This window comes from Shewanella sp. N2AIL (genome assembly GCF_022690845.1).
Lineage (GTDB): Bacteria > Pseudomonadota > Gammaproteobacteria > Enterobacterales > Shewanellaceae > Shewanella > Shewanella baltica.
Genome location: NZ_JALBYT010000009.1, coordinates 57,672 through 115,342, shown reverse-complemented (window position 1 = coordinate 115,342; position 57,671 = coordinate 57,672). Strand labels below are relative to the sequence as shown.

Here is a 57,671-nt window from a genome sequence, read left to right as displayed (position 1 = left end):
TCAAATCGACACGTTAACTGAGCAAGTTCAAGCTTTTAATAGCAAACTGCCTGTCAGTGTAGTGGGTTTAGGTGGCGGTTCAACCATGGACGTGGCTAAAGCGGTATCGCTGATGCTGACCAACCCAGGTGGCTCTGCCATGTACCAAGGTTGGGACTTGATCAAGAACCCAGCGGTACACCACATTGGTATCCCAACGATTTCCGGTACTGGTGCAGAAGCGTCACGCACCGCCGTGTTATGTGGTCCAGTGCGTAAGCTAGGTCTGAACTCAGATTACACAGTATTCGATCAAATCATCATGGATTCTGAGTTAATCGAAGGCGTTGAAACGGACCAATGGTTCTACACAGGTATGGATTGCTATATCCACTGTGTTGAATCTTTACAAGGTACCTTCTTAAACGAGTTCTCTAAATCCTACGCTGAAAAAGCCATGGATTTATGTCGCCAAGTGTACTTAGACGACCATGTAGATAAAGACGACAAGCTGATGATGGCGTCTTTCATGGGCGGCATGAGCATAGCCTATAGCCAAGTGGGTGCCTGTCACGCGGTTTCTTACGGTCTGTCTTATATCCTGGGTTACCACCACGGTATCGGCAACTGTATCGCCTTTGACGTGTTAGAAGAATTCTATCCAGAAGGTGTTGAAGAGTTCCGTTTGATGATGAAGAAACACAACATCACACTGCCGAAGAACATCTGTAAAGATCTGCCAGACGAAACCATAGCGAAAATGGTTGCCGTGACTAAGAGCATGGGTCCACTATGGGCTAACGTTTACGGCGCAGGTTGGGAAGAGAAAGTCACAGACGAAATGTTGACTGCCCTGTTCCGTCGCATCTAAGCTCTAACACATATTAAAAGGGCTCAATTGTGAGCCCTTTTGTCTATATGCATTGTATTTCTACACTGTATATCTTTGATAAAAGTAGGATAATTTGATGAATGTGACTCTGTTAATCCCGGCTCGTTACGGTTCAAGCCGCTTCCCGGGCAAACCCTTAGCCCCGATTAACGGCAAGCCAATGATCCAACACGTGTATGAACGCGCGTCGTTAGCCAAAGGCCTCACCAATATTTATGTTGCTACCGATGATGACCGCATTAAAGCGGCCGTTGAAGGTTTTGGCGGCAAAGTGGTCATGACCAGCCCAGAAGCGGCATCGGGTACAGATCGTATCAATGATGCGATAAACCAACTGGGACTGAAAGATGACGACTTAGTGATCAACCTACAGGGCGATCAACCCCTTATTGATCCAACATCCATCGAGCAAGTCATCAGTCTCTTCGAGCGTCACCCAGGTGAGTTTGAAATGGCCACCTTAGGCTTTGAAATCGTTAATAAAGCCGAGCTTGACGACCCTATGCATGTGAAGATGGTGTTCGATAACAACAACTATGCCTTGTATTTCTCTCGTTCGCGTATTCCTTTTGGCCGCGACACCCAAGATTACCCCGTTTATAAGCACTTAGGTGTGTATGCTTATACCCGCAAATTCGTCCAAGCCTTCGCCGCCCTACCATTAGGTCGTCTAGAAGATCTGGAAAAACTCGAGCAATTACGTGCATTAGAATATGGTCATAAAATCAAAATCGCCATTAGCGCCTTTGATTCTATTGAAGTTGATACGCCAGAAGATATTCGTAAATGTGAGCAACGTTTAGCGGTTGATTAATCACCCGAGTGTCTTGCGCGCGAGTCTATTCGAAACAGGAGCTGAGTATGTCGACCTTAGAAGTCTGGATCATTATTATTTTGATCGTCGGTGTCATCGCCAGTAATCTTGCCGCGTTGAAGTACAGTGCTAAGTTCAAACTGCCGCAGTTCGGTCAACATGGTAAAGATAAACAGATAAAGCCTACTGCTGAGCCTTCGGCAGCAGAGAATGACGCAGATGCGGCTTCAAACAAACCAAGTTCTGCGGACTCAGAAGCCAATAAAACAGATGAGCCACCTAAGGGCTAAACTCAATATTGGCCTTTAAAGAGTGTGTTGAAAGATGATTCGTAAACACGCCTCTTAAAGACTGCGCTAAAAAGCTGAGCAATAACGTTAGCAAACATAGAAAAGGCGCCATAAGCGCCTTTTTTGTCTCTTATACCAATCGTATTAATCACAAGCTTGCCCACGCATCAACCTTCAGCTTTTTTCGCTGATGTGCGACTCAATGGCTGCTCCTCAAGGTGTGCCACTAAAAAGACTAAGAAGCGAAACAGGGATTTAATCCTCAGATCGTGGCTTTTATTGGGCTCGGCTGCCACTAATTTCTGCAGTGATTTAATTTTAGAGTAAGCATTCTCGACTAAAGCGTCGTTCTCTTTACCGACATACTTAGCAAACTCGGCAAATTCGCCAATAAACTTCAGGGTCACTTTACGGCGATTTAACGCAGTGAGTACAGCACCCTCTTTCAGTTTTGCCTCAAAAATACTGCATTCTAAACCGCTGGCGATCGCACTTTGCGATAAACCGCTGCTTAACGCATCGGCCAGAAAGCCCAAATTGGCTTTTAACTCAAAGGCAATCGCCTGCTTACTGGCGCTCGATTGTTGCCAGCGACTGCGTTCCTTATCGAAAATATCGTATAGCTCTTTCCAAATGCTCATGCGCTTTGCCTACCTTGCACTGAATCGCTCCCTTTCGTTTAATGGCACTCGACTTTATTTTTTTAATACTAGCGACTGAAAGTTATCATAAATTTAAGATTTTCGGCATAGCGCTATGATAAATAATGAGTTAAATAATGGGTTAATGTACATTCACACTAAAACTAAAATCGGCATAAAAAAATGGCCCGAACGAGTCGGGCCATAGTGCAAACTATATTCAAATCGAGAGCAATGTATGAGCTGCCTGAACGAGAAACGAACTCAGTGCAAACTCATGACTAACTAGCAGCTAATCCAATGAAATATAAAGTTAAAGCACTTGCGATTTTTTCGCGTTATTTTTCTCGGCGGCGAGTCGACGCTGCGCTTCTTTTTTCTCGCGGCGCGCTTCAATCACTTGATTCACATCGCTACCGATATGCGCTTCGTTACGGGCTTTTGCCAGATTCACTTGGCGCTCACGCTCAACAAAACGTTTACGCTGCTCGTCAGAAATTTTATCGATACAATGTGGGCAACTGACACCTTGCACATAGGCAGGGCTCTGTTTTTCAGCTTCAGTGATTGGCATACGGCAAGCATTACATTGATCGTATTGGCCTTTCTTCAAGTCATGGTTAACCGCGACGCGATTATCGAACACGAAGCACTCGCCTTCCCACAGACTTTCTTCTGCTTTGACTTCTTCAAGGTATTTAAGGATGCCGCCTTCGAGATGATACACCTCGTCAAAGCCTTGCTCTTTCAAATACGCGGTTGATTTCTCACAGCGGATACCACCAGTACAGAACATGGCAACCTTTTTATGTTTAGCAGGATCAAGATTCTGCTTCACATATTCAGGGAATTCTCTGAAGGTTTCAGTCACAGGGTTAACGGCATTTTTAAAAGTGCCGATTTGCACTTCATAGTCATTACGGGTGTCGACTAAAATCACGTCAGGATCAGAAATCAGCGCATTCCAATCTTGAGGCTTAACATAAGTGCCAACCACTTTAAGTGGATCAATGCCTTCAACGCCCATAGTGACGATTTCGTTTTTCAGTTTGACTTTAGTGCGGTAGAACGGCATTTCATCGTCGAATGACAATTTGTGAACAATATTGTCTAGACCGTTTTGGCTATTAAGCCAAAGCAATAGTGCTTCGATCGCTTCTTGGGTGCCGGCAACTGTGCCATTAATCCCTTCGCTTGCGAGGAGCAGAGTGCCTTTGATCTCGGCCTGTTCCATCATAGCGAGCAGTGGCGCTCGGATAGATTCAAAATGCGGTAAAGACACGAATTTATATAACGCACACACGACGACTTTAGTCATAACACCCTCTTTGCTAGCTGGAACTTAATTTCCAGTGCATAAACAAATCAATCATCTGTAGACTGGCTACAGATCCCAAAATAGCGCGGAATTCTACCTGAGTCACAGCAAGATAAACACAGATAAAATGCAGGGTCTTTAATTCTTTACGCACAGAGGTCAGAAAAAACATTTTCAGCTGGCAAATTAAGCAGAAATTTCAATATGAAAGCGTTACCATCTGCACCCTTTGCACACTGCCTGATTGGCACGCGGCATTCGTATTGGCACACTCGCGTCGTCAATAAGCATGTATATGTAGAAGACACAAGCCGACATCAGTGTTCATCGCACCAACTTGCGTCGCATTAGCGCCGCACAGTAGAGGAAATCCTAATGGCTCTTGCCGTTTTATACACTTTTCGCCGTTGCCCCTATGCCATGCGAGCGCGTTTGGGACTCTTACTCGCCCAATGCAATGTTGAAGTCCGCGAAATCACCCTTAAAGCTAAACCAGCGCAAATGCTGGCCGCTTCACCCAAAGGGACAGTGCCGGTATTAGTGCTAGCCAATGGCGAAGTGATTGCCGAAAGTCTCGAGATCATGCGCTGGGCACTCACGCAAGCTGATCCCTTAGATCTGCTATGTCAGCAAAGCCCTGTAATTGCAGATAAAATGGCGCAACTTATTGCGCAAAATGATCAGCAATTTAAGCCATGGCTCGACCGCTATAAATATGCTGACCGTTACCCTGAACAAACGCAATCTGACTATTACCAGCAAGCGAGCCATTTCCTCACGCAACTTGAAGCATGCTTAGGACAACACTCCTTTTTAGTTGCCGATACACCTCGGCTTGCGGACTACGCCATCGTGCCTTTTATACGCCAATTTGCCGCAGTGGATCTTAAACGTGCACTGAGCGATGATTTTCCGCGACTCGCCGCTTGGCTAGAAAACCTCATTTCGAGTGAAATATTTATTCGAGCGATGGAAAAATATGTGATCTGGGACGCTAGCCATTCTCCAACTTGCTTGTTAGGAGACATGTAAGCCAATAAGATTTAAAGATTATTTTTATTTTATGTTATAGCCATTGGTAAAATATTCGAGTAAGGTATTTGACAGTTAGTGAGGTGGCTAATTTAGCTACCGGTCACTAGACAAGCTTCTCAAGATAAATGTAACCGCGCTTAATGTCTTTCAAAGGCGTGAATGATAGAACACAAGGATAAGGCAGTTGGAACATATGGATATCAATATCATTATTATGCTTGGGGGCCTGATGCTACTGCATTTTCTTTTCGCCCTTCGAGCCTTCAAGAGTAAAGTGGATCTCAGCACCAACAAAAAATGGTTATGGTGCCTACTCAGTCTGATCCTCGGCCCTATGGGATATTACGGTTATCACGGTTTTATTCCCCTCGATAGAATTCTCAAAGACTAAGCCGTCAAACACCATCACATTGGGCGACAACACTTGCTACCGCATCATTGACCCGCCCAATTCAAAGCACATAAATAAGCATTTAAATAAATACTTACAAGCACTTAAACAAGTACTGAAACACGCAAAAAAATAGCGCAAGCTTAGGCTGCGCTATTTTAATGATTCCTCTTTTACAAAACCTTAAAATTTAAATCATTCGCTATAAATGGCTATGCAACAGCACAGCGTCATCGGGGACTTTTTGGATCACAGGCGCTTGCCCTTCAGCCAAGGCTTGTTTATAGCTTTGATTCATTTTAAGGGCGAGATACAAATCTGGCCGGATCAGAATGCCGCCTTCCCCTGTCTGCATACCCGCTTGCTCGAACCAACTCAGCATCTGTCGTTTACGCCCCGCAAGCACTAAGCGTACTCCACGCTTTTTAAGCAATTGATGTAAATCTGCCAACATGGCCATCACACTTAAATCTAAATGGGTAAAACAAGGCACGGCATCAATAATGATGCAATCGACCGGCTCAGATTCCCGAATAAACTTTTCCAGTAAACGGCGCTTAAAATACGTCGCATTAAAATAAGTTAACGGTGAATTAAAACGATACATAAACACGCCAGGAACAGATTTAGCTTTACCCGAATCATCGACGCTGCGGATAACGCCGTTATGATCTAAGCCAAGCACTTGATCCGTGGGGCGCATTACCGTAGCAAGGAACTGGAATAACCCCAGTAACACGGCCAAAGTGATCCCAGGAATCACCCCAATAAACAGCACGGAGAACAAGGTAATACACGCAAGCAAGAAAGCTGACTTATCGCGCACACGCAGATTCCACAGCGACTTAAGATCGATAAGCGAAATAGAGGCAATCACCAATACCACCCCTAATGCTGCGCTAGGGATGTACTTCAACGGCGCAGTAAAAAACAGCGCCACAACGCCAATCAATACCGCAGCAATGATGGACACTAACTGGCTCTTGCCGCCATTGGCATCGTTCACCGCAGTTCGGGAATCGGCGCCGCTCACCGCAAACCCTTGGGAGATGGCAGATGCGATATTGGCTAAACCTAACGCCCTGAATTCTTTATCTGCATCTATATCGTAACCATTTTTTGCCGCAAAACTTCGGGCGGTCAGCATCATGCTCACAAAGCTCACCATGGCTAAGTTGAGCGCAGGCACCACCAACTCACGGGCGATCCCCAAATCAAAAGCCGGTGCTTGGAATGAAGGTAGTCCTGAGGTCACCTCCCCGACAACGCTAATGTCAAAGCTCGTCAGGTTAAATACCCAAACAAGGAATGCCGCCATCGCCATCGCGCACATAGATGCGGGCCATTGTGGACGAAACCGTTTCACTAAGGCATAGGTCGCGAGCGTCACAATCCCCATAATCAACGTCGGCCAATGGGTTTTTGATAAATAAGAAGGGGCGCCGCTGAGGCGTTCGATTAAATAGCGCTCGTCGAAGGTAAAACCAAAAATCTTCGAAAATTGTCCGACGATAATGGTGATCGCGACCCCGTTCAGCAATCCCATCAAAATCGGCTTTGACAGAAAGTCAGCGAGCACACCCAGCTTAAAACGGCTCGCGATCAAGCACCAAAAGCCTGTCATGGCCGTCATGGTCATGACTAACTGCCAGTGCTTCATGCTATCACCCGCAGCGAGGGGCGTAACAACGGCGGCGATAACGGCGCAGGTCGCCGCATCTGGACCCACGATTAATTGCTTTGAGGTGCCAAATAGCGCGTATACCAGCATAGGCAAAACGCAGGAGTACAAACCCACAGCAGCATTGACGCCAGTGAGCTGGGCATAGGCAATGGCGACAGGGAGTGCCACAGCGGCAACGGACAAGCCTGCGCGCACATCATCCCTAAGCCATTGCTTTTCATATTGTAATAATTGCGCCAATCCCGGCATAAACGAAATCAAACTAGGGAACTTCACTCGGCAACCTCCATACACACCATCAAGATAAGCACTAATCAGTATAACCGAGACTGAAAATATTCAGCGAAAAGGTCATTACCTAAAAGCCAGCAATAGTATGTTGGTTATGGCATAAAGCCAATCATTACGCGAGTATTTTCCTCAGAATATTTATGGAGTTAGGCGCTGAATAAACACTAAGTTAGCGCAATATCATCGGCAGTGACACTAAAAGTAAACTGCCCATAAACCAATTAAAATGACGCTTACGTCTATCGGTATTGAGTTTCTTACTGATCGCCGCACCGACAAACACCCAAGTAAATGACGCCGGAAATCCCACTAAGTTAAAGGTTAATACCCCAAGAAAGGCACTGAGCCAAAAGCCATCGCCGCCTAATGTGAATGCGCTGCACAGGGTAATTGTCGACATCCAAGACTTAGGGTTAATCCATTGGAATAAGGCGGCCTCAATCAGGGTCATAGGTTTTCGGCCGTCATCAAGATGCGTGCTCTGCACTGGCGACGTCACTAATTTGTACGCGAGATACAGCAAATACGCCAAAGCGAAATATTTCAATACTTGGTGCAATATCGGTAATGCTTCAAACAAGGTGCCAAGCCCAAATAACACCGCAAGGTGTAAAGAAGTCGAACCCAAGCGGATCCCTGCAATGTGCGGCACAGTGCGCAGCACACCAAAATGTGCACCAGAGCTCGCTAAGAGGATATTGTTCGGTCCGGGCGTCATGGTCATGGTTGCACAAAACAACGCGGCAGAAGCCATCAAGGTCCATAATTGTGGATCATAGAGTAGTGCAGTATTCATATTCACCTTAAATTGTATGCATGCATTTATTGACATAAATAGATGCGATAAATAATATACGGAGAATATTAGAGATCAATGGATTTATTGTCATGGGTACAATCTGGACGCCAGACCTAAACGCTTTTTCAGGCCCTAAATATCAGCGCTTAGTCAGTGCGATAGAACAAGGCATTTTGCAGAAGGTGTTGACCCAAGGCAGTAAACTGCCACCGCAGCGCCGCCTAGCCGATGCCTTAGGTATCACTATTGGCACTGTGACCCGCGCCTATGCATTGGCGGAACAAAGGGGTTACGTTGAAGCACGCGTGGGTGATGGCACCTATGTCAACGCCTCACCAGTACCAGAGATAGGTAACGTACAATTGAATATGGCGACCTGCCAGCAGCCACTCACAGATCAAATCAGCACCCTCAGTGATTGCCTCAGCCAATTAGCAAAAGACCCAACAAAGCTCAGCCAGTTACTGGGTTATCGCGCCAGTCCATTAGATCAACACCAACAAGTGTTTCACCAATGGCTTAACCAACGCGGCATACAACAAACGCCTGAACAACTGATCTTTACCCATGGCGGCCAGCAAGCGATTTTTGCCTGTTTGAGTGCATTTTTATCGACGGGTGATGTGCTGCTGCACGAGCAATACAGTTATCCAGGCGTGAGAATTTGCGCTAAGCAACTCGGCGTGACCAGCATTGGTGTGCCCCTCACCCATGAAGGTGTGGATCTCGCCCGCTTTGAGGCGTTAGTGCAAATCCATCATCCCAAGTTAGTCTATCTAACCCTGAATAATCAAAACCCTACCTGTATTCAATACAGTGAGTCGCAGCGGAAAAAACTCCTCGAATTGGCCGAGCAGTATCAGTTTTATATCACTGAAGATGATGTGAATTATTGTTTACCCGAAGAGTGGCATTCGCCCCTGTGGCAATTAGCAAAACAGCTGGCTATCCCACGGGTGATTTATATTTCTAGCCTGTCCAAATTGTTTTCTGGCGGCCTAAGGCAAGGTTTTATTCTGGTGCCTGAACCACTTATCGCCCAAGTGCGACTCGCGATTCATAGCCAATGCTGGATGGTATCGCCGCTGAATATTGAAATCGCCTGCCAGTTGATTAAGAAAGGCCAAATCACTGCCGATCGCGATACCATAGTTCGCCAACGCCAACGTCTCTGTATCGCCATGGGCGAACGACTGGGATTAGCCCAAACTTGGCGAGGACTGAACGGTTGGCTGCAACTGCCAGAAGATATCAAGGCCCATCATCTTGTCACTGCACTGGCCGCTAAAGGCATTTTGATCCGCAACGGAGATGACTTTAATTGCCATGACAATTTTATTCGCTTAAGCCTTGGTGGCGCCGAAAATGATGCTCAATTCCAACATGCAATTGAGTGTATCGAGGCGACGATTCTCTCCCTAGTACAAAATGCTTATTCGGTGGTGTAATAGCGCTTAAAAACCTCCGAACTCAGCCAATTTTTATGCGCCATGTCAGATGAAGTAAATTCACACTAAATGGCTAATTTATAAAATTAGAGAGCATAAAAAAGCGCCAGTAGCATACATGCTACTGGCGCTGAGGTAACTGACAAGCATGATGAAGGAGCAATTAGCTATAAATCACTAACGCACCATTATTTAATCTTTAGTTGGTAAACACTCGTTGTGCCGCTGACTTCATTGCCTATGATTAACAAAGGATTACCGTTAGGGCTTTTATCGGCACTGACAAATTTCATCCCTTCTGGCCCTAAATCACCCGCCATTGTTGCATCCCCTTTGACTTCACCCGTATCAGTATCGATAACAAAGTCGGCATCAAAATCACGATTCACAACATAATCGATAAAATGCACATCGAAGGGATTGGTCACGTCATAGATCATAAAGCCTGAAGTACGCTCCAAACCAACAAAGGCATATAGTCGTTGACCAATTTGACCTAGGGCTAAGGCTTCTGGCTCTGGTCCTTTGTCATCGCTGCGGCTATCACCTTTATTTTCTTCGTTATTATTGTTGAAGTTGCTGCCTAAAAGTGCCGCGGTAATACGTTCAAAATCACTCGCACTGTCAAAGACTTGCTGACCGTCTGCGCTCCAAATCGAGAATGAGCGAGCACCGAAGCTGACTATCCTGTCGTAGTCGGCATCCTTATCGTCATCCCCCATGCTAGTGGTCACTTTAAGGCGGGCTAACTGCGTTTTATCTTTTGCGGCGGCAAATTGTGGGTGATTAGGGTCGAGCACTAAATCCCCTGCGCGGGCTTCTTCAGAAAAGCCTGCATAATCACGGGAATCACCTTCGTTGGCCGTAACGATAAAGTCGGTATTGTTCCAACGGTAGCTCGCGACAGTATCGGGTTGATACATGCCGTAGACGCCTGTGTAGCTTTGCAGGTTGACAAGATTGTCTTTGTCACTGGCATCAATTTTATTCACTTCAAGTCCGTAATCCTTAAGGCCTAGTGGTAAAATCTTGGCAACTTTGGCATTGGCGATATCAATTACGGCAATGGCATTGTTCTCTTGCAAACTGACAAACGCACGGTGGTTATCTTGGCTAATGGCGATATATTCAGGTTCTAAATCCTGCGCCACACTCGCCATTGGGCCATTGATTTTAATGTCTGGGGTGATCTCACTGGCTCGTGCACCGCCCTGATTAAATTCACTAAAACCGATAATAGTCGCAGTGGCTGCAGGCTTACCGTCAGTAATTGCAATCAGCGCCACACTGCCTTCAGGATCTAAGGTATAGGCTGGATTTGGCTCGCCTTCATTGGCTACTAATACGTTTTTACCATCGTGGGTAAATGCCAGGTTATCGGGTAAAGCGCCGACTTCTACCGCGCTGATAAACTGCGGTGCATCTGTGCCGTTAAGCTGATAAAAAGCGACAAAACCATTGGCTTGGGTTTTATTGCCGGCAACATCGCCACGTTCAATCGCAGCGGCTAACAAGTTACCTGAAATGCTCACACTGTTAACGCTACCCATAAAGGTTTGGCCAACATCTTTAGCCACATCAAGTTCGCCAAATTTTTCGAGATTATTCAATGCTAACGGATCAGCGGCATTGGATGCCGTTGCTAATAAACTGCCATCAATAATGTCCACTTTGCCACTAATGGCATTGACCACAAAAATACGGTTAGATGCACTGTGATATTCAACGATTTCAGCGGCACTTAAGCCATAAACGCCAGTCTGATGACGACCAATTAACTCAGCTTTTAAGCCTGCAGTTTGTGGCTGGCAAACATATTGGGTTTGCGCTGCTGCAATTTCGCTGTCATCTAATTGGCCATTATTGTTAGCATCTAATCCGGTATCGATACGCTGACCACCGGCGGGACAATGTGCATCACCGATATTCAATGCCGTCACGTTAACCAGTGAATTTAAGCCGTTGTCGCCTTTATCACCTGCTGCGCCATCATCACCGCTGCAGGCTCCAAGTAATAAGCTCGCCATAATGGCAGCGGCTAGCGGAAGTCGTTGTGTTTTCATCGTGTCATTCCTGAATATTTTATTTTTAGTAGGGTGAAGCTAAAGCCCACTAAACTAGTCAGCATAAAAGACGCAGGGATGACAAAGCCGTGACACTAAGATGACAACTCGCACTTTCGAATGAGTCAGTTTGAACCATAAGGATTTGAAGGACTAAGATGTAAAGAACTAAGTTACAAAAGACTGCAATTTGATAAGAAAGACTTGATAAGAAAGATTTAAATGAAGAATCTTGTGAAGATAACGGCTCAATCCACTAAAGTGATGCCTCGATAATCAAACTTACCACTTAGTTACAATTTAATCGGTAAAATACAGTAAAGAAATCAGCGCAAAGATTGGTTTATTTGTCCGAGCACTTTACTATGCTATTGCTTGCTGTCTGAACTGTGCAAATAGACAATACCGCAATTCACTTTTGCCTAATCCCCGCCAATGATCTTGATCATGTGCTCTCGCTCTTAATGTAGAAACTGGTAGCGCAGGAACTGGCTTCAAAATGGCGGATTAATCGTGAATTGTCCTAGTACAATTTAAACCACACCGCATAAACCTGTGAAATACGCTTTCATTTCTTTCGCCACCCGAGGTAACAGTGGACCCACAATCACAACCTTCTGCCCATAACGGCAGACGTATACCGAATTTAGCGCTGCTTATTCCCATGCTTGCGGCGATTGTCGCGATCACGCCATTGGCCATCGACATGTACTTACCTGCGATGTCGACATTGGCCCTCAGTTTTCATACCGATGTCACGACAGTGCAACAGTCCCTGAGTATCTACTTAGCGGGTTACGCACTGGGCATGTTATGTTTCGGCCCCCTAGCCGACCGCATTGGTCGTCGACCTATGGTGATATTGGGACTGAGTGGATTTATGCTCACCAGCTTACTGATTGGGTTTGCGGGTCAAGTCGAAGTCTTTCTTGGCCTACGTTTTTTACAGGCCTTTATCGGCGCGGCTGCGACTGTGGTGGTGCCGGGATACATCAAAGAAGTCTATGGTGACAATACCGCCAAGGGTATGTCATACGTGAGTTTAATCATGATGTTAGCGCCATTGTTGGCTCCTAGTATTGGCAGCGTGATCCTCGAACTCGGTGATTGGCATTTAATCTTCTTCATTCAATCCGCCTATGCCGCTACCCTGTTATTACTGGTGCTGTTTGCGCTGAAAATGCCCAGCGATAAAGATATGGATACCCGCAGCCAAAAATCGTTTCTTGGCGCCTATGCGACCGTATTTTCCCGCCCTGGCGTTAAGCTAAACATTGCCAGCGGCGTGTTAACGTCTTTTTCATTTTTCTGTTATCTCACCGCATCGCCCTTCGTTTACATGGAAGTCTTTGCCTTAGATAAATCCTATTTTGCCATCTTGTTTAGCACTAACGTCGGCGCTTTGATGTTGGCCAATATCATTAATACGCGCATCGTGGGCCGTTATGGTTCGCTACGTATGTTGCATGTGTCGACCTTTTTCGGGGCGATTGCTGGTGTCGGTTTATTAACCGTAAACCTGCTGGATATGAGCTATCACTTTACCGTGATCATGCTTATTCCTTTGATGGGTAGCCTAGGGGTGATGTCAGTCAATGCCGATGCGATAGTACTGATGAAGTTCAAGCAAGAAACGGGAACCGCAACCGCAGTTATTGGCACCTTAAGATTTGGCTGTGGCGCACTGGCGGGGCCATTATTGGCGGTGTTTTACGATGGCACTGCCGTGCCCTTCTCTGCCCTCATGTTAGGCTCTGTTGTGTTAGTCGGTATTTGCCAATTCAATCGTCCTAAGCATCAAATCCAACCGACGGTTTAAGGCGCTCTTTTTAAAGATCTATTTTTAAGGGTCTATTTCTAAGCGCCATGGCTACCAATGCCACATCGGCAACACATGTTTGATCGCATAAAACAGCGCATTGGCTTTCACAGATGTAGCAAATAAGTAATATTTAATCGCGACAGTTAAGGATCTGCTTATCTAACCTCCAACACCAAAACGGCACTTTTAGTGCCGTTTTTGCTTTTTAAGCATCTAACAATCTGAAAAATATAAGATAAGCCCATAAACCAGCCTAGGTTACTTGGCGATTCAAGCAAGTTATCGAGTCATTCAAACGTGAAATTGTTTCAAGTTGGTTATTTTTTACATAAAAGGCTTGAAATGTTGTTTTTTTTGAATATGATGAAATTCTGTTCATTGCAACAGTTGCTGCATCCTAAGGGATGAGTCACTTGTCTTCGACGAAGTCAGTTCAGCATTTCGGAGTCTGAATTACCCTTCAGGCTTAATTTTTAGAGCGATTACCGTCGCTGTAACAAGATACTGTTTACCGTAACGGTACTATGCAATAGGAGTTCCACATGGAGATGTTATCCGGCGCCAGCATGATAGTGCGTTCTTTAATTGATGAAGGCGTAAATCACGTTTTTGGTTATCCTGGCGGTTCAGTTTTAGATATCTACGACGCACTGCACCTTATCCCTGGTATTGAACACATACTCGTTCGTCACGAACAAGCCGCCGTACACATGGCTGATGGCTATGCCCGTGCCACGGGTAAAGTGGGCGTGGTATTAGTCACCTCAGGGCCCGGTGCCACCAACGCCATTACCGGTATTGCCACCGCTTACATGGACTCTATTCCGCTAGTGGTGTTATCGGGCCAAGTGCCGAGTAATCTTATCGGTAACGATGCCTTCCAAGAATGCGACATGATCGGTATCTCACGCCCTGTGGTGAAGCACAGCTTTTTAGTCAAAGATCCGACTGAAATTCCTGAAATTATTAAAAAGGCTTTTTACATTGCCTCTACTGGCCGCCCTGGCCCTGTGGTTGTCGATCTGCCCAAAGATTGTTTAAACCCCGCCTTGCTGCACGAATATTGTTACCCAGAAAGCGTCAAAATGCGCTCATACAATCCGACGACTTCAGGCCATAAGGGTCAGATCCGCCGTGGTCTTCAAGCTCTATTAGCCGCGAAAAAACCGGTACTTTATGTCGGTGGCGGCGCAATTATCTCAGGTTGTGAAAAGCAAATTCTGCAATTAGCTGAGAGATTAAATATTCCCGTCGTCAGCACGCTGATGGGGCTTGGCGCTTTTCCAAGCACTCACAAAAACAGTTTAGGCATGCTTGGGATGCACGGTCGCTACGAAGCCAACATGACAATGCATAACTGCGATTTGATCTTCGGTATTGGTGTACGCTTCGACGATAGAACCACCAATAATGTGGAAAAATACTGTCCGAACGCGACCATTTTGCATATCGATATCGATCCCTCTTCTATTTCGAAAACCATTCACGTGGATATTCCTATCGTGGGGTCAGCCGACAGCATTTTAGACAGCATGTTGGCACTGTTAGATGAATCGAACGAACATAACGACAACGATGCCATTGCCACTTGGTGGAATGACATTGAACAATGGCGCAGCCGCGATTGTCTGGCCTATGACAAAAACAGTGGCCGCATCAAACCACAGCAAGTGATTGAAACCTTGTATAAGCTGACCAATGGTGATGCCTATGTCGCCTCTGACGTTGGCCAGCACCAAATGTTTGCCGCCTTGTACTATCCGTTCGATAAGCCGCGCCGCTGGATCAACTCAGGTGGCCTAGGGACGATGGGATTCGGTCTACCCGCCGCAATGGGCGTGAAAATGGCCATGCCTGATGCTACTGTTGTGTGTGTCACGGGTGATGGTTCCATCCAGATGAACATTCAAGAGCTTTCAACCGCGCTGCAATATGATACGCCGGTTAAAATCATCAACTTAAACAATCGTTTCCTTGGCATGGTAAAACAATGGCAGGACATGATTTACTCTGGCCGTCACTCACATTCCTATATGGATTCAGTGCCTAACTTCGCCAAAATTGCCGAGGCCTATGGCCATGTTGGCATGACGATCAGCGATCCCGCCGAACTTGAGTCAAAAATGGCTGAAGCGCTGGCGATGAAAGACAGACTGGTCTTTATCGACATCATGGTGGATGAAACTGAGCACGTGTACCCCATGTTGATCCGCGGTGGTGCGATGAATGAAATGTGGCTGACCAAGACGGAGAAATGCTAATGCGTCGAATTATATCTGTATTATTAGAAAACCAATCCGGCGCCCTGTCTCGTGTGGTCGGTTTGTTTTCACAGCGCGGTTATAACATTGAAAGTTTAACAGTGGCGCCAACGGACGATATCACCCTGTCGCGGCTTAACATCACAGTCGTTGCCGATGAAATGGTGTTAGAGCAGATAGAGAAGCAGCTACATAAGTTAATCGATGTGTTAAAAGTATCGAATATTACTGAGTCTGCTTATATTGAACGCGAACTTGCCCTTGTTAAGGTCCGTGCCCAAGGCGAATTTAGGGAAGAAGTGAAACGTATGGCGGATATTTTCCGCGGTCAGATTGTCGATGTAACGGCGAATTTATACACCATCCAAATGGTGGGGACGTCAGATAAACTCGATGCGTTTATTCATGCGCTAGGGGAAGTCACCAAATTGGTCGAAGTCTCTCGCTCAGGCGTAGTCGGTTTGGCCCGCGGTGAAAAGGCCATGAAAGCGTAACGCTCACACATAAATCTCGCGGACATTTTGCATAAGCACAAAAACATCAAGGGGAGCATAATGCTCCCCTTATTTTTAGGCGGTTATCACAGCGTCAATTATGACTGGCTGTCTAACAAGCGCGATGAGGTGATTTCAATTTTGCGTGGTTTCAATGCTTCAGGAATTTCACGCACTAAATCAACATTGAGTAAGCCATTTTCTAAACTTGCACCGAGCACAGTGACATAGTCTGCCAGCTGGAAAGTACGCTCAAAACCGCGTTCAGCTATGCCTTGATACAGATATTTACGCTCGGTTTGGCTTTCAGCTTTATTGCCTTTCACCAGTAATTTTTCACCTTCACTGCTGATCTCAAGTTCATCCATCGAGAATCCGGCTACGGCCATCGTTATGCGATAACGATTTTCGCCGAGTAATTCGATGTTATATGGAGGATAACCTGAGTTGCCATTATTGGCGGCGGCATGTTCTGCCAATTGCGCTAAACGGTCAAAACCAATGGCACTGCGGTAAAGTGGTGTTAAATCATAAGTACGCATATTCATATCCTTGTCTTAAGCAATATGTAGAATTGGCGGACTGTTTTCAGGATGAAAACGGTTGTAGAGTCTGCCGAATTAAATCTTCTGTCCTTACGGCACAGAATTCACACTAGGACCCTCATCGAGCGATCCTGAAATAGATATAAGGACGGGAGAGAAAATTTCAAGCAAGAAAATTAAAAAAATGTGCAGAACTTTAAAAGACCAATAAAAACAAACGCTAATTCAACTTTAAAACGGTGAAGCGAGACGTGATTGGTATCGCTGCATTAGATTCATTGCGCACGGCAAGCAGTATTCGCTAAATTGCAGCCAATAAAAAAGGAGCCTAGGGCTCCTTTTTCAGTCTTAGCATCGAATTAACGAGTGCGTGGACACAGTTCTTCAGCGCTGAAGAAGTAAGCAATTTCACGAGCAGCAGATTCAACAGCATCAGAGCCGTGAGCCGCGTTTTCGTCAATGCTTTCAGCGAAATCAGCACGGATAGTACCAGGAGCCGCTTGAGCTGGGTTAGTTGCACCTAAAATTTCACGGTGAGCTAAAACAGCGTTTTCGCCTTCTAATACTTGGACCATGATAGGACCAGAAGTCATGAATGCAACCAGAGCACCGAAGAAGCCGCGCTCGCTATGCTCAGCATAGAAACCTTCAGCTTGTTCTTTGGTCAGGTGTAACATTTTTGATGCAACGATCTTAAGACCAGCAGTTTCAAAACGATTGTAGATAGCACCGATGTGGTTTTTTGCAACAGCATCAGGTTTGATAATAGAAAATGTGCGTTCGATCGCCATAACTAGCTTCCTTTGTCAGCAAGTTTAAAAAATTCGCGCGGATTATACGAAATTTAAAAGCTAAATCCTATCTTTATAGCAAATTAGTCTGAGATATTGCGCACATTCGCTTTATTCGTAATCAGCTTGATCACGCAAAAGACCCCGCTAGGAGGATAAATCCTCAGCAGGGTCCATTAACTCATTAAAAAATGGGATTATTTTCTATTTTTTGCCCAAATACCTGCCCAAGCAATCAAAGCGACTAAAATGACTGCGGGAGCAAGATCTAACAAGTGATGGAATAAACCGACACCGCCATGCCCTGGATGAGCCCAAGCCATTGAAGGGACAAGCATACATAACAATACAAGCAAAAGTTTCATGTGAACATCCTTGCAGTTGCGATAACAAAGTTAAGCCATTTAAATGCCTTAACCAATATACAACAAGGTACGATATCCGCTAAAAATGAACTTGACTGTGATCAAACTCTCGCCAAATATTCTCTGCGCCGCTGCAAATACGTGAGGTAAATCACCTTAGTTAAACGTCAAAAGGACAAGATGCCTCACATAAAAAGCCGTATCACCACTGTGCTCACTACTTTTCATCAATCCAACACTGCTGAATCGCTTCCAGTATTTTTTCATTACAGTGCTTGGGATCATCGGCAAAATCATCCAAGGCTAACACCCACTCATACAATTGGGTGAAATGCAGCTGAGTAGGATTCACCTCTGGGTGTGCTTCGAGTAATTCCAACGCAATATCTAACGAATCTATCCATGTTAATGTCATCGTTTTCCCCTATTCGGTTCGCTTTAATGGGTAAGTTCTTGCTAAACGGCGTTACCCATAAGGAGGTGAATCAAGTGTTGATATTCCGCAGTCAATACTCGACAGCAAGGGCATTAACCCTGTGCTTGCGTCACCTTTTTTACTTTTATCGCATTTTTTTCAACAAAATCAATAATAGCACCCGCCACATCTTTCGTGGTGGCGCCTTCAATTCCTTCAAGACCGGGTGAAGAGTTCACTTCCATGATCACAGGACCGTGGTTTGAGCGTAGCAAGTCAACGCCAGCGACATTAAGCCCCATGGTCTTAGCCGCACGAATGGCGACTGAGCGTTCCTCTGGGGTTAATTTGACTAAACTTGCCGTGCCACCACGGTGCAAGTTAGAGCGGAACTCACCGGGCATAGCTTGACGCTTCATGGCGGCAATCACTTTATCGCCGAGCACAAAGCAGCGAATGTCTGCGCCATTGGCTTCTTTGATATATTCCTGCACCATGATGTTGGCTTTAAGGCCCATAAAGGCTTCAATCACGCTCTCAGCCGCTTTACGGGTCTCAGCTAATACCACGCCAATACCTTGGGTGCCTTCGAGTAATTTAATCACCAGAGGCGCGCCACCCACCATATCAATCAAGTCGGGGATATCACTCGGTTTATTGGCAAAACCAGTAATGGGTAAGCCAATACCGCGGCGTGACATCAACTGCATAGAACGCAATTTGTCACGTGAGCGCGAGATCCCAACAGAATCATTTAAAGCATATACGCCCATCATCTCAAACTGACGCAAAACCGCAGAACCATAAAAGGTAATCGACGCCCCAATGCGGGGGATCACAGCATCAAATGCGGGTAACTCTCGCCCACCAATGTGGATACTCGATTGCCGCATGTTGATATTCATATAACATTCAAGGGGATTGATTACGTGTACTTCATGACCACGTAATTGAGCCGCTTCAACGAGTCGCTTCGTTGAATATAACTCAGGCCCTTGCGATAAGATCGCTATTCTCATTCTGGTCTCCGGCAACCATTAATTTTGAGCGCATAATACGCCTGCGCAGGGATAAATCAAACAACTAGAGGCATAGACAAGATTAGTTGCACAAATGCTCAACGCCAAAAGCAAAAAACCAGTCACGTGGACTGGTTTTAACAATTATCGCGGTAGCATTAATTGCCTTCGCTGACCATGTTAACCGTGTATTTAGGGATCTCAATCACCATGTCAGTGTCGACCACTTTCGCCTGACAAGATAGACGGCTTTCGGGCTCAAGTCCCCAAGCTTTGTCTAACATGTCATCTTCCAGCTCATCACTTGGCTCAAGATCATTAAAGCCTTCACGCACGATACAGTGACACGTCGTGCAAGCACAGGACTTTTCACATGCATGCTCGATATTGATGCCATTACGCAGCGCAACATCAAGAATGGTCTCACCAACATTCGCCTCAAGCACTGCGCCATCTGGGCACAACTCGGCATGGGGAAGAAAGACTAATTGGGGCATTACATCACCTATATGTTGTCGATCGACTGGCCTTTGAATGCCACTCGAATAGAATTGTCCATACGTCTGGCAGCAAAATCTTGGGTTTGCTCATCCAGTTTTTCAATCGCGAGCTTAATCGCATCGGCATCATCGCCCGCGGCAACTTGCGCCACATTGGCCATAGTGGCATCGATTTGTCCACGCTCATCGGCATTCAGCAAGTCGCCATCTTTCGCTAACGCGGCATGTAAAGACTCGAGCACCCTCGCCGCCTCCACTTGCTGCTCGGCCAGCATACGACGACCGATATCGTCTTTGGCATACTTCATCGAATCTTTCAGCATAGTGGCAATTTCAGTATCCGATAAACCAAAAGATGGCTTAACTTGAATACTTGACTGCACGCCGGTGGATTTCTCCATCGCTGTCACGCTGAGTAAACCATCTGCATCCACTTGGAAAGTCACACGAATGTGCGCAGCACCTGCAGCTAACGGCGGAATACCTTTTAGAGTAAAACGCGCCAGTGAGCGGCAATCGGCAACGAGCTCACGCTCGCCCTGCACCACATGAAATGCCATGGCCGTTTGACCGTCTTTAAAAGTGGTAAATTCCTGTGCTCGCGCAACCGGAATCGTCGTATTACGCGACACCACTTTTTCCACTAAACCGCCCATGGTCTCTATGCCTAATGACAAAGGGATCACATCGAGGAGCAGCAAATCAGATTCGGGTTTATTACCCACTAAAATGTCGGCTTGAATAGCTGCACCAATGGCGACAACACGGTCGGGATCGATAGACGTCAGTGGTAGTTTACCGAAGAAAGCTTCAACCTGTTCACGCACTAATGGCACGCGCGTTGAACCGCCAACCATCACAGTTTCAAGCACTTCATCTGTCGTTACGCCCGCATCACGCAGGGTACGGCGACAGCTAGCAATGGTCTTCTTAACCAACGCCGCAATCATGGCATCAAATTCAGCTTTAGTAACGATTTGCGTGAGCTCAGTCCCATCGGCAAGGATCACTTTTGCTTCAGTTTCTGCTGCATCCGTTAAGGCTTCTTTGACTCGACGCGATTCAATCAACAGTTGACGGCTTAATTGTGAGTCGATGTCGCTAAGCTGCCACACTTGTTGCATATGTGCTTGGAGTAAATGATCGAAATCATCGCCGCCAAGCGCAGAATCACCGCCAGTGGCTAACACTTCGAATACGCCGCGATTCAAGCGCAAAATAGAAATATCGAAGGTGCCGCCGCCTAAGTCATAGATGGCAATTACGCCCTCTTGCTTAGAGTCTAAGCCGTAGGCAATCGCAGCAGCCGTCGGTTCATTCAACAGACGTAGCACTTTAACACCCAGCAAAGCTGCGGCATCTTTCGTGCCTTGGCGCTGGGCATCATCAAAATAAGCCGGTACGGTTATTACGACACCTTGCAGCTCGCCGCCTAAGGTCTTTTCAGCACGGGCAATCAGCGGACGTAAAATCTCCGCAGACACTTGCACGGGATTCACTTGGCCTTGGGGAGTCACGAATAAAGGTAAACCGTTTTCGCTTTCGGCAAACTCGTAGGGGAATGATTGCTCGCCGGCTTTGATATCAGCCAGGCTGCGGCCCATAAAACGCTTAACCGAAACGATCGTGTTTTGCGGATCCTGCGCCGAACTCAACGCCGCAAGGGCGCCAACTTCGACTGAATCTTGGGTATAACGCACGATAGAAGGTAATGAATGCTGTCCAAGTTCGTCCGGCAGGGTTGCCGTCTCTCCACTTCGAACAGCCGCCACCAAAGAATTGGTCGTACCTAAATCGATGCCAACGGCAAGTCTATGTTGGTGCGGCGCGGCACTTTGACCGGGCTCAGCTATCTGCAAAAGGGCCATATATATCCAACTTAGTAATGCCAACTCAAGCGTGCTTGAGTCAGCAAAGTAACATAAACACGGAAAATCAATCTAACAGAGCGTCTTCGACTCTGGTTAACTCGTCGTGTAATTTTGCCATAAATTTGAGTTTGCGAACTTGATCCGCCGCTAACAATGCATCTTCAGCCTGCTCACTGGTTAACAGTTGAGTCAATTGCTGAGTGAGTTGCGCGCGGTACTGCGCAAACGATTGATATAACTCGTCAATACTCGCTTGAGGATCGGCACTATCGCGTATGTCTTCCAACGCTTCGCGCCATTCCATTTGCTGCATCAAGAAGCCAGTATCTTTCACTGTGGTGGTTTCATGGCTTAATTCAATGCCGCGCAGCGACAACATATGCTCGGCGCGGCGAATGGGATCTTTTAAGGTTTGAAAACCATCATTGACTTGCGCCGTGCGCTGCACCGACAACAATTTCTGCTGCTCAGTATCATTGGCAAATTTATCGGGATGAACCGCCCGTTGCAGTTCGCGATAGCGTTCTGCAAGTAAGGCGGTATCAATATCGAAGGCAGGGGAAAATTTAAACAGCTCGAAATAATTCATGCGTCAACTTTAGCGGTTAAACAGTGAAACTCTCACCGCAACCACACTCACCTTTTGCGTTAGGATTGTTAAATTGAAAGCCTTCATTCAGCCCTTCTTTAACAAAATCCAGCTCGATCCCTTGAAGATAGATGAGGCTCTTAGCATCTATGATAATTTTCACATCATCGATATCAAACACTTCATCATCATCATTTAAAGAATCAACGAACTCAAGTACATAAGCCATACCAGAACAGCCTGATGTTCTTAAGCCGAGACGCAGGCCTACACCTTTGCCTCGGTTGACTAAGAAAGATCTGACACGATCGGCTGCCGCTGGGGTCATTGTAATCGCCATCTTAACTCCAGATGTTACTTAGCTTGTTTCGATTTGTACTCGTCAATAGCAGCTTTAATGGCATCTTCAGCCAAAATTGAACAGTGGATCTTCACCGGTGGCAATGCCAATTCTTCAGCGATATCTGTGTTCTTAATCGCCGCAGCTTGTTCGATAGTCTTGCCTTTAACCCACTCAGTTACCAGTGAGCTAGACGCAATCGCGCTACCACAACCGTAGGTTTTGAACTTAGCGTCTTGAATGATGCCATCAGCACCAATTTTCAACTGAAGTTTCATCACGTCACCGCAAGCAGGCGCGCCTACCATACCGGTCACGACCGAAGGATCGTTTTTATCAAAAGAACCAACGTTACGTGGGTTCTCATAATGATCTATCACTTTTTCACTGTAAGCCATGGTACTGCTCCAAAATTATCTATTGTAAAGGTCAGAATTAATGATGTGCCCATTGAACTTGGTTCAGGTCGATTCCATCTTTAAACATTTCCCACAAAGGAGACATTTCTCTTAATTTATCAATAGATTGAGTAATTACTTCGATAGCGTGATCGATTTCTTCTTCGGTTGTGAAACGGCCGATAGAGAAACGAATCGAGCTATGTGCCATTTCATCGTTTAAGCCAAGCGCACGTAATACGTAGCTAGGCTCTAGGCTGGCTGAGGTACAAGCCGAACCCGATGAAACCGCTAAATCTTTCAGTGCCATCATTAACGACTCGCCTTCAACATAATTGAAGCTGACGTTGAGGCTACCGCTAACGCGCTCAATCGCATCACCATTGATATAGGTTTCTTCAATGTGCTTGATGCCATTCCATAATTTGTCACGTAATGCACCGATACGAGCGTCATCAGAGGCCATTTCCGCTTTTGCGATTGCAGCAGCTTCACCTAAACCTACGATTTGATGCGTTGGTAACGTACCGCTACGCATACCACGCTCATGGCCACCACCGTGCATTTGCGCTTCTAAGCGAATGCGTGGCTTACGACGAACATATAGCGCGCCGATACCTTTAGGGCCATACATTTTGTGACCAGAAATCGAAACCAAATCCACTTTAGTGGCTTGCACATCGATAGGCACTTTGCCTGCACTTTGCGCTGCATCCATGTGGAAAATAATGCCCTTTGAACGGCATAGCTCACCGATTGCATCGATATCATGGATCACACCGATTTCGTTGTTTACGTGCATGATGCTGACAAGGATAGTGTCGTCACGCATTGCCGCTTCTAAACGTTCCATCGGAATGATGCCGTTAGCCGCAGGCTCTAAATAAGTCACTTCGAAACCTTCACGCTCTAATTGGCGACAGGTATCAAGAACGGCTTTATGTTCAGTCTTACTGGTGATGATGTGCTTGCCTTTCTTGTGATAGAAATGAGCAACACCCTTAATCGCTAAGTTGTTCGATTCCGTCGCGCCAGAGGTAAACACAATTTCGCGGTGATCGGCGTTAATTAACTCGGCAATTTGATTGCGAGCAATATCCACCGCTTCTTCAGCTTGCCAGCCGTAGCGATGTGAACGTGAGGCTGGATTACCAAAGATGCCGTCCATTGTCATGCATTGGAACATCTTTTCCGCGACTCTTGGATCAACAGGCGTGGTGGCGGCATAATCTAAATAGATAGGAAGCTTCATAACACACTCCGTACTGAGCAGTCTCTGCCGAGGCTACATACAACGTACAAAAATTATTTTTATCGTATAACAAAGTTCAGTTATAAACTGACTCTTTGTTCCTTTTGCATAGTGTCTTGCTTAAGCGAGATAAATTGCACATCTCGTTTCTGCATCAAGCCAGCAAGACTGATACCATCTAAAAAATCTGAAATTTGTTTGCTTAAATCGCCCCAAAGTGAATGGGTTAAGCAGCGAGTTCCACTCTGACAATTGCCAAGTCCTTGGCAACGAGTCGCATCGACAGACTCATCTACAGCATGGACAACCATGCCGACTGAAATATCATTGGCTTCTAGGCCTAAGCGATAACCACCGCCCGGTCCACGTACACTGGCAACTAAACCGTGTTTTCTTAGCTTAGCGAAGAGTTGTTCCAGATAGGAAAGCGAAATCCCTTGTCTCTCAGAGATGTCCGCTAAGGGAACTGGTCCCGATGCCGAGTGGATGGCCACATCTAGCATAGCGGTTACTGCATAACGACCTTTTGATGTAAGTTTCATAACTACCATAGCTCCCGAAGAGGTATGCTTTATTTCAACATACCCGAGTAAATCAGTCAAGTATTAAAGCCTACTAAAACACTCAAGTATTGAGTGCGCACATAACCAATACCCTTTCATCTTGGTGGGGTATTTAACCTTTTTCCGGCTTAAGATTCAATGCTAGAGCGCCAATTAATCGACATCTAGCACGATATAAACCCTAGATAAAAGTGATCAGTACACTATGGCGCGGTCAAACTAAGGTTTGACCGCGGTATGAGCATTTATAACAAGATCCGCTAAAGTAGAACCCTTGAAACTAGACTTTTAAGTCACTCAGACCATTACGTTAAAGCTAAATACTCGGATCAAACTCATCGATAGCATTTTGTCGCTTATCGGCGGCGGCTTTCTCTGCATCATTAAACTCGCCCATATCCAGCTCTGGCAGTTTTTCGGTGCAAACATTACCGCCCAGCCCTTGAATGGCTTGACACAATTCTTGAACTTTCGAGTCCATCAGATGCATATGATCCAGCATCTGCCCTATCGCATTGGCAACAGGATCGGGATTATCCGGTGATACTGCGTACGCATCAAAACCGTATTTTTTAGCCATTGCGCTGCGGCGTTCAGTTTTCTCTTTCGATTGCGGTGACGGTGATGCCACCACGCGCCCAGGAATACCGACTACTGTGGTATCTTTTGGCACATCTTTCACCACAACCGAGTTTGAACCCACACGCGCACCATCGTGCATGGTAATAGGACCGAGGATTTTTGCTCCCGCGCCCACCACCACGTTATTGGCTAACGTCGGGTGACGTTTACCCGCCTGCCATGTGGTTCCGCCAAGCGTTACACCGTGATAAAGGGTGCAATCATCACCAATTTCAGCCGTTTCACCAATCACCACGCCCATACCATGGTCGATAAAAAAACGATGACCTATGGTCGCACCAGGATGGATTTCTACACCCGTCAACCAACGGGAAAAAGTCGATAAACAACGTGCCGTTAAGCGCCAATCGCGCTTCCATAGCTTATGGCTTATCCGATGCAACCAAATGGCATGCATGCCCGGATAGTTAACCAAGATCTCAAACGCGCTACGCGCCGCAGGATCACGGTGATATATAGATTCAATGTCTTCTTTTAGCCTAGCTATCACGCCCATTGTTTATCCCTTTACGGTCATTCTGTACGGTAATTATTGATGATTAGGATTTGGCTATTTGTCTTTAGAACCCGTCACTTTCTCAATAGAGGTCAAAATACCCCTGAGGATATTCATCTCCTGACTCTCAATCCGTGCGCGGCTAAACAAGCGGCGCAGTTTCATCATCACTTGTCCGGGATGATTCTTAATGATAAAACCGGTTGATAACAGTGTCGTCTCAAGGTGTGCAAAGAAACGTTCCTGATCGGCGGCCAAGGGATACTCAGTCAGCTCTTCTTCGGTCACTTCTTTTTGTGCGAGGTGGGCAACACGGGTTTCATAACAAATGATTTGTACGGCTTGCGCAAGATTGAGCGAGCTGTATTCAGGATTTGCAGGAATCGCCACATGATAAGTGCACTGTTGTAACTCTTCATTGCTCAACCCGTGGTTCTCACGGCCAAACACGATTGCAACGGGACCTTTAAGTGCCTCGGTCGCTAATCTCACCCCAGCTTCTCTTGGCTCTAACATCGGCCAATCTAAGGTGCGACTGCGCGCGCTGGTTGCAATAACGAGGCTGCAATCGGCAATCGCTTCAGCGAGTGAATCCACTTTCACAAGATGTTTCAGAATATCCGATGCACCCGCGGCTAATGCAATGGAATGCCCATCGGGTTCAACACGCGGTTCTGCAAGGTACAGATTTGACAGACCCATAGTCTTCATCGCTCTGGCAGTGGAACCAATATTGCCGGGGTGCGAAGTCCCCACTAAAACCACTCGAATATTACTTAGCATGAAACAACTTAATTTAATTCATAAAACGTTGGGGACGAATATTATCACAGCCATTGCCGAATGCTTATATGAAAATCGGTATTTGATATAACTATCAAATCGAGTATAATGCCGCCCGCTATTTTAACGTTCTTTAACATCCAGGGGATTGCAATGCATCCGATGCTGACGATTGCTGTACGCGCTGCCCGCGCGGCCGGCCAAAATATTATGCGCGCCTATACCGAACTTGACCGTATTGAAGTCAGTTCAAAAGGTATCAACGATTTTGTTACCAGTGTAGACAAGGAAGCAGAAGCGACAATTACTTACCAAATTCGTAAATCTTACCCTGATCACACTATCGTGGGTGAAGAGAAAGGCGAAAACCGCGGTGAGAATAACGACTACGTTTGGATAGTTGACCCTCTGGATGGCACTAACAACTTTGTTAGAGGCATTCCCCACTTCGCGATTTCTATCGCTCTGCAACATAAAGGTAAAACTGAAGTTGCGGTTGTTTACGATCCTGTCCGTGAAGAACTCTTTACCGCCGTCCGTGGTAAAGGCGCAAAACTCAATGATTTCCGTCTGCGTGTTACCAACGTGAATGAATTAGCTCCTACCATGATTGGTACAGGCTTCCCATTCAAGGCGCGTCAACACACTGAAACTTATATGGCTATTTTCGGCGAAGTCTTCGGCCAATGTGCTGACTTACGTCGCGCAGGTTCTGCCGCATTAGATTTAGCCTATGTTGCTGCGGGTCGTTTAGACGGTTTCTTCGAAATCGGCTTAAAGCCATGGGATATCGCTGCAGGCGATCTTATCTGCCGCGAAGCGGGCGGTACGGTTACCGATTTCACTGGTAACCATAACTATTTGATTTCTGGTAACATCGTTGCAGGTTCACCTAAAGTGACCACAGAATTAGTTAAAATCATGCGTCCATTATTGAACGAAGCATTAAAGCGTTAATTGTAGGCGTTAGCCTCGATTAACACTTAGCTTTAAAAACGCATAGACACAAAACGTTAGACAAAAAAAGGCCAGTGGCAGTCTCTTCTAAGAGCGCCCACTGGCCTTTTTGTTTATGTGGCTTTCATTCTAAATCCTTCAGTACTCGAGTCATCAAGTCTTCACATCCTCAGTCGCCAAAACATAGTATTTGAGAAATAGTATAATCATTGAGACATAGTGATTAACAACAAAAGGATAGCCCTGCAAGCGTCAGCACTGGTTTCAGCACCAATCGGCTAACAGGACGTACAACCACTAATTGCGTTATCTACCCGCTAAGGCTTGTGCTGGCGCAATCTGACTGGCTTTCCAAGCAGGATAGAGCGTGGCGATTAAGCTCATCACGAACGCCATCACAATCACCAAAACCGCATCTGAGCCATGTAACTCAGACGGTAAAAAGTCGACAAAGTACACATCTGCTGACAGCAGTTGAATACCGAGTAACTGCTCCATAGTACTGGCAATCGCACTTAAATTCAGTGCCACACTCACGCCAATAATCCCACCAAGACCACAGCCAAGCAGACCATTCAAGGCGCCCTGCACCATGAAAATACCCATCACAGCAAGGCGGCTCAGACCCATAGTCATCAAAATCGCAATCTCAGAGGCTTTATCCCGCACTGCCATCACTAAGGTGGAAACGATATTAAAGCAAGCGACACCAATCACCAGCACAAGCACTAAGTACATGACTGTGCGAACTAATTGAATATCTTGATATAAATGCCCTTGGGTACGGGTCCAGTCACTGATATACACCGACTGCTTTTGCGCATAACCAAGCTCACGCACTTTGACGGGTGCATCAAACACTTTATCGACGCTAATACGCACGCCAGTCACGCCGCTCTTCATGTTCAAGATCTGCGCCGCGTACTGCATAGGAATATAAGCCGTGGTCAGCTCAAGCTCGCCGCCAAGATTATAGGCGCCAGACACCACAAAACGATGGCTCTTCGCCGCGCGTAAACTGCCCGCCGCTTCTGGATCCATATCCTGCACATATAAGGCCAGCGTATCGCCAATCTCAAGCCCCAACTTGGTCAACAAACTCTGCCCAAGGACAATGTGATTTTCATCTTGGCCTAGACTCTGCCAGCTGGCATCGCTCATAAATTGCGCCAGTGTCGAGACCTTGATTTCTTCTTTTGGATCGATCCCCACCACGGCTAAGCCTTGAAAACCGCCGGGCTTTTGTACTAAACCTTGCATGCGGATAAAAGGCGCCGCGCCGCGAATACCTTCAATTAACAGCGCCCCCTCGGCAACACTTTGCCAATTCGCGATAGGCTCGCTCACACCGACTATGTCCGCCTGCGGCACGACGCCAAGCAATCTATGTTCTAACTCGCGCTCAAAACCGTTCATCGCCGACAGAACGATGATCAATACCGCCACGCCTAAGGCGATGCCCGCTGTCGATGCGAAGGAAATAAAGCTAATAAAGCTGTTGGATTGGCGGGCGCGATAAAAACGCCAACCAATGGATAAGGCTAACGGTCCTTTCATACTTGGGTTTCCGCCGCTAATTGCAGGAAGCCGTTCTTCATCATCAGCTGACGGTCCATACGGGCAGCCAATTTATGATCATGGGTCACCACCACAAACGCTGTACCCAGTTGTTCGGCCAACTCGCGGATCAACTCATAAACAGCATCGCCACTGTTGGCATCTAAGTTACCCGTAGGTTCATCGGCCAGCACTAACTTTGGTTTATTAATCAAGGCCCTTGCAATAGCCACACGCTGACGTTCGCCGCCCGATAACTCGGCGGGAATGTGCGTCATGCGATGCCCTAACCCGACCCGCTCCAACAAGGCTTTAGCATCGGCGAGCGCCAGCTTACGATCTTTACCTTGAATAAATGTCGGCATAGCGACGTTTTCTAACGCGGTAAATTCAGGCAATAAATGATGGAATTGATAGATAAAACCCAAATCTTGGTTACGGATCTGCGCTTGACGCGCACTGGACACTTGATATAAATCTTCGCCTAACAGCAAGACTTTACCGGCGGTTGGTTCATCTAGCGTGCCCATGATATGCAGCAGCGTACTCTTACCAGAGCCAGAGGTACCGACAATCGCTAACTGTTCGCCCTTAAATACCTGTAGGTCGACATTAGACAACACTTGCGTGGTCACGGCGCCATCATGGTAACTCTTACTGACACTCTGCACTTGCAGTAACACGTCTTGCATTGAAGTTCTCTCTTAAACAGGCTTTGGCATCGATTTATGTCATTAAATCAATGCATTTAATTATTCGCATCTTGCTAAACCGTCGCTCAATTCAAAAATGCCGACGGTTTACAGCTATTGGCGCATACCGTTACTCATATCTGAGCGCAGTCGCGGGTTGCACATTAGCAGCGCGCAGTGCGGGATATAAGGTCGCCAACAGGGTTACCAGTAGCGTACCAATCACGATCACAGACAACTGCATCAATTCCAGTTTCACCGGCAAACTTTGCCCTACGCCTAGAATAGAAATCCCTAAGGTGGTCATAATGCCATTCAGATTCAAGGTGATGAGTATCCCAACCGCCAGCCCCAGCACTAAACCGAGCACTGCATTGAGCGACCCTTGCACCACAAAAATGCCCATCACGGCGGGCGTGGTCACGCCTTGAGTTTTGAGTACCGCCACATCAGTGGTTTTATCGACCACCATCATGACCAGCGCCGAGACGATATTGAATGCGGCCACGGCCACAATCAGACTCAGCATTAGCGACATCATGTTCTTTTCCATTTTGACCGCGCCAAACAAGTGGCCATAGGTATCACGCCAATCGCTGGTTGTCGCCTTAACACCTTGTTTAGCTAATATATCCTGCACTTTAGGCGCTAAAGCGGGTGCGCTAAAGGGATCGGCTAAATAGAGTCTAAGCTGATCAATAGCCTCACTGGGTTGGCGCATCAGCCGTTTCGCATCTTGATAATGGATATACGCCACGCCCGCATCGACCTGAGAGCCCATTTCAAAAATGCCTGAGACCAAAAACTTACGTTGGCTCGGCACAGGGCCTAAGGGCGAATACACCACACCATCGCCACTCAATAATCGCACCGTATCACCAGGGGCGACTTTAAGTTGCCTTGCCAGCTCAGAGCCTAAAATCACCTTGTAGTCGCCGCTCGTCAGCTGCTCAAATGCACCTGAGTAAGTGTGCTGGGCAACAGAAGATAACTTTTCCGCTAACTCGGGGAAAACGCCATAAACCTGCACAGCACGAATACTCGCCGCCGATTGCACCATGGCCTGCGTCGACACGCTCGGCGTCACGCCTAATACGCCAGGTAAGGCTTTAAGCGCACTCGCTTGCTTAGTCCAATCGACTAAAGGCGCTTCACTATAAAGGGTTAATTGCGGTACTGCGCCTAAGATACGTTGCTTGAGTTGGCCTTCGAGACCATTCATCACAGAACTCACGACAATGAGCGCGGCAACGCCTAAAAAAATGCCCGAAACGGCAAATAGAGTAATGAACGACGCGAACGCGTTCGCTTTTCTGGCCCGCCAATAACGGCAACCAATATAGAAAGGAAATCCTGGATTCATTGAAAGAGGGTTACGTCCTGTGTGCTGAACTTGCTAAATCATGAAGATGGGCACGATAATAGGGGTATTGGTCCTATAAATAAAGAGGCAAGCCTTGTTCACTGACACCAATCCGTATTTTAGTGTGCCTCACCCTTTTACCGCCTACTTAAGTCTGTGGCCGAGTTCCGAGCCATTACCCTCTGAAATGGCATTAAGATCAATGCAATCATTGGGTATTCAGCTACTCAGCGAAGTGAAAACGCTCGAGGCCAATTGCTTGCTGCAACTGCGCCATTTAGACAACGACGCTAAGGTGGTGGTGGACTTTTTAAAGCTGCAATCCCGCAAAGTGGATTTAGTACTGCAGCATGTATTAGAGAAAGAAACTCAAGAAGGCGAAAAATGCATTGGCAATCAGTTTGGTGGCAGCGGCCTAAGACTACTCACCCCCACAGCCTTAACCATAGGCTCACACTATAAAATCACCCTGTTTATTCATGACGAATTAGTCGCCATTTTGTGTTTTGGCAAAGTAACCGCCTCTACCGCACAAAAAACGCTATCTACCGAGAGCTGCACCAATAGCGATACTCATAGCGGTGACACACAAAATGCCGAGCAACATACTCAGGCGGAACTTCAGTCTACTGCCCCGCAATGGCAAACCGACTTTGAATTCAGTCAAATTCTCGAGGCTGACGTGGAGCAATTAGTCAAAGCCAGCCTCAATGTGCAGCAGAAACAACTCAAGTTACGTAAACTCGCCAGAGACGAGCGTCAATAGCCTCTGACTTTTCACTGGCACCTGCGCCATCAAGTCTCTACAATGTCTGCAACTCTTTGTGAATGAATCAGTTTATCGCACGCCAATGACTCACATATCAGCCCTAACGCCGCCAGCCGTCAAAAATGGCAATCAAATTCAGACTCTGTCCACCGTGGGCGGCGTTTGCCAAGCCGTTACACTCGCCAGTTTAGCGCGTCAACATAAGGGGACGACCTTAGTTGTCACCAGTGATACGCCAAGCGCCTTAAGCTTAGAGCTAGAACTGAGTTATTTACTCAGTAAAACAGGCATTAAGGTCAGATTATTCCCTGACCGCGAAACCTTGCCCTACGACAGTTTTTCGCCCCATCAGGATTTGATCTCCCAGCGACTCGAAACCCTGTCGCAGCTGTCTCAAATTGAGCAAAACATCGTTATCGTGCCCGTCACGACCTTAATGATGCGCCTGCCACCTAAGGCCTATTTAAGCGCTAACGTGTTTGTGCTGAAAAAAGGTGATAGCTACAAGTTACACGATGTACGCCAGCATTTAACCGACACTGGCTACCATTCAGTTGAACAAGTGTATGAACACGGCGAGTTTGCCATTCGCGGCTCGATTCTGGATATCTTCCCCACTGGGATGAATATGCCACTGCGCATCGAGCTATTCGATGAAGAAGTGGAAACCATCCGCCATTTTGATCCCGAAACCCAACGCTCATTGCAACCTGTCGACTCGATTCGCCTATTGCCCGCGAAGGAATTTCCGACCGACAGCTCAGCCATCGAAGGCTTTAGACAAAGATACCGTCGCCGTTTTGAAGTCATAGTCAAAGAGCCGGAATCGGTTTATCAGCTGGTGAGCCGCAACTTGATGCCAGCGGGGATCGAAAACTATCTGCCGCTGTTTTTTGACGACACCGCCACTTTATTCGATTACTTGCCCAAGGACACTCAGTTAGTCACTTTAGGGGATATCGAAAAGTCGGCGCGCGCCCATTTACAAGAAGTCGAACATCGCTATCAAGATAGACGCGTCGACCCACTGCGGCCGCTACTAGCACCTAAAGAGCTGTACTTACTCATCGAAGAGTTATTTGCCGCCTTTAAACCGCTGCCACGTTATCAAATGCAAGTGCCAATAGATGGCACCGAAACGACGAAAGCGGTCGTTATTGCCGCCAACACCCTACCCGATATCAGCGCCAACCATAAATTAAAGCAACCGCTGTTAGCGCTGCAAGATTATGCCAGCAGCGCCAAGCGCATGTTGTTTAGCGCTGAGTCCGAAGGTCGCCGCGAAGCACTGCTTGAATTGCTCGCAAAAATTCAGTTAAAACCTGCGCTGTTTAACCATTTTGATGAATTTATTCAAAGTGATGCCAAGTTAGGGCTTATCGTGTCGCCGCTGTCACGCGGTTGTTTACTGCAGATCAGCGCTAAAGATGGCATCAGTATCATTTGTGAAACTGAGCTCTTCGGCCATCGAATTTCCCAGCAACGTCGCCGTGAAAAACAGCGTCAGATCAGTAACGATGCCCTGATTAAAAACTTAGCCGAGCTCAAAGTCGGTCAACCCATTGTGCATTTAGAACACGGTGTTGCCCTCTATAAAGGCTTAGTCACGCTAGATACGGGTGGACTGGTCGCCGAATACCTGCAACTGGAATACGCCGGCGGCGATAAACTGTATGTGCCAGTGTCTTCATTGCACCTTATCAGCCGCTACAGTGTTGGCGCCGACGAAGACGCCCACTTAAATAAACTCGGCAATGAGACCTGGGCTAAAGCCAAGAAAAAAGCCATTGAAAAAATCCGCGATGTTGCGGCCGAGCTGCTCGATGTCTATGCTCGTCGCCAATCCCGTCCCGGCGAAAGCTGCGAGATTGACGAAGAAGAATACGCCCAATTCGCTCGCGGTTTCCCCTTCGAGGAAACCGTCGATCAAGAAAGCGCAATCATCGCCGTGTTAGCCGATATGCAATCGCCAACCGCAATGGACAGATTAGTCTGTGGCGATGTGGGCTTTGGTAAAACCGAAGTCGCCATGCGCGCCGCCTTTGTGGCCGTCAACGCCGGTAAACAAGTGGTCGTGCTAGTTCCGACCACATTGCTTGCCCAGCAACACTATGAAAACTTTAAAGATAGATTTGCCGACTGGCCCGTGGTCACCGAAGTGATGTCACGCTTTCGTACCGCCAAAGAGCAGACTCAAGTGCTGCAGCAATTGGAAGAAGGCAAAGTCGATATCGTTATCGGTACCCACAAGTTATTGCAATCTGAGGCCAAGTTTGAAAACTTAGGCCTACTGATCATCGACGAAGAACACAGATTCGGTGTGCGTCAGAAAGAGAAAATCAAGGCACTGCGTGCCAACGTGGATATCCTAACTCTGACCGCAACGCCTATTCCACGGACCTTAAATATGGCCATGTCGGGCATGCGCGATTTATCGATTATCGCCACCCCGCCCGCCAAACGTTTAGCGGTAAAAACCTTTGTGCGGGAATCCGATCCTGCAACCGTGCGCGAGGCCATTTTGCGGGAAATTCTCCGTGGCGGCCAAGTGTATTACCTGCACAATAATGTTGAAAGTATTGAAAAATGTGCCCAAGGCATTATCGATTTACTGCCAGAAGCACGGGTAGTCGTCGCCCACGGTCAAATGCGTGAGCGCGACCTTGAGCGGGTGATGTCTGACTTTTATCACCAAAGATTCAACGTGTTAGTCTGTACTACTATTATCGAAACTGGTATCGACGTTCCGAGTGCCAACACCATTATTATCGAGCGCGCCGATACCTTTGGTCTGGCGCAGTTACACCAATTACGCGGCCGCGTCGGACGCTCGCACCATCAGGCCTATGCCTATTTGATGACGCCGCATCCTAAACGTATGACCCCAGATGCGCGTAAGCGTTTAGAAGCCATTGATGCCCTTGAAGATCTCGGTGCAGGCTTTATGCTCGCGACCCAAGATTTAGAGATCCGCGGCGCAGGTGAACTCTTAGGTGATGAGCAGAGCGGCCATATTTCAAAAATTGGTTTTAGCTTATACATGGAAATGCTCGAAGCGGCAGTCAAAGCTTTAAAACAAGGCAAAGAGCCATCGCTGGCGCAAATGCTGAATCAACAATGTGAAATTGAACTGCGTATCCCCGCCCTACTGCCTGAGGCCTATGTGAGCGACGTGAATATTCGTCTATCGCTCTATAAACGCATCGCAGGTTGCGAAACCGAAGCGGCGCTGGATGAGTTAAAAGTCGAATTGATCGACCGTTTTGGCCTATTGCCCGAACCGACGCGCAACTTAATGGAAATGACCCTCTATAAACATGAGGCGACTCGCTTAGGGGCGACTAAAATAGAAGTGCACAGTAAAGGTGGCAGCATCGAATTTAGTCATGATCACGTCATCGATCCTATGTTTATTATTGGATTACTCCAAAGCCAGCCACAAATCTATCGAATGGAAGGACCGAATAAGTTAAAGTTTAGCCTTGCGGCCGAAACCAGCAAAGACAGGCTCGCTTTAGTGAAACTCTTGCTCGAACAACTATCTCAACATCAATCGCAACATCGTCTTGGAGATAAATAGTGTTACGTAAACTCGCGGTCTCTATCGCTACCCTCATTGCACTATCGCACAGTCAGGTCGTCCAAGCGGAAGCTTGGTTCGAAGTTGAAGTCTATGTATTTGAACGCCAAAGTCAGTCAACTGAGCAATGGCCAGATACGCCGATCAAGACAAAAACCGATAAAGCGATAGACTTGATCTCTCCAGCGGTTGCACAAGTCGTCACCCCAATGGCGAGTGAGTCGGCGCCTTGTACGCTAGTATTTGATGCCGATGCCAATAGCCACTGCGCTGAAAGCTTAAACGGTGAGCCAACGTCTGAGCCTGTAGCCGCCGCGCCGACCAGTGTCGAATATCGCTATCCGCCAGTGATCCCATCAGAAATCAGCAGCGCAACGACCAGCTATGCCAGCGCCAATGGTGGCCCAGTGTTATTAGCACGCAGCCAAAGCCAGTTCGCGAGCATTATCAATAGCATCTCCCGTGAACGCGGCACGCGCAGTTTACTGCACATGGCGTGGCAACAACCGATGCGCGGCAAAAGTGGTTCAGTGCCTATTCGTTTATTTGCGGGTAAAGATTTCTCGGATACCTATCATTTTGATGGCAGAAAAATTGTTACGCCAACTCAAACTGAACCTATGATCAATGCAGATGGCACGCCTATGCTTGCACCTGTGGTATCACCGGTTTGGGAATTAGATGGCACGTTAAATATCTACTTGAGCCACTATTTGTATATTGAAACCGCACTGAATATGCGCAAAGAAGGCAGAAAGCTATTACCAGCAATGCCAAGTGATGCCGCCGATACCAGCGCAACACTCACGGCGCCTAAAGTCATGACACCGTTTTTAATGTCAGTGCCTTTGGAGCAAAACCGCCGAGTGAAGAGTGAGGAAATCCATTATTTAGATCACCCCGAAATGGGCATGGTGATCCAAATTCGTAAGATGGCACAACCAAGTGCACAGCAAAAAAGTCAGAATGCCGAATCGATACAAACGGTTGGGCAATACTGAGTCAGCAAGTAAACAGCGAAAGGCTTAAGTCGTACTCTAAAATGAATGACTTAGACTGCACTGTTGTTTGAGACTGCACTTTTAGCTTAAGACTGTACTGCTGTTTAAGACTGCACTTTTAACTTAAGACTGTACTATGGAGAAGTCGAGGTAGATATCATCGGCTTCGTCTTCTCCCACTGTGACAGTTAATCCCTCGGTACAAGGCACGCCCACTTCGCACCAAGCAATCAAGTTATTCACCGCAATATCACTGCCTTGGGCTAACACTTCGACACTGCCATCACGGCAATTGGTGACATAGCCTGTCACGCCCAAGGCTCTGGCCTTAGTCAAGGTCGCATGCCGACAACCCACACCTTGCACTTTACCCGTTAAACTTATCAATACACGCTTCATCTCACGCCCCTTTTGCATTGCACACAAGCCTGTTATTGGATTAAGCATAGCCGCAATTATCCGAAGGCTAAGTGTTAACCTATGGATCTATAGAGCAAAAAACAAACGATATTTTATTTTAGGCAAAAAAAACAGCTAACAAGACTGCAGTTAGCTGTGTCGGGCGACATACGCAAAGGGATATCCAATAAATGGACAAATACAACAGCAACTCTGTAGCATTTTGTTACAAAATAGCAAGGCTGGCTACTTTACACAATAAATAATTATTTTCAAGAGTTTGAAAAATAAAACTATCCACCACTAACGAATATAATGCTTTTAGCTGAAAATTGGTCCATATCGTCACTTGCATTGTTCATTTAAAAAAACGCACTGTGAATGTCGCTAAAACATGGGCGTGTTGACGTTTAGCACTACAGCTGAGCATGTAAGAGATAAAAAGCAAAAAACCGGCCTAGTTAGCCGGTTTTTACTTTATTGCGCTAACATACATAAGCGATGGCATGCTACTCGCTAATTATCAGACCATTTTGATAGCGATACTCGGATGAGGGTTCGCCATTAAAGTAATACACCGACCTGCCGTGCAGTTGATTATCAAGATACTCATCACTTTGTAGCAGGCTGCCATCTTCGTTAAAACTGTAACCTTTGCCCTGCAATCGACCTTTATCATCATATTGCGTCAGCCCTAATAAATGGCCGTTAGCGGAAAAGGCCTGCCAGCTCCCGACTTCGTGTCCTGCTTTATAGTTGCCATGCCAGAGCTTAACCATGCTGTAGCTGCTTTCATCTTGCAGCAGCCATTGGCCTTCACGCTGACCGTTAACATACTGACCTTGGGCTTGCAGCTGTTTATCAAAACCACGCTGTAAATATGCGCCATGTAACTTAGCGTTTTTATAAAATGCTCGGTGCATTATCGTGCCATCGGCTGAGATTTCACTCTGTTCACCGTTAAGCTGGCCTTGTTGATTAAACTGCTCATTGCGCGTCGAGTCGGTATTTTGTGTGATCCACTGACCAACCTTTAAGCCCAAGTGGTATTGGCCCTTCACAAAACTGCCGTCCTCGGCGTTATCTTCTCGATAGGCACCGTGCATTTGACCTTTGCTGTAGTTGATTTGCCTGACATAACCATTCCAGCCAGCACCGATATATAAGCCTTCATATTGTCCCTTGAGTTGTTCATCGCGTTCAATCAATTCACCTGCTGAGTCGAAGCGCTGACGTAAACTCCAGTTTTTCGCAGTATCACGCTGATATTGATGGGTTAACTTTCCAGTGGCATCGAAGCGCTGTTCAGTGCTAATCCGGCCTTTTGCAAGATATTGAGTATCGGTTTGGGTGGCGACATTACCAGCATCATCATAGGTAATATTCTGTATTTCGCGGCCATCATTATCGTACTCTTGCTGCATGGCTAACAGCCCTGGCCCTTTAAAACGCTGCTGGTTTCCTACCTGCTTGCCATGCTGATAATGTTTGATCTCTTGCAGAATATCTGCGGCCTGATAGATCAACACTTCTCCGTGCATTTTTCCATTCAGGTAAAACTCTTTGGTGTATAACCAGCCCTCTTTGGCCCAATACAGTCGTTCACCTTGGTATTTTCCCGCCACCATATTCACGCTTTGTTCTGGCTTACCATTGTCATAGAAGCTTTCATATCGCCCTTCCATATCGTTTGCGCCATAGTTTGCGCGCGATGCCAGCTGGCCGTTGGCATGATAACTTTCTACCGACCCCAACTGTGCATCATTCACTCGATGCTCATGGCGCTGCAGTTGACCATTTTGATAGTAGCTTTTCTGCTCGCCGTTCAACTGGCCATTCTGGTAGTGGTACTCTCCCGAAAGCGCTCCGTCTTCCCAATAATGCAGATGCGTGCCCTGATAATTTCCTTGCGCATCGCTACTGCCCTTGCGAGACAATTGACCGTTGGGGTAGAAAAACTCGAAATCGCCAACGATAAAACTCTCGACTAAATTGGGATTGTTGACACTGCCCTTAAAAACCGGTTTATCCGTTTCTAAATAAAATAGCTGCAATGGCCACTCGCCATTTTGTTCTGTCGGCGCTTGCTCCAGATAATAAATGGCTTCACCCGGTACATCGTTAAGCCGCCATTCTTGGTCGAGTAAAATTCGCTCAGCCAACAAATTAAACGACATCAGTAGCGCAGATAATAGTAATAAGACTCGCATTTTCTGCTCCTTAAGGTAACGCAGGGAATATATTAACCCACTGTTTATTGACCGGTTCGCCACTTATCGTCAGCTGTTCTATCTTTGCAGCGCGCCCCGCCAGCACAAACCAGCGTTGCTCACGTAATACTTGCTGCAACGGACGCTGATAAAAGTCACTGCCATAATCTTGAATAGCAGGCGCAAGGGGTAAATTCTGCGCATTTAAAAAACGATAGCGCCGCATAACGTCGGCAACGGTTTGAGTGGCATCAAGATTCGGCAGTTGAGTGATATCAATCAACCAGCTTTGCTCAGGTTGATACGCTAGCGCTTGCCATTTGGGCGTACCAGTACAGGCCAAGGTGCTGCTGACTTTGATGTCGTAAAAATTGCGGCGGATCCCATCGGCGCTGCTCAGTTGGTACTGCACAAACTTATCCAGCCCAGCACCAAAACCCGTGTTGCTGCTTGCGCTGGTGTTTGTCCATTGCAGTGTGTGCCCGTTGACCTTAGGGGCATCGACCACACTAAGGGTGCACACCGCTGCCTGCTCAGACGTTAACAGCATGCTGACGCCGTACTTAGCAACGATTTGCGGCTCAAGTAAGGCGGGATCAGCAGGTGTACTAGGTTGCGGCTGATTATCATAGGACGCATACATATCATCGCTGTAAAGCAGTTGCTGCTGCGCCGGCGGATACGCGACATTTTGCGCGTAATCTTGGGTTGGAATAAAACGAATATTCTTCGTCAGTTCGCCGCTGTCAGCCGCAGTATTCACATAAAGTGTCAGTGTCGACGGCGCGGCGGCAAAGGTAAACTGTGTAATCGTTTCATATTGCGCCGATGAAGTCAGCGCCAGCATATTTTGCTCTGCCGACGTTAACCAATCCGGTCCAGTGGCTGGCGGTGGCAGATAGTGCACCATAGCGCCTTCGGCACCGTCATAGCGCCTGTATAACCACATTTTGTCAGCGCCGCCTCGCGATTTCAGCAGATAACTGAATGGCTTGTCGGTGATTGGCGAAAGTTCCAGCTGTAAATCTTCATACTGCAAGCTCACAGTTTTGTTGGGGTCGGGGGTCAGGTTAAGCTTGACCAGTTTCGCACCATGATAATGGGCAGTCGCGCGAAACTCAGCAACCTGAGCTAAGAGGTCATTTGGTGCATTCCAGCCAATAAGCAGATTTTGCTGCACAGATTGATGGAAACCATCCTGTTCTGGATAACTGTAACTGCCCACCTTGCTCAGTTGCAGCGGCAGCACAGTGCCATCCGCGCTGTGTGCCGTGATATCGGTTAAGCTAAATCCGCCTTCGGGTTTAAAACCTGAAAAGTCATGATGATAGGTTAGATTTAATAGATCATCTTGCTGGTTAAAGTAACCCGCATCATAGGCAAACACAGCATCAATGCCTAAGGTCTTATTGATGTCATCCAGCACAAAGTCAGGCTGTTTTTGATACTCAAAGGCTGGGAAATCATAATCAAAACCTAAACGCTGTGTTAAATCACCCAACTGGCGCTGCTGCGGCAACATAATAACGTTGCTGCGCACTGTGCCCTTATAGCCGTAGCGCTCAAACGGCGCTTCTGCCACTAAAGCTAACTGTGCTAACCAACCCCGCTCACGTTCTAACATCAGCTGACCGTATATTTTGGCTTGCTCACCATCACTTTCAACTTTGGCTAACACATGCGTATCAGTGACTTGCAATACAGTAAGTTTGGCATTGGTGTGGCCTTGATAGGTAGGAAGCGCGACGACTGCCCCCGCTTTAGCGGGTATGGTGCTAAGAAAGGCCGATGAGCTAAAGAGCTTTTTCAGTTCCTGCTTAAGCTCTGCGCCGCGTTCAGCCAGCAGCGCCTGCCATACTGGTTTGTTCAATGCACTGAATTCTTTAACGCTGCCATCGTCTAGATTTAACGTAAATTCAAATCCCTGCGAGAAAATAGCGTGCATTTCTGGATTACGATCAGCCCGCTGGCCACTACTGACGCCGCTCCCTTGACCATCGCGCATGTTCATATAATCGACATGCACTTGAAACCGACTATTTTTGCCCGTTTCGAGGACCTTATAACGCAGCAATTGATGTGAGCTGGTGTTCACCGTTTCGGTACGCTGACCATTGTCTACAGTGATGTTGGTGGTGCTATACAGCTGATACGAGCGCTCTTCCCCTTTTTCAGGTGTAAACTCAACATCAGCATCCCCAAAAGAACAGGCCGATAATAAACAGCATGCAACTACGCTAACCAAGTACTTCATGGTTATTCCTTGTATCTCAAATAGTAAGCGCCGCATTATGCCCTTTCACGCCCAGTAAATAAAATGCTTTGGCTATTTTGCCTGTCCAGCGCAACACCTGAATGCGCGACTAAAATATCCTTTTAGATAGTCACAGGTAGGGCAATACCTATCTTAGGCAAGTTCTTAATGACGAATTACAACATAAAGAACTGATGCAAAAAGCTAGTTGTGCGGCATTAATTGTCATGATTCCCCAGTGACTCGCCGATTTTTTATTTAATAAGAAGTATCCCTTTGGGCTCGACGATAACATCTGCAGCACACGGAAGTGTAAATGCCGCGTTCACATGGTCTAAGATGTTCCCAACATCATAGACATTTCCCATATCCCTATCGGTCAGATGTGAAAGAGCGGCCATATCGCCAACGGTCACTGTTATAACAAGGTCAAGCTTAACTAAGTCATTAATACACAAATCAGCCCTAAACAGCTTTTGCCCCAAAGTGTGTTTCGTAGTTTGAATGCTTTAATCAAAATCAAAGTCGTGGGGCTTCACCCCACACCCGACCAAGGAGGACTGCTCGTCCTATCCTCCTTGGATGCTCCAAGACGCCCCCAACGGAGTTGAAAGCCCCTTGTGCTCATTGATAAATTTGCTATCGCTTCCGAAGGATGCTTCCCTGCACCTGCGAAAGCTAGCTCGCCATCCATGGCGAGACTCACGCAATTTTTCTATTCGCCCTGCGGCAACTCCGAGGGGAGGTGTATTCCTTGGAGTTTTGAGTCGTTAGATAGAGATTCATCAGCAAAAAATAAGCGCGAAAAATGAGAAAGCTAAAACGATATCAAGTGATTACCCACCAAGCTGTATAAAAAACCGCTACCGCAAAAAAGCAAATTCCTATAGCATCATTCATACCCATTTACACGGATGTGGCAGCGGCCAAGTCCAACAAGCGATTTATGCCCTGCAAACAGCGCAGTGCATAAATACTAAGACGTTAGCTTCATGGATAAATCGATGCTTTTAGAAAAATTGCAGAATTCGTTAAGAGATGCATTTCAAGAATGTATAAGTTCAAATTATTCTAAGCCTAGATTATTTCATGCGGCTAGAAGTAAAGCTTGGGTGAAAAACATCGCAGCATCATTTAGAGAAGAATATGTTCAAACTGAATACAGAGTTTTTTCAGCAGATTATTCTGATAATAGAAGCGAATTTAAATTAAATGAATTGCTTTTTGATATTAGTGTTGTGAATGTTAAATCTATACCTTCTGCGTCAAACAAGAAGCAGCTAATCTATGTGAATAAAATGGAATGGGCTATTGAAAGTGAATTTCAAAGAAGCGATAGTCGCGCTTCTATAATCGATTTTAGTAAATTGGCCATGGCTCGATCAGAAAATAAGTTATTGATACTCTCTCATAGTAAAAGTATAAAAAATTGGGCGTTATCAATACTGAGTGGTGCAGTACCGGAAGATGGCGATAATTACTTCTTAGCATTTGTACCTCATCCTGAAAGTTGGAATGAAGACATGAAAGTGGAACTATATTCTCATGGTAAAGATGGCTGGGAAGCAAGAAGCTAACAAGGCAAGACACAAGACCTCAGGCAACTTGCGGGGCAAAAAAAGCGCCAGTTACCTCCGACGTGTGCTCGCGGCGTTGACCATAGAAATTTTAATTCGAAACTCACTAATTCGAACTAAAAGTCTAACTCGGAAATGTCCAAAGTGTGTTGCGTATGTCTTTTAAATCTACAGGTTACGTGAATGCACGAAAGGTGAGCCATGGTGATTGGCGAGACGACCGTCCCCCCATGGACGGGGCGGTCGAGCATCCACGGACGGACTGGCTGCGAGTCGATGAGTCAATGCCATGGCAAGCCTATATGCGTGGATACCAGCCAACGCTAAACCTCTAAAACCCAAAACCCAAAACCCAAAACCAAAGTTGCCGATCCCCCGCGCTGGTTACCAACACATTTCTATCCAAAACCAATATAGTCGATTTTATAATCTAGAGCCCTCAATATGCCCTACTTAAATATATACCCATAGTCACGCTAATATTCAAAGTCGCAAGATGCGCCACATGAAGTACGAAAGCCAAAACCATAAGGCGGAATAGCCGATGAGATAAACCCACTCCCCCTCTTAAATATAAAAAGAGGAGTGTTACCTTTATCAAATCGATATCAATCAAGCCAACTTAAAGGCTTTTATTTTGGGGAGATGGGCGGCGAGTTGGGGGAATTTGTGGGGCTGAACCTCATCCCAATCAATCGAATAATAGGCGCTTAATTCACTGGCGAGTTGCTGATTATCAAACATCTCATCATTCACTGAGAATATGCACATGGCCTTGTGAGTATTCTTTTCACGAAATTGCGACACGCACTTATTAGCAATGTCGGCATATTCTTCTGGGCGGTCAATCTTGCCCTGCATATTCTCTTCTGGGTGCAAATTAGGGTTAATCAGCACAGATTTTAGGCCATTTAAAAAGCCAATCCGCTCGGCCCAATAAGCGCCGAGTCCCACGCCGACCATTAACGGCGCGGGATCGTCGCTATGCTTCATTTGCTTGGCGACTTCCTTGAGCAAGTGTTGCATGTCGTGCTTAGGGTGCAAGGTGCTGTAACTGATCAAACGTACGTCAGGGTCGATAAACTGCAACTGACGCATTTTTTCGTGATTACCTGGGCTAGTCGCATCAAATCCATGAAGATAGAAAATCATATCAAGGCCTTTTAATCATTTTTGATTACAGTGAATTAACTAACCCTAGCAAAAGAGTGATCTCACACCTTGCGCTACATCAAACTTTCGCCTGTTGGGCCAAACAAATTTGCTCCGCAAGCTGTTTCGCGTTTTCCCAACGGGCGGTATTATCGAGCGCTGCGGCCATTTGTGCGGCATTGGGCTTGAGTAAACTTGCAGGATACTGCGGCGCGCTCGCTGGCCATGTAAAGCCATCCAGCAGCGACATCACGCCCGCATTGTCATTGCACACCAAAATCATATCGCAACCGGCAGCTAACGCCGCGCTGGCCCTTGCACGGTAATCGCCCGCAAATCCTGCGCCTTGCATGCCAAGATCGTCGGAGAAAATCACCCCGTTAAAGCCAAGCTCTTTGCGCAGCACTTGTTTTAGCCAGTATTCTGAGAAGCCCGCAGAGTTGGGGTCAACTTTAGGGTAAACCACGTGCGCGGGCATCACGCCTAATAACTTTTCTTTTGCGATCAATTCTTTAAACGGCAGGATATCCTTTGCAAAAATCGCCTCGGCATCGCGCTCATCAATCGGTTTCTCGTAGTGCGAATCCGCCACCACACTGCCGTGTCCGGGGAAATGTTTACCCACGGCGCCCATGCCTGCGGCCGCCATGCCCGCAATAAAACTTTCGGCCAGTGTAATGACCTCAGCGGGCTCTGGGCTAAAACTGCGTTTACCTATAACTTGGCTCACGCCGTTTAAGTCCAACACGGGCGCGAAGCTTAAGTCGATATCGCAGGCCAATAGTTCAATCGCCATCAAGAAACCGAGCTCACAGGCCCAACGTTTGGCTAATGCTATATCACCCTTTGCTGCGGGTAAAATGTCGCCCATGGCGGGAATAGCGGTAAAGCCATCGCGGAAGCGTTGTACTCGACCGCCCTCATGATCGACGGCAATTAATAGTTCAGGGCGAATTTGGCGTATCTGTTGTACCAGACGGATCAACTGATCACGGCTTGAAAAATTACGGGAAAATAGAATTAAACCACCCACCTGTGGATGGCGTAGCATCTCAGATTCTGCCTCACTGACGTCCAACGACAGTAGGTCCAACATTAAATAGCTCATACTTCTCCCTAAAAATTTTCATTAATACTCAAAAAATAACCACTCAAGCCATAAGTGGGTCGCGCTCACAAAAAAGCCCAAAAAAGCGAACCATCTGCCCTTGTAGCGCTTTTAAAGCCTGTATTCTTGGCCATAAAATGGTCAACAAAAAAGTCCCAATTAAGTTCAGCTTATCCGAACTATAATGAATTAAAAAAACTAATGTGAATTGTCACGCTAATCTATGGGATACTGAAGCTAGAGTATCACACAAGCAGATTTCGCATGAAAGAGCGCCGCCATTGACCAGAGTTCACGTTGAAGATTAGCGTGCTTCAATCTGCAGAGCGAGCAATCCCATGCACTCAGACTAAAATAATAAACAAGACACAACAGGACTTCTATCATGATTAGCGTATTTGACATGTTCAAGATCGGCATAGGTCCATCGAGTTCACATACTGTCGGCCCAATGAAAGCGGGCAAAATATTTATGCAAAACCTGACTGACTCAGGACTCGTGACCCAGATTGATGAATTAAGAGCCGAGCTCTTTGGCTCCCTCGGCCAAACAGGCAAAGGCCACGGCACGGGCAAAGCAGTGATTTTAGGTTTAATGGGTGAAGATCCAGAAACCGTAGACACTGATAGTATCGACGGCATTTTAGAGCACGTATCCAAGGACGAAACCTTAACGTTGCACTGTGGCAAAGTGGTTAAATTTACCCGCGAGCAAGGCATTACCTACCACAGACGCAAAACCTTGCCAGCCCACGCCAACGCCATGACCCTGTACGCTTATTGTAAAAATGAGTGTCTTTTCGAGCGTACTTATTATTCTGTCGGCGGCGGCTTTATCTTAGATGAAGACGAAATCAGCCAACGTAACGCATCCCCAGCATCACAAATCGAAGCGGCACCTTTTGATTTTGGCAGCGCAGCGCAATTATTAGAATTGTGTGGCGAACAAGGTCTGAGTATTTCTTCTTTGATGATGGCGAACGAACTGAGTTTAGCCACCGAAGATGAAGTCAAAGCCAAGCTGTGGAACATTTGGCAGACCATGAAAACCTGTATCGAACGCGGCTATCAGAAGGAAGGCATTTTACCTGGCGGCTTAAAACTGCGTCGCCGCGCCCCTGCCCTGTACCGTCGTTTGAAAGCCGAAGGCCGTAACAATGTCGATCCATTAACCGCTATGGATTGGGTCGATTTATTCGCCCTGTCGGTCAATGAGCAAAATGCAGCCGGCGATCGCGTAGTGACAGCACCCACAAACGGCGCTGCGGGAATTATCCCAGCAGTATTATGCTACTACGATACTTTCGTACAAGAAGTGGATATTGATGTCTGCGCCCGTTACCTATTAACCGCCGCCGCAATTGGTATTTTGTACAAGAAAAATGCCTCAATATCTGGCGCCGAAGTCGGTTGTCAAGGTGAAGTCGGCGTAGCCTGTTCTATGGCCGCAGGCGCACTGACTGAAATCATGGGCGGCACGGTTGAGCACGTTGAAAACGCAGCTGAAATCGGCATGGAACATAACTTAGGTTTAACCTGCGATCCTGTGGGCGGTCTAGTGCAAGTACCATGCATCGAACGTAATGCCATGGGCGCGATCAAGGCGATCAACGCCTCTCGTATGGCCCTACGTGGTGATGGTAACCATAAGGTTTCACTGGATAAAGTGATCAAAACCATGATGGATACCGGCAGAGACATGCGCAGCAAATACAAAGAAACCGCCAAAGGCGGTCTAGCGGTAAACATTGTTGAGTGCTAAGTGCTGAGTGTTAGTTCACTCCCACTAATCGCTTAAATCGCACCATAAAAAATGCCGCCACTCACAAAGTTGCGGCATTTTTGTTTTAGCTCATCGGCATGAATGCTGAATCGACGATTCAGGCCTTAAAGTACAAACTATGGAACTTAAGGTGTTCTTCAATAAAGCTCGCGATAAAGTAGTAGCTGTGATCGTACCCCGGCTGCATCCGCACATCTAAGGGATAACCCTTGGTATGGGCGATATCCACCAGCGATTGTGGCATTAATTGGGTGTCTAAAAAGCTGTCAGCTTCACCTTGGTCAATCAGTACTGGCACTTCGCTAATCGCGAGCTTAAGCAATTCGCAGGCATCATACTGGCGCCAATGTTCACGATTCTCACCTAAGTACTCACTGAAGGCTTTAATGCCCCAAGGCGCATTACTCGGATTCGAAATCGGACTAAAGGCCGAAATGGAGCTGTATCTGTGCGGATTACTCAGGCCAATCACCAAAGCACCATGGCCGCCCATCGAATGGCCAGAGATGGCGCGCTGGGTAGTCACAGGAAAATGGGCTTCAATCAAGGCTGGCAACTCGTGGACTATGTAATCGTACATTTTGTAATGACGATTCCATGGTGCTTTGGTCGCATTGAGGTAAAACCCCGCGCCTAAGCCTAAATCGTAGGCTTTGTCCGCCGCATCGGGCACATCGTCGCCGCGAGGGCTGGTATCAGGGGCAACAATCGCCATCCCAAGTTCAGCCGCCATCCGCTGGGCGCCCGCCTTCTGCATAAAGTTTTCATCGGTGCAGGTTAGGCCTGAGAGCCAATACAGCACAGGCACAGGTTTATTCACCGCTTCGGGCGGCAGATAAATCGCGAAGCGCATCTCGCAGTTTAACGACTGAGATTGATGGCGATACTGCTTATGCCAACCGCCGAAACTCTTGTTACAACTGATATTTTCTATGGTCATACAAGTCCTTTTAAGCTCAATCTGTTAGCGCTTGGTCATAACGCTTGTCTTAGCGTTAGTCTTAGCGTTAGTCATCTGTTCAGTTGGCAACACAGCAGACAGATTTGCACCTGCCTGCTGGTTGGTCACATCAAGCTGAAGCATCAACTTAGCGTGCGAAACCGCTTATTTATCAAAATGGATCACGCTACGGATGCTCTTACCTTGGTGCATCAACTCGAACGCTTCATTGATTTGCTCAAGTCCCATAGTGTGGGTGATAAAGTCATCGAGCTTGAACTCACCGGCTAAGTAACGCTCAACAATGTGGGGCAGTTCAGAGCGCCCTTTCACACCCCCAAAGGCAGAACCGCGCCACACGCGGCCAGTCACTAATTGGAATGGACGGGTTGAAATCTCTTGCCCTGCACCGGCAACACCTATGATTACCGACTCACCCCAGCCCTTATGGCAACACTCTAAGGCGCTGCGCATCACGTTGACGTTGCCGATACACTCGAATGAGTAATCCACGCCGCCGTCGGTCATCTCAACGATCACCTCTTGGATAGGCTTATCGAGTAATTTAGGGTTGATGCAATCGGTCGCGCCGAGTTTTTTAGCTAACTCGAACTTAGATTCGTTGATATCAATGGCGATAATGCGGCTGGCTTTTGCCATAGTCGCACCAATGATCGCCGATAAACCGATACCGCCGAGGCCGAAAATCGCCACGGTCGCGCCTTCTTCCACTTTGGCCGTGTTCATCACAGCGCCCATGCCTGTGGTTACGCCGCAACCCAGCAGACAAATTTCTTCTAATGGCGCGCTCTTATTGACTTTCGCCAATGAGATTTCAGGCAGCACAGTATATTCAGAGAAAGTCGAGCAACCCATGTAATGGAAGATAGGTTTGCCATCGAGATAAAAACGCGTGGTGCCATCGGGCATTAAGCCTTTACCTTGGGTCGCACGAATTTTTTGGCACAGATTCGTTTTGCCCGATAGGCAGAACTTACACTCGCCGCACTCAGGGGTATAAAGTGGGATCACATGATCGCCCACTTGCACGCTGGTCACGCCCTCGCCCACTTGCTCAACGATACCGCCGCCTTCGTGGCCTAGAATTGCTGGGAATACGCCTTCAGGATCGTCACCGCTCAGGGTAAACGCGTCCGTGTGACACACGCCTGTGGCCACAATGCGCACTAAGACTTCGCCCGCTTTAGGTAACATCACATCCACTTCTTCAATCTTCAGTGGTTGTCCTGGTCCCCAAGCAACAGCGGCCTTTGATTTAATAAACTGCGGATTTTCGTTCGACATTGTTACCGTCCCTTGATAGGTAATAAGAGAAAATTATTGTTGTAATCGATTCAACTTGAGCTAAAGCCTATTGGTTCAAGCATATTGGCTCAAACATACCGACTCAGCATGCGCAGATGCCCATTGCACTTATGCTGTTGAACTGATGCTACTGCACTGATGCTAATCAATAGTAAGATTGTATTTGTTTCTCAGCGAGAGACAATCTAGTATTCAAGCAATTCATTTTTACTGAGCAACAACAATGTACCTCTGGGATGGCATTTCTGAGTTTGTCGCAGTGGCCGAAGCCGAAAGTTTTACCCTAGCGGCGCAGCGACTGAATATCTCCACCGCCCACGTGAGCCGCCAAGTCAGCGCCTTAGAGAATCGCCTCGGCACTAAGCTGTTTTATCGCACCACCCGCAAAGTGTCGCTAACCGAAGAAGGCACGATTTACTATCGCCATTGCCGCCAATTACAAACCGGCTTAGAAGAAGCTGAGCGCGCCATCTCAAACCTAAAGGACTCACCCCAAGGCTTAGTCAAACTCACGGCTCCCGTGGCCTATGGCGAGAAATTTATCATGCCGTTACTCAATGATTTTATGGTGCAATATCCCAGCGTTGAATTTAGCGTCGACTTGACCAATCGCACCTTGGACTTGATTGAAGGCGGTTATGATCTGGCCATTCGCCTCGGAAAACTCGCCGATTCGAGCCTTATGGCCAAACCGCTCAGCAGCCGTACTCACTATGTCGCCGCCTCACCAAGTTATGTGGAAAAATACGGCCAGCCCCATACGCTATCAGAGCTTAGCCAGCACAATTGTTTGATCGGTAATCATAATTACTGGCGCTTTGTGGAAAATGGCCGCGAGCGTAATATCAAAGTCCGTGGCAATCTCAATTGTAACAGCGGCTACGCATTAAGGGATGCGGCACTAAAAGGCATAGGGATAGTTCAACTGCCTGATTATTATATTGAAGATGATATAAATGCAGGACATTTACTGTCCTTACTCGACGGTCACCGCGAAGCCAAAGAAGGCATTTGGGCGCTCTATCCGCAAAACCGCCATTTATCGGCCAAGATCCGCGTATTGGTCGATTACCTCGCCGAAAAACTCATCGAACAGGACTAATCTTTTTCTGAACAGCCGGTTGTTGAGCAGTATTTTGTGGAGCAGTCTGTTGCTAAAAAATCTATTGCTGAGAGGTTTATTGTGGAGCCGTCTGTTGTTGAGCGGATTACTCAGTTCGAACAAGCGAAGCGATAACAGACAAGACGCCGCAAACTAGCGCCAGTTTTCCCGCAAGGTGTAATACAACATGCCTAACGCCAGCGCTTGATTGCCGAACCATTCATTTAACGGAATACGGATATGGCGCATGCCGGCAAACAAATCAAACTCACGCAATTGTCCGTCCATCGCATTAGCCATGATCTCAGCCATAATGTGCGATGTCGCCACCCCATGCCCAGAATATCCTTGGCAATAGAATACATTAGGCGACACTTTGCCGAGCTGCGGGATACGGTTAATCACAATGCCTGCCATTCCGGCCCAGGCAAATTCGATATCAACACCCTTTAATTGTGGAAAGGTGCGCTCAATTGCGGGCCGTAATTCCGCCGCCACATTTTTGGGATCGCGGCCGCTGTAGTTAGTGCCGCCGCCGAACATCAAGCGTTTATCTGCGGTAAGGCGATAGTAATCCAGCACAAAGCGACAATCGTATACGGCTAAATCCTGCGGATTGAGTTGCGAAGCGATCTCATCGGGCAAAATTGCCGTGGCGCAATTGCCTAAGGACGCCGGAAATAACATGCCACGCAGTTGAGGGCGCGCGAGTTTATGGTAGGCATTCCCCGCGATCAGCACACTGTTGGCGCGCACTTTCCCCTTGGCGGTAATAACGGTAGCAAGATCGCCCTCCTCAATATCGAGCACGGGTGAGTGTTCAAAGATCAACGCCCCCAGAGCTGCTGCAGCGCGAGCTTCACCAAGGCATAGATTGACTGAGTGCAAATGCATGTTGCGCCGATTGACTAAGCCACCGTGATACAAGGGCGAGCCTAAATAGGCGGGCATTTCATCGGCCGATACCAGTGTCATAAATTCACCCATGCCGCGGCGCTGAGCCTCATCATGCATAGCCCTAAGCTCTTGCATGTGCTTTGGCTGGTAGGCGGTTTGGATATGACCAAACTTTAAATCACAATCTATGCCGTACTTGGCCACCCGATTTTTAATAATGTCATGACCGCGCCAACGCATATTCCACACATAATCTTCAGCTTCATTGCCAATCTGGCGGCGCAGTTGTTTGGTCATCGCGGCATCGCCGGACAAACTACCTGTCACCTGCCCGCCGTTGCGTCCGGTTGCACCCCACGCAATTTTGTTGGCCTCAATAAGCGCCACCTTGTAGCCCTTCTCGGACAATTCCAGCGCCGTTGCTACACCGGTAAACCCGCCACCGACAATCGCCACATCGACGCGAATGTCGCCTTCAAGCTCAGGATAATCCGACTCTTGGTTAATGGTGGCATTGTAGTAGGAGGCGCAACGCTCTGCTGGCATAGTCATTCCTTGATGTTGAAAGTTAAGTGTTGAAAGTTAAGTATTAAAAGTTGAGTGTTGAACGTTAAGTACTAAAAGCTGTGTGCTGGTAATGGGTGTTGAGTCTTAGTTTATAGGCGCGAGTGTTAACACGTTTTCCGCCGACGGTTGTTGTATATTTTTTACAAGCGTTCAGAATTTGAGAGTATATCTGAGTTGAGATCGAGGTCAACAGTGGATTGAATTAACCGCTTGCTGGACAGAACAAAGGGAGTTGGGCTGGCTCCTGCTTGACGAGCCTGAAATGGAAAAGCTTGAGATGAAAGTATCTGAAATGGCGGCTCCTGTGATTATGGAGCCAGAGATTAAGAACATGAGCTTAGGCGCCGAATATTAAGGCGTGGCTCATTTTATCTTTTAAGTCTTATGCTTTTTGCTGGTTTAAGATAGGCTTGTGCGGCGTCATCCTCTTTTTATCTCAGCAACCTAGAGTCCATTATGCCACGATTGCCAATTGCCCAGCCACTTAGCCAACTGCCGTTTTCACAAGCGTGCGAAAACAATAAAGCGCCGATTTTAGCGGTATTAACACAAGCATTCTCACTCAACCAACATGTGCTCGAAATCGGCAGTGGCACTGGCCAACATGCCGTATTTTTTGCAGCAAATCTTCCCCATTTAATCTGGCAAACCAGCGATCAAGCTGAGTATATTGGTGGCATTAGCGCAAGGTGTGAGCAAGAAGGCGGGCTATTCAACGCTGGAGCAAATCTAGCTTTACCGCTTATCCTTGATGTTATCTCGCCATGGCCGGTGGAGGGATTAACACCTGATATTGATGGCGTATTTACTGCGAACACTTTGCATATTATGAGCAAAAATATGGTTGAAGCGTTTTTTACTGGCCTTGGTCTGTATATCCCCCAACTCAAGACCCTGTGCATTTACGGCCCCTTTAACTACCAAGGCGAATTTAGCAGTGATAGCAATCGTCAATTCGATGCCTTTTTAAAACAGCGCGATCCCGCCAGCGGCATTCGCGATATCGAATGGATTTGCAGTTTAGCCAGCGAGCAAGGCTTAACACTGAAGCAAGATGTGGCTATGCCCGCAAATAATCGATTACTGCATTTTGTTAGAGGCTAGCATTTTGTTAGGGGCTAGTTTTTGTTAAAGGCTCGTTTCTTGTTAAAAGCTAGCTTTAGTTTAATGGTTTAGTCCGTTTTGGCCTCAGCGGTTCTGTGTCCATAACTCAGCACTCGAGTGGCTTTCCACTCTTCATCCTGTTTGCACCACACGATCACAAAGTCGGCTAGGCCATCACAGCTGCCGGTTTCAAAACTGCAAAAACGGTGAACGCCTTGCTCTATTGCGCCAAACTCTTTCACCGGAAACACTTTCATCGTGCCCGCAACTAACTCACGGCGGTAATGACCACAGGCATATTTTTCTGTATTGGCGATCATATCCTTGCGGTTCCACGTCACGCCGCCCGTGTCGTGGTAAAACTCCACATCTTCAGTGAAAAACGCCGCGTGTTTCTTAAGTTCAGCGGGGGCTGCGCACTTATTGAAACTGTCGAACACGGCAAAATCCACCGCTGCAATTTGAGTCGCTAACGTATCAGCTAACGCAGTAGCGGGTTGCGCAATGCCTGCATGTGAAGCCTCAGCGGTTTTATCCGATGCGGCATTAGCTAATGCGGGCGAATCTGTGGCAACAGCGGGTTCAGTTGTAGCGAGTGACAAAGTTAAAACGGCGACTGTGGCTAAGCTATAAAATGCTGGATTCATATTCTCTCCGTGAATGTTGGCTGTAAATTTTTATGGCGACGATTCACATCACAAACCTGCATAGCAGCCACAAAGATGAAGCAGAAGTGTCAGCAAAGCGTATGCCAATTTAATTATCCTTTTAAATCAGAATAATATACTTAAAACTTGAATTTGCCTGCAGCATCTGCAGACAATTTATGGCTAGTTTCACTATCTTTTCGCGATTTACCCCACCTCAGCGTTTAGCCTTTTCGCATTAGCTATTTCGTATTCGCTGATCACACTCGCTTTCTCATATTTGTTTCTCAGCAACATCAGCTTGGTAGTGCAAGCAGCCCCCTCAACAGACATACCCGCTATCATACTGTTATTAAAGAGTAAAATTTACATAGTCTTTACACAAAAGCGGGATCTGCGCTCTTGATGCACTATTTAAGAATAATTATCATTCGCCGAAATTATCCAAGGAAGAATGATATGTCCCGCTTTATCTGCCGTACTCGCAAAACAAGTCATACATCCGGTGCAGCTCTGTCACCTAAACTGAGCCTGCTATCGCGCGCCATTGGCTTAAGCCTGTTGTTACCCGCTGCATGGGCAACCGCCGCAGCTCCCCAAGATGCCACGCCAGAAATGGAACGTATGGTGATCACAGCAACACAAACTAAACACTCGGAGCTTTCGGCGCCCGCTTCTGTGTCTGTGATAAATCGCAGCGAACTCGAAGCGCTAGTGATCGACGATCTGGCCAGTGCAGTGCGTTATTTACAGGGCGTGAATATCAGTGAAGGCACGCCCTATGGTCGCAATGAAATTAGCCTGCGCGGGCTGGATTCGGACTACACGCTGATCTTAATCAACGGCCGCCGAGTCAACTCCCGCGAAGCACTAACCTCCAGTTATGGCAACGATTTTGACTTGTCCTCTATTCCCATGTCTGCAATTGAGCGTATCGAAGTCGTGCGCGGGCCCATGTCATCCCTCTATGGCTCCGAAGCCTTAGGTGGCGTGGTTAACGTGATTTTGCGCCAACCCACTGACGACTGGCAGACCAGTGTCGGCGTGCAATACGATACGCCCACCAGCGGCAAAGGTGGCGACAGCACTAAGTACAACTTCTACACCAGCGGCGCGCTGATCAAAGATAAATTACTGGCAAACTTAATCATCGACAGCAATAAACGCGATGCATGGCGTTCAGACTTAAAACCCACCATTGATGCGCTAGAAGACAGAGATGAAATCAGCGCCCTCGCTAACCTGCAATGGTTGATTGATAGCCAGCAAGATCTGCAATTTGATTTAAGTTACGCCAACGACGAACGCGAGTCGGATTGGAATAACTACGGCACGATCCTCACCAATAACCAACAAGCCGAGCGGATAAGCTCAGGTCTAACCCACAATGGCCACTGGAACTGGGGCGATACTCGCCTGCGCTATTACTATGAAAATGTTGAGGTAACTGACGACTCAGCGTTAATCGCCGAAATTGGTAATATCACCCAAACCAACCACAATCTCGACGGCCAAACCACAGTCTTACTGGGGGAACACATGTTAACCAGCGGCGCAGAATACCGTTGGACTCAACTTGAAAACAGCCGCAATATTTTGGGTGATGGCACCTTAGACGACAGCCAGTCGGCCTTGTATCTGCAAGATGAATTTAGCTTGGGCGAACTCAATATCACTTTGGGCGGGCGCGTCGATCACCACGATGTGTACGGCACCGAATTTAGCCCGCGCATGTATTTAGTGTATAACTTAAGCTCTGAATGGGTGATCAAAGGCGGCGGTGGCAAAGCCTTTAAAGCGCCGAATATGTCACAATCCCAAGCCGATTATATTATCCCCGCTTGTCGCGGCGCCTGTACTGTTGCGGGCAATCCCGATCTACAAGCCGAAACCTCAGTGAACTACGAGTTATCGACCCAATATCAAACCACAGATTTTGGTGGCTCGATCACCTACTTCCACAATGATGTAGAAAATAAAATCATCACAGAAACTTGGGATAGAACGCCCGGCGCAGTGTTAACTTACCAAAACGTGAACGAAGCTGAGATCACTGGTTGGGAACTGCAGGCTTGGTACGATGTAAGTGACACGGTCAGCATTAGCGGTAATTACAGTAAAACCGATGCCGAAGATAAGCAAAATGGCGCGCCTTTTACCTTAACGCCGGATGACAGCTACAACCTGAAACTGCAATGGCAGGCATTGGAGGGCTTATCTACCTTTATCGCCTACCACTATACTGGCGATCAGTATTTGCGCACCAATGTAAAATCGACGGGTTATGGTTCACTCGACCTAGGCGTGAATTACCAAATCAATCCTATGTTCAGAGTCAAACTCGGCGTCACTAACCTAACAGATGCAGAGCGTGACCAAGTCGCCACCGATCTTGATTACATCCAAAAGAGCCGCAGTATTTATGCGGGCGTAACGGCAAGTTTCTAATCGGCAATCTGCCACACACATGGGGTTATTAAGGTGAAAATGGGCTTGCGAAACTATCGCAAGCCCATTTTTTATGAATTCAGTTTTAAGCTGTCGAACTTTTAGAACACTTCCTCAAACGAGCAGCCTTAAGGGATTTGTTTTATGGGATCGGCTTTAAGGGAGCGGTTTTAAGGGATCTGCCTTAAAAATTCCAGCGCTTTATCTAGGTCACGGGTGCGCGCCATCGGCGGCAGTGAGTTTAAAAAGGCTTGGCCGTAATAGCGATTCACAATGCGATTATCACAAAGGATCAGCACACCGCGATCTTTTTCATCGCGAATAAGGCGGCCAACACCTTGTTTCAGCGCAATAATCGCCTGCGGTAACGAGACTTCGGTAAAGGGATCGAGTCCTTGACGACTCACATTATCGGCTCGGGCACGATACAGGGGCTCATCGGGCGACACGAAAGGTAATTTGTCGATAATCACGCAGCTTAACAATTTGCCGCGCACATCCACCCCTTCCCAAAAACTACTGGTGCCGAGCAACACCGCATTGCCGAGTTGGCGAAACTTCGTCAGCAGACTCTGTTTACCCGCTTGGCCTTGTACCAGCAGCGGATACTGAGTGCGAGTTCGCAGTGCCAACGCTGCTTGTTCGAGCATTTTATGGCTAGTAAATAAAATAAAAGTCCGCCCCTGCGCTGCGTCTATCGCTTGCACGCACACCTCCACCAGCTGTTTTAATGCTTGCTGTTGATTGGTCACGCTGCCAAGTTGTCTCGGCACACAAAATACCGCTTGGCGGGGATAATCGAAGGGACTGTCGAGAATGCTTTGCTGCGCATCGACGATACCCATTTCTCGGGCGAAATGAGCAAGACTGCGGTTAACCTGCAAAGTTGCCGAGGTAAATATCCAGCTGGTTTCCGGCACAAATAACTGCTGGCACTCACGGGCAATATTGATGGGTGAAATTCGCAGCACCACAAAACGACTACCAAATTCAATGCTGTAGGCCGCCAGATTATTATCGCAGTTAAAAAACACACTGAGCTTATTATTCAGCTCCGCCAACTTGATGGCGATATCATCTAACAATTCACTGCGGCCAATATGGGCCATTAATAAATTCTGCAGCGCAGTTAATTCCGCTAATAAATCCCATGACGCCGCCGCGAGCGCTTTATTGCCCAGCACTAAACGCCAGTCGGATTCACCGCAGGAATATAACTGATTATGCCAATCACTTAATTTAGCGAGACAACGCTGGCAAAATTGGGCGAGTTGCCCCGTATCACTGAGTTCGGTCTGATAAATAGCGAGTAGCTTTTGAATAAAATCATCAATAGTACGACTCGAACATTGCTGACCAAAATAGTTAACGCAAATATCGGGTAATAAATGCGCTTCATCGAAAATCACCACGTCGGGATCGGGCAGTAACTCGGCAAAGCCCGTGT

General features: G+C 47.1%; 50 protein-coding genes (2 of these 50 cut by a window edge). 18 read left to right on the top strand and 32 right to left on the bottom strand.

Annotated features, from left to right (window positions below; translation table 11 throughout):
- From kdnB to MO387_RS07725, 3 genes are all read left to right on the top strand, one after another.
- Positions 1-850, top strand: the 3' portion of a protein-coding gene (kdnB, locus tag MO387_RS07735) for a 3-deoxy-alpha-D-manno-octulosonate 8-oxidase KdnB (protein WP_012197228.1). It extends 221 nt beyond the left edge of the window; only the last 850 of its 1,071 coding nucleotides appear in the window; its start codon lies beyond the left edge, outside the window; it ends in the stop codon at positions 848-850.
- Positions 851-947: 97 nt separating this feature from the next.
- Positions 948-1,685, top strand: coding sequence for an 8-amino-3,8-dideoxy-manno-octulosonate cytidylyltransferase KdsB (kdsB, locus tag MO387_RS07730; protein ID WP_006081834.1), 738 nt, complete (start codon positions 948-950; stop codon positions 1,683-1,685).
- Positions 1,686-1,732: 47 nt separating this feature from the next.
- A complete protein-coding gene (locus MO387_RS07725) occupies positions 1,733-1,975 on the top strand; it encodes a DUF2897 family protein (RefSeq protein ID WP_107947744.1) in 243 nt (80 codons plus the stop codon).
- A gap of 167 nt (positions 1,976-2,142) precedes the next feature.
- On the opposite strand, the gene MO387_RS07720 is transcribed toward MO387_RS07725, so the two are convergent.
- Both MO387_RS07720 and MO387_RS07715 read right to left on the bottom strand, forming a co-directional pair.
- Positions 2,143-2,616 (bottom strand): hypothetical protein, encoded by a 474-nt coding sequence (locus MO387_RS07720; protein ID WP_107947746.1) that lies wholly within the window; start codon positions 2,614-2,616, stop codon positions 2,143-2,145.
- Between the two features lie 313 nt (positions 2,617-2,929).
- Positions 2,930-3,934, bottom strand: a complete 1,005-nt coding sequence (locus MO387_RS07715) for a rhodanese-related sulfurtransferase (RefSeq protein WP_006081837.1) — start codon at positions 3,932-3,934, stop codon at positions 2,930-2,932.
- A gap of 375 nt (positions 3,935-4,309) precedes the next feature.
- Here MO387_RS07715 and MO387_RS07710 point away from each other — a divergent pair, with 375 nt between their 5' ends.
- Entirely contained in the window at positions 4,310-4,966 is a 657-nt protein-coding gene (locus MO387_RS07710) for a glutathione S-transferase (protein ID WP_063883512.1), read from the top strand.
- A 196-nt stretch (positions 4,967-5,162) separates the two neighbouring features.
- A complete protein-coding gene (locus MO387_RS07705; RefSeq protein ID WP_006081839.1) occupies positions 5,163-5,360 on the top strand; it encodes a hypothetical protein in 198 nt (65 codons plus the stop codon).
- Between the two features lie 202 nt (positions 5,361-5,562).
- Here MO387_RS07705 and MO387_RS07700 read toward each other — a convergent pair whose 3' ends face one another.
- Complete coding sequence (locus tag MO387_RS07700; protein WP_107947748.1) at positions 5,563-7,320, bottom strand: SulP family inorganic anion transporter; 1,758 nt, start codon at positions 7,318-7,320, stop codon at positions 5,563-5,565.
- A gap of 184 nt (positions 7,321-7,504) precedes the next feature.
- The gene (locus MO387_RS07695; protein WP_041411170.1) at positions 7,505-8,131 is read right to left on the bottom strand and encodes a LysE family translocator; all 627 of its coding nucleotides are present in this window, start codon (positions 8,129-8,131) and stop codon (positions 7,505-7,507) included.
- A 92-nt stretch (positions 8,132-8,223) separates the two neighbouring features.
- Between MO387_RS07695 and MO387_RS07690 the strand changes: the two genes are divergently transcribed.
- Entirely contained in the window at positions 8,224-9,582 is a 1,359-nt protein-coding gene (locus MO387_RS07690; protein WP_107947750.1) for a PLP-dependent aminotransferase family protein, read from the top strand.
- Positions 9,583-9,770: 188 nt separating this feature from the next.
- Here MO387_RS07690 and MO387_RS07685 read toward each other — a convergent pair whose 3' ends face one another.
- The gene (locus MO387_RS07685; RefSeq protein WP_107947752.1) at positions 9,771-11,645 is read right to left on the bottom strand and encodes a choice-of-anchor I family protein; all 1,875 of its coding nucleotides are present in this window, start codon (positions 11,643-11,645) and stop codon (positions 9,771-9,773) included.
- 595 nt (positions 11,646-12,240) lie between these two features.
- Between MO387_RS07685 and MO387_RS07680 the strand changes: the two genes are divergently transcribed.
- The 3 genes from MO387_RS07680 to ilvN all read left to right on the top strand — a co-directional run bounded on the left by MO387_RS07680 (position 12,241) and on the right by ilvN (position 16,222).
- Positions 12,241-13,464: a multidrug effflux MFS transporter gene (locus tag MO387_RS07680; RefSeq protein ID WP_107947754.1), complete on the top strand. Its 1,224-nt coding sequence runs from the start codon at positions 12,241-12,243 to the stop codon at positions 13,462-13,464.
- A gap of 545 nt (positions 13,465-14,009) precedes the next feature.
- The gene (locus MO387_RS07675) at positions 14,010-15,728 is read left to right on the top strand and encodes an acetolactate synthase 3 large subunit (protein ID WP_107947756.1); all 1,719 of its coding nucleotides are present in this window, start codon (positions 14,010-14,012) and stop codon (positions 15,726-15,728) included.
- Positions 15,728-16,222 (top strand): acetolactate synthase small subunit, encoded by a 495-nt coding sequence (ilvN, locus tag MO387_RS07670; RefSeq protein WP_006081846.1) that lies wholly within the window; start codon positions 15,728-15,730, stop codon positions 16,220-16,222. Before MO387_RS07675 ends, ilvN begins: the two co-directional genes overlap by 1 nt.
- A gap of 98 nt (positions 16,223-16,320) precedes the next feature.
- Here the strand turns inward: ilvN and MO387_RS07665 are convergent, their stop codons facing one another.
- The 14 genes from MO387_RS07665 to trmJ all read right to left on the bottom strand — a co-directional run bounded on the left by MO387_RS07665 (position 16,321) and on the right by trmJ (position 26,791).
- Positions 16,321-16,764, bottom strand: a complete 444-nt coding sequence (locus tag MO387_RS07665; RefSeq protein ID WP_006081847.1) for an Hsp20 family protein — start codon at positions 16,762-16,764, stop codon at positions 16,321-16,323.
- Between the two features lie 362 nt (positions 16,765-17,126).
- A complete protein-coding gene (gene ndk, locus MO387_RS07660; protein WP_006081848.1) occupies positions 17,127-17,558 on the bottom strand; it encodes a nucleoside-diphosphate kinase in 432 nt (143 codons plus the stop codon).
- A gap of 197 nt (positions 17,559-17,755) precedes the next feature.
- A complete protein-coding gene (locus MO387_RS07655; protein WP_006081849.1) occupies positions 17,756-17,923 on the bottom strand; it encodes a hypothetical protein in 168 nt (55 codons plus the stop codon).
- Between the two features lie 217 nt (positions 17,924-18,140).
- Entirely contained in the window at positions 18,141-18,338 is a 198-nt protein-coding gene (gene iscX, locus MO387_RS07650) for a Fe-S cluster assembly protein IscX (protein WP_006081850.1), read from the bottom strand.
- A 113-nt stretch (positions 18,339-18,451) separates the two neighbouring features.
- The gene (gene rimK, locus MO387_RS07645; protein ID WP_006081851.1) at positions 18,452-19,357 is read right to left on the bottom strand and encodes a 30S ribosomal protein S6--L-glutamate ligase; all 906 of its coding nucleotides are present in this window, start codon (positions 19,355-19,357) and stop codon (positions 18,452-18,454) included.
- A gap of 158 nt (positions 19,358-19,515) precedes the next feature.
- On the bottom strand, positions 19,516-19,854 hold the full coding sequence (fdx, locus tag MO387_RS07640) for an ISC system 2Fe-2S type ferredoxin (protein WP_006081852.1): 339 nt from the start codon (positions 19,852-19,854) through the stop codon (positions 19,516-19,518).
- A gap of 8 nt (positions 19,855-19,862) precedes the next feature.
- Positions 19,863-21,725, bottom strand: coding sequence for a Fe-S protein assembly chaperone HscA (gene hscA, locus MO387_RS07635; protein WP_107947758.1), 1,863 nt, complete (start codon positions 21,723-21,725; stop codon positions 19,863-19,865).
- Positions 21,726-21,792: 67 nt separating this feature from the next.
- Positions 21,793-22,317 (bottom strand): co-chaperone HscB, encoded by a 525-nt coding sequence (gene hscB, locus MO387_RS07630; RefSeq protein WP_012089341.1) that lies wholly within the window; start codon positions 22,315-22,317, stop codon positions 21,793-21,795.
- Between the two features lie 16 nt (positions 22,318-22,333).
- The gene (iscA, locus tag MO387_RS07625) at positions 22,334-22,657 is read right to left on the bottom strand and encodes an iron-sulfur cluster assembly protein IscA (protein WP_107947761.1); all 324 of its coding nucleotides are present in this window, start codon (positions 22,655-22,657) and stop codon (positions 22,334-22,336) included.
- Between the two features lie 14 nt (positions 22,658-22,671).
- A complete protein-coding gene (iscU, locus tag MO387_RS07620; RefSeq protein ID WP_006081856.1) occupies positions 22,672-23,055 on the bottom strand; it encodes a Fe-S cluster assembly scaffold IscU in 384 nt (127 codons plus the stop codon).
- Between the two features lie 37 nt (positions 23,056-23,092).
- The gene (locus tag MO387_RS07615) at positions 23,093-24,307 is read right to left on the bottom strand and encodes an IscS subfamily cysteine desulfurase (RefSeq protein ID WP_107404633.1); all 1,215 of its coding nucleotides are present in this window, start codon (positions 24,305-24,307) and stop codon (positions 23,093-23,095) included.
- A gap of 80 nt (positions 24,308-24,387) precedes the next feature.
- Positions 24,388-24,849: a Fe-S cluster assembly transcriptional regulator IscR gene (gene iscR / locus MO387_RS07610; protein WP_006081858.1), complete on the bottom strand. Its 462-nt coding sequence runs from the start codon at positions 24,847-24,849 to the stop codon at positions 24,388-24,390.
- A gap of 337 nt (positions 24,850-25,186) precedes the next feature.
- Positions 25,187-26,008 (bottom strand): serine O-acetyltransferase, encoded by an 822-nt coding sequence (gene cysE / locus MO387_RS07605; RefSeq protein ID WP_006081859.1) that lies wholly within the window; start codon positions 26,006-26,008, stop codon positions 25,187-25,189.
- Between the two features lie 54 nt (positions 26,009-26,062).
- Positions 26,063-26,791: a tRNA (cytosine(32)/uridine(32)-2'-O)-methyltransferase TrmJ gene (gene trmJ / locus MO387_RS07600; RefSeq protein WP_107947763.1), complete on the bottom strand. Its 729-nt coding sequence runs from the start codon at positions 26,789-26,791 to the stop codon at positions 26,063-26,065.
- Positions 26,792-26,944: 153 nt separating this feature from the next.
- Between trmJ and suhB the strand changes: the two genes are divergently transcribed.
- Positions 26,945-27,748, top strand: coding sequence for an inositol-1-monophosphatase (gene suhB / locus MO387_RS07595; protein WP_006081861.1), 804 nt, complete (start codon positions 26,945-26,947; stop codon positions 27,746-27,748).
- Between the two features lie 306 nt (positions 27,749-28,054).
- Here the strand turns inward: suhB and lolE are convergent, their stop codons facing one another.
- From lolE to MO387_RS07580, 3 genes are all read right to left on the bottom strand, one after another.
- A complete protein-coding gene (gene lolE, locus MO387_RS07590) occupies positions 28,055-29,305 on the bottom strand; it encodes a lipoprotein-releasing ABC transporter permease subunit LolE (protein ID WP_107947765.1) in 1,251 nt (416 codons plus the stop codon).
- Positions 29,302-29,997, bottom strand: coding sequence for a lipoprotein-releasing ABC transporter ATP-binding protein LolD (gene lolD / locus MO387_RS07585; protein WP_107947767.1), 696 nt, complete (start codon positions 29,995-29,997; stop codon positions 29,302-29,304). The genes lolE and lolD overlap by 4 nt, the downstream gene beginning before the upstream one ends.
- A 130-nt stretch (positions 29,998-30,127) precedes the next feature.
- Positions 30,128-31,360, bottom strand: a complete 1,233-nt coding sequence (locus tag MO387_RS07580; protein WP_107947769.1) for a lipoprotein-releasing ABC transporter permease subunit — start codon at positions 31,358-31,360, stop codon at positions 30,128-30,130.
- Positions 31,361-31,454: 94 nt separating this feature from the next.
- Between MO387_RS07580 and MO387_RS07575 the strand changes: the two genes are divergently transcribed.
- The 3 genes from MO387_RS07575 (at position 31,455) to MO387_RS07565 (ending at position 36,710) form a co-directional block, all read left to right on the top strand.
- Positions 31,455-32,126, top strand: coding sequence for a hypothetical protein (locus MO387_RS07575; protein ID WP_107947771.1), 672 nt, complete (start codon positions 31,455-31,457; stop codon positions 32,124-32,126).
- A gap of 85 nt (positions 32,127-32,211) precedes the next feature.
- Positions 32,212-35,709: a transcription-repair coupling factor gene (gene mfd, locus MO387_RS07570; RefSeq protein ID WP_107947773.1), complete on the top strand. Its 3,498-nt coding sequence runs from the start codon at positions 32,212-32,214 to the stop codon at positions 35,707-35,709.
- The gene (locus MO387_RS07565; protein ID WP_107947775.1) at positions 35,709-36,710 is read left to right on the top strand and encodes a peptidoglycan binding protein CsiV; all 1,002 of its coding nucleotides are present in this window, start codon (positions 35,709-35,711) and stop codon (positions 36,708-36,710) included. The genes mfd and MO387_RS07565 overlap by 1 nt, the downstream gene beginning before the upstream one ends.
- Positions 36,711-36,833: 123 nt before the next feature.
- Here MO387_RS07565 and MO387_RS07560 read toward each other — a convergent pair whose 3' ends face one another.
- The 3 genes from MO387_RS07560 to MO387_RS07550 all read right to left on the bottom strand — a co-directional run bounded on the left by MO387_RS07560 (position 36,834) and on the right by MO387_RS07550 (position 41,573).
- On the bottom strand, positions 36,834-37,109 hold the full coding sequence (locus tag MO387_RS07560) for an acylphosphatase (protein WP_011846955.1): 276 nt from the start codon (positions 37,107-37,109) through the stop codon (positions 36,834-36,836).
- 509 nt (positions 37,110-37,618) lie between these two features.
- Positions 37,619-39,319 carry a hypothetical protein gene (locus MO387_RS07555; RefSeq protein ID WP_107947777.1) on the bottom strand — a complete coding sequence of 567 codons (1,701 nt, stop codon included), beginning with the start codon at positions 39,317-39,319 and terminating at the stop codon, positions 37,619-37,621.
- A gap of 10 nt (positions 39,320-39,329) precedes the next feature.
- The gene (locus tag MO387_RS07550) at positions 39,330-41,573 is read right to left on the bottom strand and encodes a hypothetical protein (protein WP_107947779.1); all 2,244 of its coding nucleotides are present in this window, start codon (positions 41,571-41,573) and stop codon (positions 39,330-39,332) included.
- A 992-nt stretch (positions 41,574-42,565) separates the two neighbouring features.
- Here MO387_RS07550 and MO387_RS07545 point away from each other — a divergent pair.
- Positions 42,566-43,150 (top strand): hypothetical protein, encoded by a 585-nt coding sequence (locus MO387_RS07545; protein ID WP_242326179.1) that lies wholly within the window; start codon positions 42,566-42,568, stop codon positions 43,148-43,150.
- Positions 43,151-43,762: 612 nt separating this feature from the next.
- Here MO387_RS07545 and ycfP read toward each other — a convergent pair.
- Both ycfP and nagZ read right to left on the bottom strand, forming a co-directional pair.
- Positions 43,763-44,302 carry an alpha/beta hydrolase YcfP gene (gene ycfP, locus MO387_RS07540; RefSeq protein ID WP_107947785.1) on the bottom strand — a complete coding sequence of 180 codons (540 nt, stop codon included), beginning with the start codon at positions 44,300-44,302 and terminating at the stop codon, positions 43,763-43,765.
- A gap of 79 nt (positions 44,303-44,381) precedes the next feature.
- Complete coding sequence (nagZ, locus tag MO387_RS07535; RefSeq protein WP_107947787.1) at positions 44,382-45,410, bottom strand: beta-N-acetylhexosaminidase; 1,029 nt, start codon at positions 45,408-45,410, stop codon at positions 44,382-44,384.
- 385 nt (positions 45,411-45,795) lie between these two features.
- Between nagZ and MO387_RS07530 the strand changes: the two genes are divergently transcribed.
- Positions 45,796-47,172, top strand: coding sequence for an L-serine ammonia-lyase (locus MO387_RS07530; RefSeq protein WP_106650679.1), 1,377 nt, complete (start codon positions 45,796-45,798; stop codon positions 47,170-47,172).
- A gap of 118 nt (positions 47,173-47,290) precedes the next feature.
- Here MO387_RS07530 and fghA read toward each other — a convergent pair whose 3' ends face one another.
- Both fghA and MO387_RS07520 read right to left on the bottom strand, forming a co-directional pair.
- The gene (gene fghA / locus MO387_RS07525) at positions 47,291-48,133 is read right to left on the bottom strand and encodes an S-formylglutathione hydrolase (protein WP_106650680.1); all 843 of its coding nucleotides are present in this window, start codon (positions 48,131-48,133) and stop codon (positions 47,291-47,293) included.
- Between the two features lie 165 nt (positions 48,134-48,298).
- Positions 48,299-49,438, bottom strand: coding sequence for an S-(hydroxymethyl)glutathione dehydrogenase/class III alcohol dehydrogenase (locus tag MO387_RS07520; RefSeq protein ID WP_107947789.1), 1,140 nt, complete (start codon positions 49,436-49,438; stop codon positions 48,299-48,301).
- A 244-nt stretch (positions 49,439-49,682) separates the two neighbouring features.
- Here MO387_RS07520 and MO387_RS07515 point away from each other — a divergent pair, with 244 nt between their 5' ends.
- On the top strand, positions 49,683-50,561 hold the full coding sequence (locus MO387_RS07515) for a LysR family transcriptional regulator (RefSeq protein WP_006086303.1): 879 nt from the start codon (positions 49,683-49,685) through the stop codon (positions 50,559-50,561).
- A 153-nt stretch (positions 50,562-50,714) separates the two neighbouring features.
- Here MO387_RS07515 and MO387_RS07510 read toward each other — a convergent pair whose 3' ends face one another.
- Positions 50,715-52,004 (bottom strand): FAD-binding oxidoreductase, encoded by a 1,290-nt coding sequence (locus tag MO387_RS07510; protein WP_107947791.1) that lies wholly within the window; start codon positions 52,002-52,004, stop codon positions 50,715-50,717.
- Positions 52,005-52,481: 477 nt separating this feature from the next.
- Between MO387_RS07510 and MO387_RS07505 the strand changes: the two genes are divergently transcribed.
- Positions 52,482-53,129, top strand: a complete 648-nt coding sequence (locus MO387_RS07505) for a DUF938 domain-containing protein (RefSeq protein ID WP_107947793.1) — start codon at positions 52,482-52,484, stop codon at positions 53,127-53,129.
- 68 nt (positions 53,130-53,197) lie between these two features.
- Here MO387_RS07505 and MO387_RS07500 read toward each other — a convergent pair whose 3' ends face one another.
- Positions 53,198-53,776, bottom strand: a complete 579-nt coding sequence (locus tag MO387_RS07500) for a DUF4440 domain-containing protein (RefSeq protein WP_107947795.1) — start codon at positions 53,774-53,776, stop codon at positions 53,198-53,200.
- Between the two features lie 459 nt (positions 53,777-54,235).
- Here MO387_RS07500 and MO387_RS07495 point away from each other — a divergent pair, with 459 nt between their 5' ends.
- Positions 54,236-56,224 (top strand): TonB-dependent receptor, encoded by a 1,989-nt coding sequence (locus tag MO387_RS07495; RefSeq protein WP_107947797.1) that lies wholly within the window; start codon positions 54,236-54,238, stop codon positions 56,222-56,224.
- A 170-nt stretch (positions 56,225-56,394) separates the two neighbouring features.
- Here MO387_RS07495 and MO387_RS07490 read toward each other — a convergent pair whose 3' ends face one another.
- A protein-coding gene (locus tag MO387_RS07490) for an ATP-dependent DNA helicase (protein ID WP_199908725.1) crosses the window boundary here: on the bottom strand, positions 56,395-57,671 show its 3' portion. The gene runs 733 nt beyond the window's last position; 1,277 of the gene's 2,010 nt are visible here — the last part of the coding sequence; its start codon lies beyond the right edge, outside the window; it ends in the stop codon at positions 56,395-56,397.

What these genes read in the sequence shown, in the direction of transcription:
- trmJ (WP_107947763.1), bottom strand. Translation starts at nt 26,791, where the DNA reads ATGCTAAGTAATATTCGAGTGGTTTTAGTGGGGACTTCGCACCCCGGC.
- MO387_RS07655 (WP_006081849.1), bottom strand. Translation starts at nt 17,923, where the DNA reads ATGAAACTTTTGCTTGTATTGTTATGTATGCTTGTCCCTTCAATGGCT.
- MO387_RS07505 (WP_107947793.1), top strand. Translation starts at nt 52,482, where the DNA reads ATGCCACGATTGCCAATTGCCCAGCCACTTAGCCAACTGCCGTTTTCA.
- fdx (WP_006081852.1), bottom strand. Translation starts at nt 19,854, where the DNA reads ATGCCCCAATTAGTCTTTCTTCCCCATGCCGAGTTGTGCCCAGATGGC.
- MO387_RS07560 (WP_011846955.1), bottom strand. Translation starts at nt 37,109, where the DNA reads ATGAAGCGTGTATTGATAAGTTTAACGGGTAAAGTGCAAGGTGTGGGT.
- iscU (WP_006081856.1), bottom strand. Translation starts at nt 23,055, where the DNA reads ATGGCTTACAGTGAAAAAGTGATAGATCATTATGAGAACCCACGTAAC.
- MO387_RS07665 (WP_006081847.1), bottom strand. Translation starts at nt 16,764, where the DNA reads ATGCGTACTTATGATTTAACACCACTTTACCGCAGTGCCATTGGTTTT.
- nagZ (WP_107947787.1), bottom strand. Translation starts at nt 45,410, where the DNA reads ATGAGCTATTTAATGTTGGACCTACTGTCGTTGGACGTCAGTGAGGCA.
- MO387_RS07615 (WP_107404633.1), bottom strand. Translation starts at nt 24,307, where the DNA reads ATGAAGCTTCCTATCTATTTAGATTATGCCGCCACCACGCCTGTTGAT.
- hscA (WP_107947758.1), bottom strand. Translation starts at nt 21,725, where the DNA reads ATGGCCCTTTTGCAGATAGCTGAGCCCGGTCAAAGTGCCGCGCCGCAC.
- lolD (WP_107947767.1), bottom strand. Translation starts at nt 29,997, where the DNA reads ATGCAAGACGTGTTACTGCAAGTGCAGAGTGTCAGTAAGAGTTACCAT.
- ndk (WP_006081848.1), bottom strand. Translation starts at nt 17,558, where the DNA reads ATGGCGATCGAACGCACATTTTCTATTATCAAACCTGATGCTGTTGCA.
- cysE (WP_006081859.1), bottom strand. Translation starts at nt 26,008, where the DNA reads ATGGGCGTGATAGCTAGGCTAAAAGAAGACATTGAATCTATATATCAC.
- MO387_RS07580 (WP_107947769.1), bottom strand. Translation starts at nt 31,360, where the DNA reads ATGAATCCAGGATTTCCTTTCTATATTGGTTGCCGTTATTGGCGGGCC.
- MO387_RS07500 (WP_107947795.1), bottom strand. Translation starts at nt 53,776, where the DNA reads ATGAATCCAGCATTTTATAGCTTAGCCACAGTCGCCGTTTTAACTTTG.
- fghA (WP_106650680.1), bottom strand. Translation starts at nt 48,133, where the DNA reads ATGACCATAGAAAATATCAGTTGTAACAAGAGTTTCGGCGGTTGGCAT.
- MO387_RS07520 (WP_107947789.1), bottom strand. Translation starts at nt 49,438, where the DNA reads ATGTCGAACGAAAATCCGCAGTTTATTAAATCAAAGGCCGCTGTTGCT.
- kdsB (WP_006081834.1), top strand. Translation starts at nt 948, where the DNA reads ATGAATGTGACTCTGTTAATCCCGGCTCGTTACGGTTCAAGCCGCTTC.
- MO387_RS07510 (WP_107947791.1), bottom strand. Translation starts at nt 52,004, where the DNA reads ATGCCAGCAGAGCGTTGCGCCTCCTACTACAATGCCACCATTAACCAA.
- lolE (WP_107947765.1), bottom strand. Translation starts at nt 29,305, where the DNA reads ATGAAAGGACCGTTAGCCTTATCCATTGGTTGGCGTTTTTATCGCGCC.
- ilvN (WP_006081846.1), top strand. Translation starts at nt 15,728, where the DNA reads ATGCGTCGAATTATATCTGTATTATTAGAAAACCAATCCGGCGCCCTG.
- MO387_RS07720 (WP_107947746.1), bottom strand. Translation starts at nt 2,616, where the DNA reads ATGAGCATTTGGAAAGAGCTATACGATATTTTCGATAAGGAACGCAGT.
- suhB (WP_006081861.1), top strand. Translation starts at nt 26,945, where the DNA reads ATGCATCCGATGCTGACGATTGCTGTACGCGCTGCCCGCGCGGCCGGC.
- rimK (WP_006081851.1), bottom strand. Translation starts at nt 19,357, where the DNA reads ATGAGAATAGCGATCTTATCGCAAGGGCCTGAGTTATATTCAACGAAG.
- MO387_RS07675 (WP_107947756.1), top strand. Translation starts at nt 14,010, where the DNA reads ATGGAGATGTTATCCGGCGCCAGCATGATAGTGCGTTCTTTAATTGAT.
- MO387_RS07710 (WP_063883512.1), top strand. Translation starts at nt 4,310, where the DNA reads ATGGCTCTTGCCGTTTTATACACTTTTCGCCGTTGCCCCTATGCCATG.
- MO387_RS07550 (WP_107947779.1), bottom strand. Translation starts at nt 41,573, where the DNA reads ATGAAGTACTTGGTTAGCGTAGTTGCATGCTGTTTATTATCGGCCTGT.
- MO387_RS07530 (WP_106650679.1), top strand. Translation starts at nt 45,796, where the DNA reads ATGATTAGCGTATTTGACATGTTCAAGATCGGCATAGGTCCATCGAGT.
- MO387_RS07495 (WP_107947797.1), top strand. Translation starts at nt 54,236, where the DNA reads ATGTCCCGCTTTATCTGCCGTACTCGCAAAACAAGTCATACATCCGGT.
- MO387_RS07725 (WP_107947744.1), top strand. Translation starts at nt 1,733, where the DNA reads ATGTCGACCTTAGAAGTCTGGATCATTATTATTTTGATCGTCGGTGTC.
- MO387_RS07545 (WP_242326179.1), top strand. Translation starts at nt 42,566, where the DNA reads ATGGATAAATCGATGCTTTTAGAAAAATTGCAGAATTCGTTAAGAGAT.
- MO387_RS07695 (WP_041411170.1), bottom strand. Translation starts at nt 8,131, where the DNA reads ATGAATACTGCACTACTCTATGATCCACAATTATGGACCTTGATGGCT.
- ycfP (WP_107947785.1), bottom strand. Translation starts at nt 44,302, where the DNA reads ATGATTTTCTATCTTCATGGATTTGATGCGACTAGCCCAGGTAATCAC.
- MO387_RS07685 (WP_107947752.1), bottom strand. Translation starts at nt 11,645, where the DNA reads ATGAAAACACAACGACTTCCGCTAGCCGCTGCCATTATGGCGAGCTTA.
- MO387_RS07715 (WP_006081837.1), bottom strand. Translation starts at nt 3,934, where the DNA reads ATGACTAAAGTCGTCGTGTGTGCGTTATATAAATTCGTGTCTTTACCG.
- MO387_RS07690 (WP_107947750.1), top strand. Translation starts at nt 8,224, where the DNA reads ATGGGTACAATCTGGACGCCAGACCTAAACGCTTTTTCAGGCCCTAAA.
- iscA (WP_107947761.1), bottom strand. Translation starts at nt 22,657, where the DNA reads ATGGCGATTACAATGACCCCAGCGGCAGCCGATCGTGTCAGATCTTTC.
- MO387_RS07555 (WP_107947777.1), bottom strand. Translation starts at nt 39,319, where the DNA reads ATGCGAGTCTTATTACTATTATCTGCGCTACTGATGTCGTTTAATTTG.
- MO387_RS07705 (WP_006081839.1), top strand. Translation starts at nt 5,163, where the DNA reads ATGGATATCAATATCATTATTATGCTTGGGGGCCTGATGCTACTGCAT.
- iscX (WP_006081850.1), bottom strand. Translation starts at nt 18,338, where the DNA reads ATGACATTAACATGGATAGATTCGTTAGATATTGCGTTGGAATTACTC.
- mfd (WP_107947773.1), top strand. Translation starts at nt 32,212, where the DNA reads ATGACTCACATATCAGCCCTAACGCCGCCAGCCGTCAAAAATGGCAAT.
- iscR (WP_006081858.1), bottom strand. Translation starts at nt 24,849, where the DNA reads ATGAAACTTACATCAAAAGGTCGTTATGCAGTAACCGCTATGCTAGAT.
- MO387_RS07515 (WP_006086303.1), top strand. Translation starts at nt 49,683, where the DNA reads ATGTACCTCTGGGATGGCATTTCTGAGTTTGTCGCAGTGGCCGAAGCC.
- hscB (WP_012089341.1), bottom strand. Translation starts at nt 22,317, where the DNA reads ATGAATTATTTCGAGCTGTTTAAATTTTCCCCTGCCTTCGATATTGAT.